Source organism: Rhizobium sullae, assembly GCF_900169785.1.
Lineage (GTDB): Bacteria > Pseudomonadota > Alphaproteobacteria > Rhizobiales > Rhizobiaceae > Rhizobium > Rhizobium sullae.
The window spans coordinates 1-54,258 of record NZ_FWER01000063.1; the positions used below are offsets into that span (position 1 = coordinate 1).

Below are 54,258 nucleotides of genomic sequence, written 5' to 3' on the forward strand. Positions count from 1 at the left end.
TCCCAGGTCATCAAAACCGGGGAGAGTGTGACATTCCAACTTTGCAGAAACAGGACACTTTAACTTTGCGGCTACACACACACATCGCATAAGATAGATTATGGAACATAGAGCATTCACGCAACCAGGCTGGAGTTTCCGCTTTTCTGCTGAGCGGCCAGCTTGAACTCCGAGATCAGAACGTGAAGCTGAAGCGCTTTTTCCCGTAGCTGACAAGCCATGGCGATGTTTCCTCCGCCATGGCAGCGTTCTGCTGGGTTACCTGATCGAGGTCGTTAACCGCCCTGTTCACTTCCTGCAGACTGGAAGACTGTTCGGAGCTTGCTCCGGCAGTCCTCTCGATAAGATCGTTGGCTTCAAATACGGCGGTGGAAATTCTGCGGCGGTGTTGATCCGCGACAGGACGTCACGCAACGTCTCCACGGTGATATTGAAATCCCGCCGGGCGCCTTCCATTTTCGCCGGAACAGCCTGACTGATGCCATTGGAAAAATCGCGTTCGGCCAGGAGCCTCAGCGCAGCGCTGAGGATGTTCATCGAAGCGCTATCACTCTCCACTTCCTCTGCCTGCTTTCGATCGAACTCCGCTCGCTCGGCCTCCGCCACCGAGCTGATCTGGTCGAAGAAGTGAGAAATGGCGACAGAAACATCGACGAATATGGCACGCCTCAACCCGTGGACGAACTCGGATTGCTTTGTGCGGGACTTCCACCTTGTTTCTTCGACAAGCGCCAGAACGAGTTCAGCCGCGTATGTCGAATAGCCTATTGCACGACAAAGAAAATATAGGCCTCGGACCACTTGGTGTGGTGCCATGGAGAATTTTCCTGCAAACTCAGGATGGGTATTGCTTAACGGGTGTTCCGCGACATAGCGGCAACGTTATGGCTCCTGCCCGATCTGCCGCCGGCGCCAAGCGGCCGGCGCTTCGCCTGCGCGTTTACGGAAAAACCGCGAAAAATAAGCCGGGTCCTCAAACCCCACTTCCCGTGCGATATCTTCGACAGATCGGATCGTGAACTTGAGCAGGCGCTTTGCCTCCAGCAGACGACGGTCGAGCAGGAGATCCTTGACCGATTGTCCGAACACCTCGCGCGCGGCCTTGTCGAGCAAATGGGGCGTGGTCGCCAGAAAATCGACATAGCGGCTGACAGGCCAGTCCTCCTTGTAGTGATTGTCGACGGCCCGCCGAAGCGCGATGCCGAGGGCGCCCGCTGGCGATGTCAGCTGGACATTTCTCGCCCCGGCAAGGCGGGCCAACATTGACAAGGCGACCGAGACGAGACCGACTACGACCTTGTCGTCCTTACCGCCACCGCCCCGATATTCGTCGGCAATCATTTCAAGCGTCGTCCCGAGCCGCGACCAGCCCGGATCGAGCGCCTCCCCACTGAGCAGCATTGGCGTGTTAAGATCGAGTGCGACCTGCGGATCTATCGCGCCCAGCAAATCGTCGGATACGGACACGACGATCGCATCGGATTGCTCGCCGACATCGAAACCATGAACCACGTTGCTCGGCACGAAGCTGATCGTGGGAGCCGAAAAATTCCAAGTCTGGTCGTCGATGCGGTAGGCACCGCCACCTCGAAACCAATAGGTGATCTGCCCCATGGATGAATGTTTATGCGGCGCAACATGGCCGAAATGCACGCTTCTGCGCTCCATTACCGTTTCGACATGGAGAAAACCCACATCGAGTGAACGGCTTGGCTCACCATAGACAAAGAAGGAGGGAATATCGTTTCTTGCCATCGTACCGGAAAAAGTACCAGCGAATTGCCTGCTTTGTCCATGGCCGAAAATCACGCTCGATCATACTGTCTCGTCATCTATCAAGGGAGGAAGATGAGATGCGAGCTGAAGATCACCGTGCAGACAAGACCCGTCCGTTCACCGGCGCCGAATATCTGGCAAGCCTGCGCGACGGTCGGGAGGTCTATATCAACGGCGAGCGCATCGCCGACGTCACCACTCATCCGTCGATGCGCAATTCGGCCCGGTCCATTGCCCGCATGTATGACGCTCTTCATGACGAGAAGACCAAAGCACGCTTGACCTCGCCGACCGATACCGGCTCCGGCGGATACACACACAAGTTCTTCCGCGTCGCCAAATCATCGGAAGACCTTGTCGCCCAGCAGGGCGCGATCGCCGACTGGGCCCGCATGTCCTATGGCTGGATGGGGCGCACCGCCGACTACAAGGCGGCCCTGATGAACACGCTCGGCGCCAATGCCGATTGGTATGGCCAGTTCAAGGACAATGCCCTCGCATGGCACAAACGCGCCCAGGAAGCGGCGTTGTTCATGAACCACGCGATCGTCAATCCGCCGATCGACCGGCACAAGCCGGCCGACGCCGTGAAGGACGTGTTTGTCCATATCACCAAGGAAACCGACGCCGGTATCTATGTTTCGGGCGCCAAGGTCGTCGCAACCTCATCGGCTCTGACCCACTACAATTTCCTTGCCCAGAGCTCGGCAACCGTAACCGAGGATCCGTCGCTGTCGGTCATGTTCATCGTTCCGATGAATGCGCCGGGCATCAAGATGTTCTGCCGCGTCTCCTACGAACAGACAGCCAATGCGGAAGGCCAGCCCTTTGACTATCCGCTCTCCTCGCGCTTCGATGAGAACGATGCCATCCTCGTGCTCGACAACGTGTTCGTGCCGTGGGAGGACGTTCTGGTCATCCGGGATGCGGCGAAGATCCTCTCCTTCCATCCGGCCTCCGGCTTCATGCATGGCTACTGCTTCCAGGGGTGCACGCGTCTTGCCGTGAAACTGGACTTCCTCGCAGGCCTTCTCGCCAAGGCGCTCCGTGCAACAGGCGGCGATGCCTTCCGCGGCAATCAGGCGATGCTTGGCGAAGTGATCGCCATCCGCCACCAGTTCTGGGCGTTCTCCAATGCCATGGCACACAACCCGATCCCCTGGGCGAACGGTGCTGTGCTGCCGAATCTCGAAGCGGCGCTCTGCTACCGCACCTTCATGTCGGAGGCCTATCCTAAGGTCATCGACATTGTCCGGCGCACGGTCGCCTCCGGGCTGATTTACCTGCCCTCTTCGGCCAAGGATTTCCAGAATCCGGAGATCAACCGTTATCTCGCACAGTATGTGCGTGGCTCAAACGACATGAGCCATATCGAACGCATCAAGATCATGAAGCTGCTCTGGGACGCGACCGGGACGGAATTCGGTGGTCGCCATGCGCTCTACGAACTGAACTATGCTGGGGCGCCGGAAGAGGTTCGGTTGCAGGTTCTCAAAGGCGCCGAACGCGGCGGCCGGTTGAAAGAAATGGAAGCACTCGTCGATCAGTGCATGTCGGATTATGACGAGAACGGCTGGACCGGCAACACCTGGTTGCCGCCGCTCGATGACATCCGCCCGCTGCGCAACGCCGCTGAGTGAGGGCAATGTGATGGACACTTCAGTCTCGAAGACCGAATTTCGCAATGCCATGGCAAGGGTGTGCGCTCCCGTCAATGTCATCACCACCAACGGACCCCACGGACGCGGTGGGTTCACGGCGACAGCCATGTGCTCGGTTACAGACGAGCCGCCGACTTTGCTTGTCTGCATGAACAGCCGATCGGCCCAGACCGGCATCTTCGTCGAAAACCGCCGGTTCTGCGTCAACGTATTGACGCCGGAACACAAGGATCTGGCCAGCTGTTTCGCTGGCCAGCAAAGCGACATGGATGCTCGCTATGCCACCGCCGACTGGGTGAACCTTTCATCCGGCAATCAGGCCCTGGCGGATTCCATGGTGTCCTTCGACTGCAACCTGATCGAGGCAAGGCTGGTCGGTACGCACAACATCCTGATCGGGGAAGTGGTCGAAATCCGTTCCCGCAGGGATGGACATGCCCTTCTCTATTTCGATCGTAACTATGTCCATGTACCGACACAGAGCGGCAGCTTCGGCGGTTGATCTGTTTTCCACCGCTCGTTTTCGGAAAGCCAAGGGAGGTCAAAATCTCCCTTGACATCCGATTATTTATTTAACATGTTAAGTAAATCGATGAAGCGTCTGGGAGGACACATGCCGCATCTGACTGTCGAGTATTCGGCCAATCTGGAAGGCCGCGCCGATTTGGACACCCTTTGCGGCACCTTGCTGGAAACGGTTCTGGAAACCGGCCTGTTTGAAGTCGGAGCTGTCCGCGTGAGGGCACTGAAGGCCGATCACTACGCCATCGCCGACCGCCTTCCCGAAAACGGCTTCATCGACCTCAATTTCCGCATCGGCAAGGGGCGCAGCGCGCAAGAGAAGAAACGCACGGGCGAGGCTCTGTTCGCTGCTGCGAGCGCCGCCCTGGCTCCGCTTTTTGAGACCCCGCATTTCGCGCTGTCGCTGGAAATCCGAGAGATCGACGCGGAATTGAGCTGGAAGAAAAACGCAATTCATCCGCGCCTGCGCGGCAAGTAACCCCAGACTGCCGCGGCATCGCAAGCGGTTGAGCCAAGGATCATTATATGTCCAGACTTCAGGAAAACATCGCCAAGGCCGAAGCCTATCTTGCTCAGTTTAGGGACAAGGGCGTCTTGAACCGTATTGGTGGCGAAGACGTTGCCGCCGCCGACGGTGCCACGTTCGAAACCATTTCGCCGGTCGATCTGAAGCCGCTTGCCAACATTGCTCGCGGCAAGGCTGAAGACATCGATCGCGCCGCAAAGGCCGCAAAGGCTGCATTTGCCGAATGGGCGGCGATGGATGGCACGGCGCGCAGGAAGCTGCTGCACAAGATTGCCGACGCCATCGTCGCGCGGGCCGAGGAAATCGCCTTTGTCGAGTGCATGGACACCGGACAATCGTTGAAATTCATGGCCAAGGCGGCCCTGCGCGGAGCTGAGAACTTCCGCTACTTCGCCGACCGCGCGCCGGAAGCCCGTGACGGCAAGTCGCTGCGCGCCGATGGCCAGGTGAACATCACCACGCGCAATCCGATCGGCCCTGTGGGGGTTATCACGCCGTGGAACACGCCCTTCATGCTGTCCACGTGGAAAATCGCGCCGGCGCTTGCGAGCGGTTGCACCATCGTGCACAAGCCAGCCGAATTTTCGCCGCTCACTGCGCGGCTGCTGGTCGAGATCGCCGAGGATGCCGGTCTACCCAAGGGTGTGTGGAATCTTGTCAACGGCTTCGGCGAGGATGCGGGCAAGGCATTGACCGAACATCCGCTGATCAAGGCCATCGGCTTTGTCGGCGAAAGCCGCACTGGCTCCATGATCATGAAACAGGGCGCCGACACCTTGAAACGCGTCCATTTCGAACTTGGCGGAAAGAACCCGGTCATCGTCTTTGCCGACGCCGATCTGGAGCGCGCTGCCGATGCGGCCGTGTTCATGATCTACTCTCTGAACGGCGAGCGCTGCACCTCATCCTCGCGTCTCCTGGTCGAGGAAAGCGTCTATGACACTTTCACCGCAATGGTCGCCGAGAAAGCCAAACGCATCAAGGTCGGCCATCCGCTCGATCCGGAAACGGTCATCGGCCCGCTGATCCACCCGGTTCATGAGGCGAAGGTTCTCGAATATATCGGCATCGGCAAGGCCGAAGGAGCAACCGTTGCCGCCGGCGGTGCAAAATTCGATGGGCCGGGTGGTGGTTGCTACGTCTCGCCGACGCTGTTTACCGGCGCCAACAATCAAATGCGCATCGCTCAGGAAGAGATTTTTGGACCGGTGCTCACCGCGATACCGTTCAAGGATGAAACCGAGGCTCTCGCCCTTGCCAACGACGTCCAGTACGGCCTGACCGGCTACTTGTGGACATCGGACATCACCCGCGCCTTCCGCTTCACCGACCATCTCGAGGCTGGCATGATCTGGGTGAATTCGGAAAACGTCCGACATCTGCCGACGCCCTTTGGTGGCGTCAAGAATTCCGGCATCGGCCGCGACGGCGGCGACTGGTCCTTCGATTTCTACATGGAAACGAAGAATGTCGCCTTCGCCACCAAGCCCCACGCCATCCAGAAGCTGGGCGGCTGATTTTCAAACAACGACGAACATGAATGCCTGTCTCATGGAGCGAGACAGGCCGGAGGAGGATCAAATGGCACTACCTGAACCCAATCTCTACCCGCCCTTCAACATCGTGCGGCTCAGCCATGTCGAATTCGGCGTCAAGGATCTCGCCAAGTCTCGCGCTTTCTATGTCGATACGCTCGGCTTGCAGGTGACAGACGAGACAGCCGACACGATCTATCTGCGGGCAATGGAAGAGCGCGGTCATCATTGCATCGTGCTGAAGAAATCGGACAAGTCGGAAGCCCGCGATCTCGGCTTCAAAGTGTTCGACGACGCTGAACTCGACAAAGCGGCTGACTTTTTCAAGCGCAAGGACCTGCCGGTCGAGTGGGTGGAACGCCCCTACCAGGCCCGTACCTTCCGCACGCGCGATCCGCACGGTATTCCGCTGGAGTTCTACTCCAGGATGGACCGCCTGCCGCCGATCCATCAAAAATACGCGCTCTACAAGGGCGTGAAACCGCTCAGGATCGACCACTTCAACTGCTTCTCGTCAAATGTGGACGAGTCGGTCGCCTTCTACAACGAGATCGGCTTCCGGGTAACGGAATACACTGCGGACGAGGAAACCGGCCGCCTCTGGGCCGCCTGGACCCATCGCAAGGGTGGTGTGCATGACATCGCCTTTACCAACGGCACCGGCCCGCGCCTGCACCACACAGCCTTCTGGGTGCCGACACCCCTCAACATCATCGACCTGCTCGACCTGATGGCGACCACCGGCTGGGTGGCCAATATCGAGCGTGGTCCAGGGCGTCACGGCATTTCGAATGCCTTCTTCCTCTACATCCTCGATCCCGATGGCCACCGCATCGAGATCTATTGCTCGGACTACCAGACGGTTGACCCGGACCTCGAACCGATCAAGTGGGGTCTCAAGGACCCGCAGCGCCAGACGCTCTGGGGCGCGCCCGCGCCGAAGTCCTGGTTCGAGCACGGCAGTGTGTTTGCCGATACGCCAGTGTGCGCTTCAGACCTCAAGGCTCAACCGATCATTGCGCCGTAATACCTCCGCGACTGGGCGGACCTCAGTGTCCGCCGCTTTTTTTAAGACAGCGAGTGAGAAGCAAATATGCAGATCAACGATCCGGCGCTCTTTCGCCAGGCCGCTCTGGTTGGAACCAATTGGATCGAGGCCGATCCGAGCAACGCCATAGAGGTCACCAACCCGGCAACCGGCGAAGTTATCGGCCGCGTGCCGAAGCTCGGTGCTGCTGAGACGCGTGAGGCTATTGTCGCGGCCGAACGCGCGCAAAAGGAATGGTCGGCTCGCACCGCAAAGGAGCGGTCAACCATCCTGCGCAAATGGTTCGAACTGATGATGGCGAACCAGGATGACCTCGGCCGCATCCTGACGATGGAACAGGGAAAGCCGCTCGCTGAGGCCAAAGGTGAAATTGCCTATGGCGCAAGCTTCATCGAATGGTTCGCGGAGGAAGCGCGTCGCGTCTATGGCGACATCATCCCCGGCCACCAGACGGACAAGCGCATCCTGGTGTTGAAGCAGCCCATTGGCGTGGTGGCGGCCATTACGCCATGGAACTTCCCCAATGCGATGATTACCCGCAAGGCCGGCCCGGCTTTGGCTGCAGGCTGCGCCATGGTTCTGAAGCCCGCGTCACAGACGCCTTTTTCAGCCATCGCGCTCGCAGTCCTTGCCGAGCGCGCCGGTCTTCCGCTCGGCCTTTTCAGCGTGCTTACCGGCTCGGCCCGCGAGATCGGCGGCGAGTTGACCGCGAGCCCGATCGTCCGCAAGCTGACTTTTACCGGCTCGACCGAAATCGGCATCGAACTCTATCGTCAAAGCGCGCCGACGATCAAGAAGCTCGGCCTGGAACTCGGCGGCAACGCGCCCTTCATCGTCTTTGACGATGCGGACCTCGATGCCGCCGTCGAAGGAGCCTTGATCGCCAAGTTCCGCAACAATGGCCAGACCTGCGTCTGTGCCAACCGGATTTATGTTCAAGAGGGCGTCTATGACGCCTTTGCCACAAAGCTTGCCGCCGCTGTAGGCAAGCTCAAAACCGGTAACGGCCTAGACGAAGGCGTCACGCTCGGGCCATTGATCGATGACGCAGCCCTGTCCAAGGTCGAGGAGCATGTTTCCGACGCCCTTGCCAAAGGCGCGCGCCTGATCCAGGGCGGTCAGCGCCATAAGCTGGGCGGCACCTTCTTCGAAGCGACAGTGCTTGCCGATGTCAGTTCAGAGATGGCAGTGGCCCGTGAGGAGACCTTTGGCCCCTTGGCGCCGCTGTTCCGCTTCAAGGATGAGAACGATGTCATTGCACAGGCCAATGATACCGAATTCGGCCTGGCATCGTATTTCTATGCCAAGGACCTCGCCCGCGTTTTCCGTGTCGCAGAAGCGCTGGAATACGGCATGGTCGGGGTCAACACCGGGCTGATATCGACCGCAGAGGCACCTTTCGGCGGCGTCAAGCTGTCCGGCCTGGGCCGCGAGGGGTCGAAATACGGCATCGAGGACTTCATTGAAATCAAATATGTCTGCCTCGGCGGCATTGCCTGAGCAGGCTAGGAGAAATCATGTCTCATCCCAAACTCGTCAGCTTTTCCCACAACGGCGGTACCCGCTACGGCCTCCTCACGGACACAGGGGTCATCGACCTTTCCGCACGCCATGGATCGAAATGGCCGACCTTGCGGGAAGTCGTCGAAGCAGGGGCGCTTCACGCGCTGGCAGATGAAGCAGCCGCCCTGCCCGCCGACTATGCACTTGACGAGATCACATATGAAATCCCGATCCAGGCACCGGAAAAGATCATCTGCGTCGGCGTGAACTTTCCGGACCGCAACGAGGAATACAAGGACGGGCAGTCGGCACCCCCCAATCCGTCCCTGTTCATCCGTTTTCCGCGTTCCTTTACCGGCCACGACCGGCCGCTGATCCGCCCGCCGGAAAGCCCGCAGCTCGACTATGAAGGCGAGATTGTCATCGTCATAGGCAAGGGCGGCCGCCGCATTCCCGAAGCGCAGGCGCTCGATCACATCGCAGCTCTGTCGCTCTGCAATGAAGGCACGATCCGCGACTGGGTGCGGCATGCGAAGTTCAACGTCACCCAGGGCAAGAATTTCGACAGCACCGGCTCGATCGGCCCCTGGCTCGTTCCTTATACCGACGAAAGCCAGCTTGCCGATATCAAGCTGGAGACGCGCGTCAATGGCGAAGTCCGCCAGAGCGACCGCACCAGCCGCATGATCTTCTCCTTCCGCAAGATCATCAACTACATCTCCACCTTCACCACGCTCGTACCGGGTGACATTATCGTCACCGGCACGCCGACCGGCGCCGGCGCGCGCTTCGACCCGCCGATCTGGTTGAAACCGGGCGACGTTGTCGAGGTCGAGGCAGACGGCATCGGCACGCTGCGCAACACGATCGCCGACGAGGTTTGACCATGATGACGCCCGACGAGATCCGCGCCGCTGCAGAAAGCCTCGACGAAGCGGAACGCACGCGTGCCCAGACAGGCCTCCTCTCGCTGAAATACCCGGCAATCGACATGGACGACGCCTATGCGATCCAGGGCACCTGGGTGAAGAAGAAGATCGCCGGGGGGCGCAGGGTGATCGGCTGGAAGATCGGCCTGACCTCCAAGGCCATGCAATATGCGCTGAACATCGACATTCCGGATTCCGGCGTGCTCTTCGACGACATGGTCTTCGGGGACGGCGCGACCGTGCCGGCCGACCGCTTCATCCAGCCGCGCGTCGAGGCGGAAATCGCCTTCGTGATGAAGGCGCCGCTGAAGGGTCCCGGCGTGACCGTCTTCGACGTGCTGAACGCGACGGACTACGTGACACCGGCGCTCGAAATCCTCGACACGCGCATCCTGCGCGTCGATCCAGAGACGAAGAAGGCGCGCACCATCTTCGACACGATCTCGGACAATGCCGCCAATGCGGGCATCGTCACCGGTGGTCGCGCAGTTCGGCCGGGTGAAATCGACATGCGCTGGATGGGCGCGATCGTCAGCCGCAATGCGGAGGTGGAGGAAACCGGCCTCGGCGCCGGCGTGCTCAACCAACCCGCCCGCGGAGTAGCCTGGCTTGCCAACCGGCTGGCGCAATATGGCGAGGGCATCGAGGCGGGGCAGATCGTGCTCGCCGGCTCGTTCATCCGGCCGATCGAGGCCCGCCACGGCGATACGATCTTCGCCGATTTTGGCCCCTATGGCAGCGTCAGCCTGTTCTTCGCCTAGAGATTTAACGCAATTCCAGCAAAACCGCTTCGCATTTTTGTCGGACTTGCTCAAAGGAGTTTTCGATGCCCGCCCCGGAAAACCGTTTCAAGCAGGCGCTCAGGGAAGGTCGCGCGCAGATCGGCCTCTGGCAAGCACTCGCCAATCCCTACACGGTCGAGATCTGCGCCGAGGCGGGCTACGACTGGCTGCTGCTCGATGCCGAACACGCGCCAAACGACGTGCCGCTGCTGGTTTCTCAGCTCCAGGCAATGAAAGGTACGACAAGCCAGGCCGTCATCCGCCCGCCCATCGGCGAGACCTGGATCATCAAGCAACTCCTCGACATCGGCGCCCAGACGCTACTCATCCCCATGGTCGACAGCAAGGCGATGGCGGAGGCAATGGTAAAGGCCGTGCGGTACCCGCCCCATGGCGTGCGCGGCGTCGGCGCGGCACTCGCCCGCGCCTCCGCCTTCAACCGCACAACAGACTATCTGCAGACGGCGAACGACGAGATCTGCCTGCTGCTGCAGGTCGAAAGCCGTGCCGGGCTGGAAGCGCTCGACGATATCGCAGGGACTGAGGGTGTCGATGGCGTGTTCATCGGCCCGGCGGACCTTGCCGCCGACATGGGCTTCCTCGGCAAGCCCGGTGCCCCGGAAGTGCAGGCTGAGGTGGAGAAGGCGCTCCGAAGAATCCAGTCGCACCGCAAGGCCGCGGGCATCCTGATCGGCGATCTTGGTCTTGCCAAGCGCTACCTCGAACTCGGCGCCTCCTTCGTCGCGATCGGCAACGACGTGACGTTGCTCGCTAATGCCACGACGAAGCTGCTCTCCGACTTCAAGGCCGCCGCGCCGGCCAAGGCGCCGGCGACCGCCAAAGTCTATTGAGCCACTAGGCGTCCTCGCCGCCCGGCTTGCCATTGAGCTTGATGGCGGCAAGGTCATCGAGCATATCAAGCAGATCTTCGACACGGCCCGCACCGAAACGAGCATCGATTTCCGCATAGACCCGGCGGCTGTCCGGCATTACCTCGTCGATCAAGGACCGGCCGGGTGGCGCGAGGCTCAGAAGCACCCGCCGCCCATCCGCCTCGTCCTTATGCTTCGCGATGAAACCGCGCTCCTCGAGCGAGCGGATCATACGGGTGAGGCTCGGCGCCAGAATAAAAGCCTTTTCCGCGACTTCCGTGGCATCCAGCATCCCGGCTTCGGCGAGCACGCGGATCACCCGCCACTGCTGTTCCGTCACATCACGGGCCGCAAGGATGGGCCGGAAGTGGCTCATGACTGCTTCACGAGCCCGCAAGAGCCCGATAGCCAGTGACCGCCGCTCACGGCGTACGGGGCTGGCAGAACTCATGCCACTTTTTCTATCGTCGATCGGTTCATTCTTCATGCTGGTTCTTTCTATCCGGCATTTTCGGTCTTTGCGCAATCGCGGGCGGTCGCAGATCCCGGGTGATCCACCGGCAATAAAGTTGGCAAATTGCCCGAAGAGAACTTCTTTAACATGGAAACTATCTCGGTGGGGACCGGGATTGCTCAACCGGTCCTTGGGCGGAGACTGCCTTGCAGCAGCCGGTGGAATTCGGGGAGAAGCTCCCTGAGCAATGCCCGTTCACGCCAGCGACGACTGTACCGATCCATCTGCGACAATCTCGATCATCATCCAGCGGGATTTCGCACAGACGGTGCGTGAGTGCGGCAAGGGGCTAAACAAAACGTTGACATTTCCTGATAAAGTTAACATGTTAAGAAAATGGTTCGCCATTCGAACCGTCGCTCGCCGGGAGGAGGCCCGTGCGAGCAGCCTAGGGAGGAAAACATGAAAACATTCAAAGTATCGCTGCTGGGTGGCCTGTTCGCGCTTGCGACGACGTTGCCGGTGCTGGCCGAGGAGCTCATTGTCTCCAGCTGGCTGCCGCCACGTCATCCGATCGTGGAGAATGCCATCAAACCCTGGGCCGAGGAAATCAGCAAGGCGACCGAGGGCCGGGTGACGATCCGTGTTCTGGCCAAGCCTCTTGGCAGTCCGCCTTCCCATTTCGATATGGCACGCGATGGCGTCGCCGACATTACATACGGGCTGCACTCCTTTACGGAAGACAACCGGTTCAAGAACGCCCGGATCGGCCAGTTCAGCTTCCTCGGCGATGATCCGGTCAGCAATTCCGAAGCGTTCTGGAGTATCTACACACAGCAACTCGGCGCCGAGAAGGAGCATCAGGGCACGCACGTTCTGGGCCTGTTCATGCATGGTCCTGGCATGCTGCACAATAACAAGAAGCCGGTCGGTGCGGTCGAGGACCTCAATGGGCTGAAGATTCGTGTACCTGGCGGCTACGTGGCCGATCTCCTTAAGGGGTTTGGTGTAGAGCCGCTCTTCATGTCGTCGGGCGAGGTCTATGAGAAGCTGTCGCGCGGCGTAGTCGACGGCGTGGCCTTCCCCTATGACGCCATCGCCTCGTTCAAGCTGGCGGATTCCCTGAAATACACCACCAAGCTGCCGGGCGGCGTTTATAACACAACGTGGTTCCTCGTGATGAACCAGGCTAAGTGGGATGCGATCTCACCCGAGGACCAGGCGAAACTGACCGAACGTTCGGGCCCGGCTTTCGCAAAGCGGGTGGGCGAGGCCTGGCGCGGGGCTGACGAGGCGGGTGCCGCGGCCGCCGAAGCGGGCAAGCTGGAAGTAAGCGACGCCAGCCCGGCCTTGGTTGATGCGATCCGCGCCAGGGCAACCGAACTGGAGGCCGCCTGGGCAGACAGCCTGGATGCGGGATATGACGGGCGGGCCGCACTGGCAGCCTTCCGCCAGAGCACGGGCCTGGCGCAATGATTGCGCGGGCGCGTTTTGCGCTCAACGCCGCGGCGGCGGTGCTGATGGCGGGCCTCGTGCTCGTCACCTGCATCGACGTGGTCGGACGCTATCTGTTCGACAGTCCGCTCGGCGGGGCCTTCGAGTTGACACAGGTTCTGCTGGGCGCGCTCGTCTTCGTTGCATTGCCGCTGACCACAGCGGCCGGTGCCCATGTCGAGGTGGACCTGCTCGTGCCGCTTCTGCCTCAGGCGATGGTGCGGGTACTCGGCTGGCTCGGCGGCATCGTGACGGCAGCGGTGCTGCTTTACTTCGCCTTCCGCCTGATCATCCTCACCCAGGGCCACCTTGCCGTGGGAACGCGGACCGCCGCGCTTGGTCTGCCGATGTGGGTGCTGGGCGTAATAGGCGTTGCCAGTTGTTGCATATCCGCAGTAATCGCCATGGCCCGGAGGCCGACATGACGACTTCTCTCGTTGCCTTCGCCGTCCTTCTGGCGCTGGTTTTCCTGCGCGTGCCTATCGCCTTTGCCATGGCGCTCGTGGGTGGCGCGGGCTTCGCGGCACTGCGCGGCACAGATGCGGCGGGCGCCATGATCGGCAATGCCGTTTTTGAAACCGGTATGAACTATTCGCTCTCGGTGGTGCCGCTGTTCATCTTCATGGGCAACGTGCTCGCAGCGTCGGGTATCGCGCAGGGCCTGTTCACGGGTGCCGATCGCATCTTCGGGCGGATGCGCGGTGGTCTTGCCATGGCGACGATCCTCAGCTGCGGCGGCTTCTCGGCAGTCTGCGGCTCGTCCCTGGCGACGGCGGCCACGATATCCAAGGTGGCCATGCCATCGATGCGTCGCTTCGGCTATCACGACAGCCTCGCAACCGGCGCAATCGCCGCAGGCGGCACGCTGGGCATCCTAATCCCGCCCTCGGTCGTGATGATCATCTTTGGCCTGCTGACCGAAAGCGACATCGGCAAGTTGTTCATCGCTGGCATCCTGCCCGGGCTCCTGGGGATCGGGCTTTATCTGCTGGCGGTGATTGTGGCGGTGCGGATCAACCCGGCGCTTGCCCCCGAGGTCAGCGCGCCCCTGCCGATCTCGCAGCAGGACATGATCGGCGTGCTGGCAACGGTGGCGCTATTCGCGTTCATCATGACCGGCATCTATGGTGGCCTGTTTACGCCCATAGAGGCGGCCGGCATGGGTGCGGCGATGGCCGTAGTGATTGCCGCGGTCACCGGCGGGCTGCGCCGCGCGGCACTGTGGCAGGCGCTGATCGATGCCTCCATCGCTTCCGCGATGATCTTCGCCATCATCATCGGCGCCGAAATCTTCAGCAATTTCATCACCTTTGCGGGCCTTCCAGAGCAACTGGGCGATCTTGTCCATCAGTTCGGGCTGGGGCCATGGACGGTGATTGCGCTCATCGTGGTCATTTACCTGCTGCTGGGAACGGTGCTGGAAAGCCTGTCGATGATCTTGCTTACGGTGCCTGTGTTCTACCCGCTTGTCTATCAGCTCGACTTCGGCGCGGGGCCGCTGGCCAACCCCGATGACGTGTTGATATGGTTCGCTGTGATTGTTGTCGTTGCGACCGAGATCAGTCTCATCACCCCGCCGGTGGGAATGAACGTCTTCGTGCTGCGTTCGGTTTTGCCGGACGTGCCGCTAATGACCATGTTCCGCGGCATTCTGTGGTTCTGGGTGGCCGACATCGTCCGGATCGGCCTTATCGTGTGTTTTCCCATAATCTCACTCTGGGTCCTAAGCTAGAGCGATGACCGGGTTGGCGTCGATCGGTCCATCCCTTCATGCTTGGCTCTTTCCATCCGGCATTTTCGGCTATCGCGCAAATCCGGGTGGTCGCAGATCCCGGGTGATCCTCCCGCAATCGAGTTGACAAACGCCCTGAAGAGGATTTCCTTAACATGGCAATTATCTCGGTGGGGGTCGGGATTGTTCAATCGGTCTTTGGGAGGAGACTGTCATGCAGCAACTGGTGGAATTAGGGGCGATGATCCCCCAGCGATGGCCCGTACATGCCATCGACGATTGGACCGAGCAACTCAAATCCATCTGCGGTAGCTTTAGCCCGTGTCGCGCCGAATGCGACGTCGTCACCGGCAGTGCCTCGATCATGGACGCAGGGGGCGTGGAGGTGGCACAGGTTGCCAACGATCTCGACGTCATCCGCCGCGATTTCGTCGACATCAAGCGTGACTACGGTGAGAACCTGTTCCTGTTGTTGCAACTGGAGGGAACCTGCGGCATCGAGCAGCGGGGCCGCCAATCGATTATCGCTCCGGGCGATTGCATTCTGGTGGACAGCTCCGCACCCTCGATCTTTCATTTCGGAGGGAATTTCTCCAATCATCTTTCCGTTCACCTGCCGCGCCAGCTGATTGTCGCCGGCAAGGCGGCTCACGTAGAGATTTCGCGGCGGCTTGAAGCCGAGGACCCGATGTCGGCCATGTTGCGGGCACTGGTCGCCAAGCTGATCCGGACTGATGCACAAGACAAGCGGGCACAGAGTTTGAGAGAGTTGCTGTTCAGCGCCACCCGTCAAGCCTTTGCGATGGATGAAGATCCGGATCATTCCTTTCCGGCAGATAGTGCCGGCGGGCGGCTGGAGATCGTCCAGATCCTGATTGACCGGCACCTCACCGACGAACACCTGACACCTCAGTGGCTGGCCGACAAGGTTGGCATCTCGTTGCGAACGCTGCAGGATGACTTCTTGGCGCTCGGCACAACGGCCACATCTCTCATCCGTCTGCGGCGCTTGCATCTCGTTCACGAACAACTGCTTCAGATGAAGAACGGACCGTCCGCGCCAACCATCGCCGAAGTGGCCTATTCGGCGGGCTTCAACGACATCTCCTATTTCAACCGGTGCTTCCGCAAGGCCTTCGACTGTTCGCCGAAGGATATCCTGCAGCACTAAAGTCGCGTTTTTGTCCTATTCGGGCCGCGCCGGAGCCCAAGACAGCGCGGCGCACATGGAATTGAATGCCTCTCGAAACATTGCTTTGGGAGGAGCTCGACATGAAGCGCTATACGCTGCTCATCGGCGGTACCGCGGTGGAAACCGCACATCACGTGGACATTCGCAACCCGTCCACCGGCGACATCGTCGGTGCCATGCCGATGGCCAACCACGCCGACCTTGATGCCGCAGTGGAAGCAGCCAGCTTGGCATTCGCGACGTGGAAGCTGAAATCCGGCACAGAGCTTGCCGACGCGTGCCGGGCCGTTGCTGCCAAGATCGAAGCCCATGCCGAGGAACTCGCGCATTTGCTGACCCTCGAGCAGGGCAAGCCGCTCAACGGTCTCGGTTCGCGTTTTGAAATCGGCGGCGCACTCGCCTGGACCCGCCACACCGCGGAAATCGAACTTCCCATCGAGGTGCTTCAGGATGCGCCTGAGGGCCGCGTCGAATTGCATCGCAAGCCGATCGGCGTCGTCGCCTCGATCACGCCCTGGAACTGGCCGGTGATGATCGCCTGCTGGCACATCATACCGGCGATCCGCACCGGCAACACCGTCATCATCAAACCATCACCGCTGACGCCGCTATCGACGATCCGACTCGTGGAGTTGATGAATGAGGTTCTGCCGCCCGGTGTTGTCAACGTCGTTACGGGCGAAAACGAGATCGCCGCTGCACTGACCGCCCATCCCGGCATCGCCAAAGTTACGTTCACCGGCTCCACTGCTACCGGCAAGAAGGTCATGGCCAGCGCGGTCGATACGCTGAAGCGTTTGACCCTGGAACTCGGTGGAAATGACGCCGGGATCGTCCTGCCCGATGCCGACCCGAAAGCAATCGCCGAGGGGCTGTTCTGGGGTGCTTTCATCAACAACGGCCAGACCTGTGCCTGCCTGAAGCGCCTCTACGTTCATGACAGCATCTACGACGCCGTCTGCGAGCATCTCGCTGCCTACGCGGCCAACATCCCGGTCGGCGACGGCATGGAGGAAAGTTCGGTGCTGGGTCCGGTGCAGAACAGCATGCAGTACGAGATCGTCGCCTCCCTTGTCGAGGAGGCGAGAGCCAGAGGTGGGCGCATCCTGACCGGTGGCAATCCCAACGGCGGCCCCGGCTATTTCTATCCGGTGACGCTGGTCGCCGACATCGATCATGGTGCCAAGCTCGTCGATCTTGAGCAGTTCGGCCCGGCCCTTCCGATCATCCGCTACAGCGATGTCGAAGAGGCGATCAGAAAGGCCAACGACAATCCGGCCGGTCTCGGCGGCTCGGTATGGGGGACGGATCTCGCCAGGGCGAAAGAGGTCGCAAGCCGTCTCGAATGCGGTTCGGTCTGGATCAACAAGCATGGTGCAATCCAGCCGAATGCTCCGTTCGGCGGGGTAAAGCAATCCGGTATCGGCGTCGAGTTCGGCGCCGACGGATTGAAGGAATTCACCACTATCCAGACCGTCTTCTGCTGACGTGAAACACCCGGCACGCGCTGTTTTTCCTGCGCTGCCGCGATGGAGCCTATCATGAACGAATTTGACTACATTATCGTGGGCGGCGGCTCGTCTGGTTGCGTCGTTGCCGCGCGACTCTCCGAGAACCCCGGCAACAAAGTGCTGCTCATCGAGAGCGGCACGCGGGATGCCGACAAGTTCATCCATATCCCGGCGACCTTTTTCAAAGTCATCGAAAAGGGCAAGGACGTGCAATTCTATGTCTCGGAGCCGGACAAGGGCCTGAACGGCAAGCCGAACGTCGTGCCGCAAGGCCATGTCATCGGCGGCGGCAGTTCGATCAATGCGATGATCTACATTCGTGGTCAGCGGGAAGATTATGACACCTGGGCCCAGATGGGCTGCCGCAACTGGTCCTACGACAAGGTGCTGCCGGCATTCCGGGCTGTCGAGGGCAATCAGCGTCTGTCCGGCGAATTCCATGGCGCAGAGGGCGAACTTAAGGTTTCCGATCGCCGCTTCGGCCACCCCCTGTCCTGGGCTTTCATTCGCGCTGCGCAGGAAGCAGGCATCCCCTATAACGAGGATTTCAACGGCAAGGTCCAGGAGGGCGTCGGCTTCTATCAGACGACGACCCATAACGGTCGGCGCTGGAGTTCCGCACAATCCTTCCTGCGCGACGCCGAAAAGCGCAAGAACCTCACGATCCTGACCAGCACGCGCGTTCACAAGGTGCTCTTCGAGGGCAAGAACGCCGTTGGCGTCCTGACGGAGACAGGTGCGACCTACAAGGCCCGCAGGGAAATCGTTCTGACGCCCGGAGCGCTTGCCACGCCGAAGATCCTGCAACTTTCCGGGATCGGCGATGCCTGCCATCTGCAGAGCCACGGCATCCAAGTTGTTTCCGATCTGCCCGGCGTCGGCGAGAACTACCAGGACCATCTCGAGGCCACCGTACAGGTCGAGGTCAAGGATCCGATCTCCATGTTCGGGCAGGACAAGGGGCTCAGGGCCGTTGGCCACATGCTGCAATACATGCTGACGAAAACGGGTTTGCTGACCTCGAGCGTGGTTGAATCCGGCGGTTTCGTCGATACCGCCGGCACCGGACAGCCCGATGTACAGTTCCATGTGCTGCCAAGCTTTGTCGGGTTTGCCGAACGCGCCGCCGTGCCCGGCCACGGCATTTCTATCGGCCCCTGCTTCCTGCGGCCCCAATCCCGTGGCACGGTCAAGTTGCGCTCGGCCGATCCGAAGGACAGCGCCCTGTTTCACGCAAATTCCTTATCCAATCCGGCTGATCTGGAAACGCTTGTGCGCGGTGTCGAATGGGCGATCCGGATCACCGAGGCTCCATCCCTGGCGCGGATCGTCAAGCGGCGGGTGCTGCCGGAACCTGGCATCGAGAAAGATCCGACCGCCCTGCGCGACTACATCCGGAGCATGTCCAAAACCGTCTTCCATCCGGCGGGAACCGCCAAGATGGGCCCCGCCGAAGATCGTATGGCGGTCGTTGGCGAGGATCTGAAAGTGCGCGGTGTCGAGGGACTTCGGGTCGCCGATGCGTCCATCATGCCGACGCTCGTGTCCGGCAACACCAATGCGCCCTGCATCATGATCGGCGAGCGCGCATCCCGCTTCATTCTCGGCAAGGAGGCCGCTGCATAAGCGAAAGCGGCGCCCTTTTTGACTTTCATGCAACGTTTCTTTGGGAGGAGAACACATGACCAGGAGAACTCTGTTTCTTGCTGCATCGACCGCCGCGATCATCTTCAGCGGCGGCTCGGCCTTCGCGGCCCCCGCCTGCGGGCTCAACAACGGCCAGAAAGCGGCCGGTGAACCGATCAAGGTGGGCGCCGTCGTCGGTCAGACAGGCCCCGATGACTTCTCGTCGTCCGCCGACGCGGCTCGCGCCTATTTCAATTGCGTCAACGAAAATGGCGGCATCAATGGCCGGCCGATCGAGTATCTGGTCGAGGACGACCAGTGGAATCCGGAGGTCGCCAGCCAGGTGGCGACCAAGCTGGTCAAGGACGAGCAGGTCGTAGCCCTTGTCGGCAACGGTTCCTTCGTCGAAATGGGCGTCAACGCCAAACTCTATGCGAACGAAGGTGTCATGGCCATGGCCTCGGCCTGTGCCGTGGCGGAGTGCTTCGAATCCTCGAACATCGTTTCTACCAATGAAGGGCCTTTGCCCTCCAGCGTCGGTGCGGCGCAATGGGCCGTCGGCAATCTCGGCGCGACGAATGTTGTGTGCATCGGCCTTACAATTCCGTCTGTCGGCCCCTATTCCTGCGGCTGGACGGAAAAATTCATGCAAGCCAAGGGCCTGGCAGGAACGAGCATCCTGCTCGATCCCGCCGCAGCCGACATGAATGCATCCGTTCTGGAAACAGTCGCCAGCGGTGCCGACACCGTCCTCGTCAACCTGCCCGCCGGCATGGCAGCCGCCTACCTCAAGGCAGTCGAAGAACAAAACCTTCGCGACAATTTCAAGTGGATCTCCTCGACCCCGCTCTATGATGCCGACGTACCCGGCATGCTAGGCACCTATTGGGACGGAGTGATGAACGTCAATATCGAATTGACCCCGATTGACGGCACAGGACCTGACGCCACCAACTGGAGGGCCATCATGGACCAACATGCCCGGCCAGAAGATCCGCGCGACACCTTCAGCCAGTCCGGCTATCTGTCGGCACGCTTTTTCGTCGATGCCCTTTTGAAGCTCGACCCGGCCAAGATTGATCGTGCCTCGGTGACCGAAGCCATTCAACAGATCAAGAACGAGAGCTCCGACCTGTTGTGTGGACCATACTATGTCGGCAAGGCGGACCGGCATATGCCGAACCATGCCAACATGATGGTGCAGATCTCAGGCAACGGCTTCAAGGTCATCAGCAAATGCGCTGATGTCGACAGCGCCTATCTCGATCCGATCCGCGCCGCTGAAAAAGAACTCGGCATCACCAACTGATTGGATGCACGATGAACGCTCTCGGCCTGTTCCTGGTTTCCGGCCTTGCCGTTGGGGCGCTTTATGCCCTCGGCGGCGTCGGGCTGGTGCTTCTCAACCGCGCCACGGGCGTGCTGAATTTTGCCTACGGCGCCATGGGCGCCGCAGGTGCCATGACGGCCTGGCAACTGTTGCAGTGGAACTGGCCGGAACCCATTGCCTGGCTCGCCTGTATCGGCGTTGCGCTGGTCCTGTCTCTGGCGTTCGGCCGGCTGATCGCCCCGGGACTTGCCCATCGTGAACCGGTGGTCAAGGCGGTGGCGACCCTCGGGTTCGCGCTTGCACTGCTCGGCGTTATGAACCTGATCTGGACCGTCACGCCGCGCAAGCTTTCGTTGACTCCCGACAGCCTCTCGCTGTCGATCGTTGGTTTGCGCGTGACCGCGACGCGGTTGATCGCACTGGCTGCCGGCATCGGCGTGACACTCGGCATGGGATTGTTCCTCGCCCGCACGCGCATGGGCCTGATGATGCGTTCGCTTGCCGACAATCGCGAAATAGCGGCCATCCTCGGAACGCCGGTCAAGCGCGTCGAAACTTTCGCTTGGGGCATATCCGGCGTTCTTGCCGGCTTCACCGGGCTGTTGTTTGCCACCCTGGTCCGGCTCGATCCGGCGGTGCTGACCTTTCTCGTCATCCCGATCATTGCCACCACCATCATCGGCCGGCTCACATCGATCCCTGCGACCTTCGCCGCCGGGCTCGCCATCGGCATGCTGGAAAGCCTGCTGACCCTCTACAAGCCTCTTGCGCCCTTTCGCGTTGCCACCCCCTTCATTGTCGCGATTATTGCGATGATGTGGATGCAGCGCGGCCGCAAGCTGACATTCGCCGGACAGGATTGACGCCATGCAAACCGTCATCGAACCGCTCGCCGGTAAAATCTCCACGCCCCCTACGGCCTTGAGACCACTATTGCAGAGATACGCGCCACAGATGTTTTTCGCTGCGATGGCCGTCATCGTGCCCCTCGCCGCCAATGCGCTCTGGGTGAAGGTGTTGACCGGCACTGCAATTTATGCGCTGACCGCCGCCAGCATCGCATTGTTGTATCGCCGGCTGGGGCTGGTATCCCTTGCGCAGGTGGCGCTGATGGGCTGCGGCGGCTGGATCGCGCTACGCCTTGCCCATGGCCTCGGCCTGCCGTTCGAACTGAACCTCCTGTCCGGCGGCTTGTTTGCCGGAGTGATCGGCATGGTCCTCGCCTATCCGGCGCTGCGCATGCGCGGTCTCTATCTGGCGCTGATCACCCTAATGGCCGCTGGCGGTTTCGGCATCCTCATCAACGTCTTGCAGTTTCCCAACGGCGGCGGCGGCCTGACCGGTTTTGCCGTCCAGGCCGTCACCTACATGCCGCGTCCATACCTGGCGGCGTCGGACAGCGCCTATTTCCGCTATTGCATGGTGGTCGTGGCGTTTGGGTTCCTGCTGATCGACTGGCACGAGCGCAGCCGCGCCGGCCGGGGCTGGGCGCTGATCCGCAAGAGCGAGGCCTCCGCCATGGCAGCCGGCGTTGACGTGACGCTCTACAAGGTCTGGGGTTTTGCCCTGTCCGGCTTTCTGGCCGGAGTCGCCGGCGCTCTTCTGGCGGGCAACCTCCAACTTCTCGACGCCCGTTCCTTTCCGCCAGCAGAATCGGTGATGATCTTCGCGCTGACGATCGTTGGCGGTGCATGGCACTGGTATGGCGCGGTGATTGCCGCCCTGCTCTACCGGCTGGTACCGGCCTACCTCAACGACCTCGGTATCAATGGCGATACCGCCTATGTGATCTTCGGCCTTGCCCTGATCCACGCCCTGATCACCGCGCCGAAAGGCCTCGCCGGTCAGTTGACCGATGCGGTCAGGGTTTTGCGCTCACGGGGGGAGAAACGATGATCTCGATCGACGACGTCACCGTCACCTTCGGCGGTGTCACCGCGCTCAACTGCCTGACCGTAACCCTCGACAAGCCGGTCTTCGGTATCATCGGCCCGAACGGCGCTGGCAAGACCACCTTCCTCAATGTCCTGTCGGGTTTCGTCATGCCCCGATCCGGCCGGATCACCATGGACGGCTCGGAGATTCTTCGCCTCGTGCCGCATCAGCGGGCACGCTGGGGGCTGCGCCGTTCCTTCCAGAAGGAGCAGGTGGTCGATGAACTGTCGGTCGAGGACAATGTTCGCGCCGTACTCGACCCGCTTGCAATGTCGGGAAACGACCGCGAACGTGCGCTGATGGCCGCTCTGGAGTTCGTGGGCCTTTCCGCCGTTCGTGGTCTGAACGCCGCTGGCCTCAATGCCTTCGAACGCCGGATGGTAGAGATTGCCCGCTGTGTCGTCGGCAAGCCGAGGCTGATCCTCCTCGATGAACCCGGCGCCGGATTTTCACAGGGCGAAGTTGACAGGCTTCGCCAGATCATCGACGGCATCAGGGCCTTCAATGGCGCAACGACTATGCTGATCGACCACGACGTCGATCTCATCCAGGCCGTCTGCCAAGACACAATGGTTCTTGATTTCGGATCGTTGATTGCCGTCGGCACGACCGCGGCTGTGCTGACGGATCCGAAGGTCCGCGCAGTCTATCTCGGCATGGAGGATGTCGCCGCATGAGCAGGTTTACGGTCAGCAATCTATCGGTCGAGCGCGGCGGCAAGCGGGTCATCAATGATCTGAGCTTCACATTGCAGAGCGGTCGCATCACCGCCCTGCTCGGCCCCAATGGCGCCGGCAAGAGTTCGCTGGTACTGGCGATTGCCGGTGCGCTGCCGGTCGCCTCCGGTAGGGTCGAGATCGATGGGAAGGTGGTTTCCGGGCAATCACCGGAAGTGGTCCGGGCCGCCGGCATTGCGGCGGTCCCGGAAGGCCATCGTGTGCTTTCAGGCCTGAGCGTCGAGGACAACCTGCAGGCGGCAGGCCTCCAGCAGTCAGCGGCAGACGCCGCAAAGGCAGTGGACGAGGTCTACGCCATCTTCCCGGAACTGGCAGAGCGCAAGAAGCAGCGCGCCGGCTCCATGTCCGGCGGCCAGCAGCAGATGCTGGCGCTTGGCCAGGGCCTTGTTGCCCGGCCGAAATTCATTCTTGCCGACGAGATGTCGCTTGGGCTCGCGCCACTGATCGTCAAACGGCTGATGGCCGTTCTGTCCCGCCTCGCTGCCCAAGGAACCGGTATCTTGCTGATCGAGCAGTTTACCGCGCTGGCTCTCAAAGAGGCGCACGATGCCCATGTCCTCTCGCGCGGCCGGTTTTCTTTCAGCGGGTCGCCGGAGATCCTGCGGCAAAATCCCGACATCCTGCACAAGGCCTATCTTGCCTGATATCTCCTATTGCTCACCAGTTTGACAGACGCTCTCTCTCTCTCTCTCTCTCTCTCTCTNAGGCCTATCTTGCCTGATATCTCCTATTGCTCACCAGTTTGACAGACGCTCTCTCTCTCTCTCTCTCTCTCTCTCTCTCTCTAGCCGACGGCTATCTTCGTCTCGCCTATGAATACGAGCAACGGCCNCTCTCTCTCTCTCTCTCTCTCTCTCTCTAGCCGACGGCTATCTTCGTCTCGCCTATGAATACGAGCAACGGCCGCAATATCTCGCATGGCGGGCCTTTTTAAGGAACATGGCCAATTTCCAGCATCGCTCTTGCGGCTTCCTTGGCGATGCGGTGGAGATTGAAACGCTCGCACGGGAGGCGCAAAACAGTGACTGCCGGGCCTTCATCGAGTTCTTTTGCTGCATGTCCGCTGCGGCGCTGGGCGACTATCAACTCGCGATCGATCATGCCGAACAGGCATTGCTGTTGCGGCCGTCGTTTCGAGCACCGCTTCGCTGTCGCTCTTTACCGGCACGCCGGGCGCACCGTGGATCTCAGTCGCGCGGTCGCCGGGATGCGAAGCGTCGAGCCAGACTTCCATATCGGCCCCTGAACATTAAAAGGGCACAGATATACGGTGGGAAGATCAAAGGGCGAACGAGATGGGGCGAAAGCCGTGCTCGTCAACAGCGGGTTTGTCCTCCCAAAGGTAATCGCCGGTCAGGTTCACATGCTCCCATGAGAGCGGGGACAGGCTGGAAAGCAGGTGCTCGGGAACGACCTGTCCGGCGTTGCGCAGAGCATTGACGACGCGGCCGGTGTAGATCGTGTTCCAGTGTATGATGGCGGTGACGACCAGGTTGAGCGCTGATGCCCTGATCGACAGGTTTTCCTGACTGCGATCGCGGAAACGGCCGAGACGGTGAAGATTGACGGCCCGCACGAGGCTGTTGCGGCTTTCTCCCTTGTTCAATTCCGCAGTCGTGGTTTTTCGGAGCTGCTCGTCGTTGATCCAGTCGAGGGTAAAGAGGGTTCGCTCGATCCGGCCCATCTGCCGCAGCGCTGGGCGAGACCGTTCTGCCTTGTAGTCGCCGATAGTCGCTTCAGCATAAGAGAGGCGCTGACGGTGCGGGTACGGAGCGAGGTCATCAGGCGCAGGATGTCGTCCCAGTGCGCACGAATCAGATCGGCGTCGATGCGGTCGCCCATGACGTTCTGAAGAATTCCATACTGCTTTGCGGGACCGAAGCCATAGAGGCATCGCCCATCGAGATCGGGGATACGCGGGACGAAGGCAAAGCCGAGCGCGTGGCAGAAAGCGAAGACGAGGTCGCTGACACCGCCACCATCGACATGGTGTCGGACGATGTCGAGACCGGCGTCGGTTTCCAGCAGAGCATATCGTGTGCAGCCATCCATGCGCGCCGCTTCTTCGAGCTCCTTCGGTATGCCCTCGAAGAACGCAGACATGAGGAGCAGTGCCAGTGGTACCGCGGTACGGAAACCGCTTTCACGCGCTCCAGGATCTGAGTTTCGATATCCGTGATGGCGAGTTCATGGTTTTCGTCGGTCCGTCCGGATGCGGGAAATCGACAGCACTTCGGATGATTGCCGGCCTGGAGAGCATTTCCAGTGGCGAACTCAGGATCGGTGACAGGTTAGTCAACGATGTCGATCCTAAGGATCGCGACATTGCCATGGTCTTCCAGTCCTACGCGCTCTACCCGCACAAGACAGTGCGGGAGAACATCGCCTTTCCCTTGCTGATGGCAGGCCTGTCGAAGACCGAGATTGCCAGCCGCATAGACGAAGCCGCACGCATCCTCGAACTGACGACTTTGCTCGACCGCAGGCCGGCACTCCTTTCAGGAGGCCAGCGTCAGCGTGTCGCCATGGGACGGGCGATCGTCCGCAAACCAGCGGCCTTCCTGATGGATGAACCGTTGTCGAACCTCGATGCCAAGCTGCGCGTGCAGATGCGCGCCGAGATCGCCAGTCTCCAGAGAAAACTGAATGTCACGACAATTTACGTGACCCACGACCAGGTCGAGGCGATGACGATGGGTGACCGCGTCGCTGTCATGAAAGGCGGCGTGTTGCAGCAAGTCGACACACCGCAAAACCTGTACAATCGACCTGACAATGTCTTTGTCGCCGCCTTTATCGGATCGCCCTCGATGAATTTGTACGAGGCCGTTCTGAATGGAAGGACGCTGACACTGGGCAGCAACAGCTTGGAAATCCCCGACCGGGTTTTCGAAGACCGCCCCTCGCTCAACGGTGCGTCTCACCGTCAGGTGATTGTGGGCATCCGGCCCGAGCACATGAACGACGCCGCAATCCGGCCTTCTTCGGCCGAGATCTCGGCCCCGGTCACTCTTGTTGAGGCGCTAGGTTCTGAATCCATGGTGCATCTGAATATCGACGCACCCTGGGTGGATGCTGGCGACCCCGATGCCGTCGCCGACATCGGCGACGAAAAAGCTGCTGTAGCCCGGTTTTCTCCGAAGAGCACAGCACGCGCAGGTGACATCGCGCGCATCGCGGTGGATGCCGAAGAACTTCACTTCTTTGAACCGGACATCCGCACCAGCATCTGGTGATGGTGCGCAGGATCTTGCTCCAAACTCAAACAAGAGAGCCGTTGAACGCATTTCCCCCAGGCGGCTTGCGCACGACAACCAATCAAGAACATCGGTCTACTCTCGCTGTGGAGTAGGAAATGGCCGAGGAGACATTAGCAATGGTAAGTGAGAACTTTTACGACGTAACACGATATCCCGTAGGCAACCCCTATGAGGATATTGGGTCGGTCATCAATAGCATCATTGCGGATATTAAAAGCAGGCAAGCGGTTCCCGACCTAAATGACGGCGGAAAGCCTGGAGCAGTGATCTATATACCGCCAGGCGATTATCGCCTTGTCACTCAAGTCGTTATAGACGTGAGCTATCTGAAGATTGTGGGCTCGGGACATGGTTTTACGTCTTCGAGCATCCGTTTCAATACACCCGCAAACGAACTGGCACAGTGGCGCGAAGTGTGGCCGGGCGGAAGTCGCGTACGTGTGGACATTTCTCCAGAGGCCGCCGACGGTGAGGCTGCTGGAGCCGCGTTCTATATCAAGCGCACCGGAAGTCCTCGTATAAGCTCTGTGGAGTTTGCTGACTTTTGCATCGATGGCCTGCACTTCATTGACGATGGTTCGGGGCAGAATGATGCAGAAAATACCTACAGGAATGGCAAAACGGGAATCTATGTGGGCAGCGCCAATGATTCATTCCGAATAACGGGTATGGGTCTTATCTATCTGGAGCATGGAGTTACCGTTCATGACGCGGATGCGCTGGCGATAGACAACAATTTCATTGCAGAGTGCGGCAACTGTATCGAACTGAAAGGTATGGGGCAGGCCTCGAGGATAGCGAATAATTTTGTCGGGGCCGGATATAGGGGACATTCCGTCTACGCTGAAAATTATGGCGGCATTCTAGTATCCTCAAACAACGTGTTCCCTCGAGGCGCCAGCAGCGTCTATTTTTCCGGCGTGGTGCGTTCGTCGATCACAGGAAACAGATTCCATTCCTTCTATCCCGGAATGCTGGTTTTTGCTGAGAACTGTTGCGAAAACCTGGTTTCCTCAAATCACTTCCTGCGAGATCGAGAGCCGTGGGCGCCCATGCAGAAGTACGATAACGGCCTGGATGACCTGTTCGGACTTTTGCGCATTGATGGCAGCAACAATTCTGTAATCGCCAACCACATTTCAGAAACGATCGATACTCAATATATCAAGCCTCTCGCCGTAAAGCCTGTGATCATCAATGTGGTTGCCGGTAGCGGCAACTACATAGCCAATAATCACATCGTGGCTACGACCGAAATGTCGCAAATCAACGATGCACCAAACAGTGCGTGTTTCTCAACGCAAGTGGGCGCATTGCTTTCAACAAGCAATTTGAAGGCGCTCGAAGTAACGGCAGTACTGGTTCAAAGGGGGTCGGTGCGGAATACAGTCCTGGATTCAGGCAGTGACGAACAGGTCGGGATGGACAGAACAGTGAATGCATTCAGGGGCACTCCAGTTCCTGGGCGATAGTCGGCAAAGTTTCAATATAGACCGAGCGTAGCTAGAGCGTCTGTCGAAAATTCAGTGACTATTCGGAGTTGTGTTCATGACGAACCAAATGGAACGGGAAGATGGCCCGTTGATGACGCAAAACCTATTCCTACCCTTGGGGTACTGCTTGGAGTTTTGGGCCGCGGGCGACGGCTTTTTTCGTTTCAACATTGATGGGAAAACGGTTTGGCAGGCTCGGTCATTTGCCATCCATCCGGAGTTTTTCTCGTATCACCACAGGGAAGCTTGCGAGGTCACTGTTGTCACCAATGCGCCGAACGCTGTTCTGTGGGCCTATGGATATCAGCCTCAAACCGTGAACGAGACCGGTATAACAGTGTTTGAATTTTCGGATAAAGGGATCCTTCAACGCACCGGTGCGGAAATTGAAGATTGGCTTCGGTCCGATCCGGATCGTCCTACGCTTCATTTCTCGCCAATCCGGCATTGGATGAACGACCCCGTAGGTCTCTGCAAGATCGACGAGATATGGCACCTTTTTTATCAATTCCATCCCAGTGGCAGTGATTGGGGACCGATGCACTGGGGACATGCGACCAGCCGCGATCTGGTCAATTGGCTTCACATGCCGGTATTTCTGCATCCAGAACAGAACCTGTGGCGTCTCGGCGCCACGGGAGGCGCATTCTCCGGCAACGCCTTTCGGGATCGAGATGGAAGTTTGATGTTCTTTTACACCGAGCGCCTGCCCGCCTATGACCTTTTCAAGGGTTATCGGGAAATCCAGAAAATAGCGCGCCCAGATCGGCGGATGATCAAGGCGGAAGGCATTGTGACGGTGTTGGAGCAGCGTCCCGACGGGGTGGAGCACGACTTCCGCGATCCAAAGGTTTGGTGGGACGATGCAGCCAACGCCTATCGCATGATACTCGGCGCGTCGATCGAGGGCGATCCCGCTGTGTTGTTGTTCGGCTCCGGCGATGGTCTCGATTGGCAATATCTCAGGCCGCTCTACCGTGCGCCGGTTAACTTCCGCCAAGAAGGCGCGCGTGCGGTCGAATGCCCGGATTTCTTCCCGCTGGAGGATAAGTGGGTTCTGGTGATGGGCTTTGTTGGCCACGTCGAGCCACGAACACGGCGCCACAATCTCCTTTATGCCCTGATCGGCGAGTTTATCGACGACTGCTTTGTGCCCGATACGTCGGAACTGCAATTGCTGGATTTCGGGACTGACTATTACGCGATGCAGAGTTTCGAAGCAGGAGGGCGCCAGATCGCATTTGCCTGGCTTTTCAACTGGGAATACCGCAAGCCCGAGGGTTCATCCTATTCCGGGGAACTGTCCCTGCCCCGTGCTCTAAGCCTGAGCGAAGACAAGAAGAAGCTGCTCATGCTGCCAGTGATCGAAGTCGCCGAGCGCTATGCCGCCGATCCTGTCGTCGAGGACAAAAGCGGCAAATTCTCGCTGCCGAAGGCTCCCATCGAAATCCGCCTTTCCGGAACCCTGGAGGGCAGCAAGCTCGTCGCGACGCAGGGCGGCGAACTTGCCTTCGAGGTGAACGTCGCCGGGGGTGTCCTCTCGATCCGGCTCGCCCAGGACGACGGCTCGATCCAATACGTGGCGGAGCTTGGCGGTGGGAAGGACCTTCGTCTGTTTCATGATCATGGAATCGTCGAGATCTTCGCCGACGGTGGAACGGTCTGTGGAACCCGCCGCGGCTATGCGAATATCGAGCCCGATCACCTGGAAATCTCATCGTCCGCTTCAGCACAGGTTATCGAAAGGAATTTGAGATGATCCTCTGCTGCGGCGAAGCGCCTTCCATGGTGTCGGTGCCGCGCGAGATGTCGTCGATCTCCGCATCGATCAGCCGGGCAAAGAACTCGCCAATGCCAAGGATCGTCTTCAACAGCTTCACATTGGCCTTGGTGATCGCCCGGATCGTCGCTTCCGACTGCTTGATCCGCACATTGATGTCGTCGATGAACTCGAGGCCACGGTCGATCTGGATGCGGTCGATCTCTGAGGCGTTGACCTTCGCGAGCTGGACGCGGCCTGCCTTGCCGAACAGGTCGCCGAGCTTCTTATCGCTTCAGCAATCACGGCACTTTCGACGCAGCCGCCCGAGACCGAGCCGTGAAAATTACCCTCGCTATCGGTAACGAGATGGCTCCCGGCCCAGCCCGACCCGGCCCAGCCCAGAGTCCAGGTTTCGATCACCGTCGCGACCGCAACATTGCGGCCATTCACGTCAAAGTGGCAACCTCACTCACCTGCAATGCGGTGAAATGGTTTTTCTCGACCGTCAGTGATAAAAAACGCTAAAGGCCTTGTCCGACCGATCGGGTCCGATGCACGCCTTGTGGAATGAAGGCAAACTCGCCCGCTATGCCAAGAAGGTCGGCAGCCAGATGCAGCGTTGAAAGCCACATCTCTGTGCCTTGCAAACCCGCCACTTGGCCGTCCGCAAAAGCGAAACCCTGTCCGGAAACCCATCGGTCTTGCGCTTGGAGGATGATTGTCTCAGCGACATTTTCCGCCTGCGCACGCATGAAATCCGTTTGCTTGAGGCAAAGCCAAAGTGGATGGATCGTATCGAGCAGATTGCAGGCGGAGTAGGTCGCTCCTGAAAATCCGCCGTTGCTGCGGTATTGAGAAAGCACGGAGTTGATCGCCGCTTCCGGCAAAGGCACCGGAATGCCGAATTGAGCATAGGCTCCGCGCGTCAGCCGGTAGAAACCGTTGACGGGCTGCAACAGGCCTTGCTCAGCCGTCGGTTTTCCCCAAAGCCCCGTTGCACGATCCACATGAGTCGCCAGCCAGCCGAAGAGAATTTCTTTTCCGCGGCCACTTTTGAAATATCGCGCGTTGAAATAAAGCGCAGTGGCGATCGCATCCACCCGATCGCCACACAGCCAAGCGCGCGTGCTCCAGGGCAAGGATTCCAGCCAATCGAAGAGCGCTGAAGCGTCCAGTTCAACTCCGGAAATGGGATGAGATGGATGGGTGCCGAGAATTTCCAGCGCATACCCGATCGAGAGTACGTTATAGAGCGCCAGCGTATCCTCCCGGATATTCGCCGCCGGATTCGGTAGCCGATAGGGATCGGGGAAAAAGCCATTCGATGGATCTTGCAGCGCCTGCAGGCGATCGATGATCGATTTTGCCTCGTCGCCCGTCGGCGGTTGACCAAAACCGGCTGCGATCTCGATAGCATCGCATTGATGTCGGATTGCCTTGCGGACCATCCCGTCCGCCTCTGCCGAAATGTATCCCTCCGGCGTCGAATGACGCACCAGCGCATCACGCCATTCAGTTTCGGCGGTTTTGCTGATACGCGTCAGCGCATTTTCGACTTCACCCCGCCGGGACCGTGCAATCACCGTCTCTCCCCGGCGACGAACGACTTTAGCGGGCACGCCGGCGACGATCGCCAGCTTCGGCACGTCCTTCGTCACCACCGCTCCTGCTGCGATGACGGCGCCATCGCCGATAGTCACGCCATCGAGGATGACCGCGTTAGCGCCGATCCAGACGTCATCGCCGATCAGGATTCCAAGCGCTACGTGCGGTTGATCATTGATCGGCATATCCGGATCGTCGAAACCGTGGTTGAACCCGACGATCGAGACCAGCGATGCGATGCGCACGCCGTTTCCGCAGCGCACTTTTCCGGAAATGCAGGCATAGGGATTGACCGAGCAGTTGGAGCCGAATTCGACATCGCCTCGCACAAGGGCATGCCCAGCAATCCACGAGCGCTCGCCAATGACGAGCGACGCGGTGAAGACGCGTGCGTCGCGGGAAATATAGGCGCTGTCTGCAATTCGTGCACCGGCGGATCGAGCAAGCTCCTCCTTGAGCTTTTTCTGCTGATCACTCCCGATGTCCTGCGAACTGCGCTCCCAGGTCAGGAATTGCAACCTTGCATCTCTTTCCGTGTCGACCGCGGAACGGTTTTTGGAAATTTCTTTATCCATCCGCATGGCCTCGCTCACCTTGCACTTGCCGCCGCGATCATCGACGGCATCCGCAGTAGGTTTCATAAGATACGGCCTCTCTCAAGCTCGGGCGCGCGCGCACTATGTCATCATACCAATTTTCGGCACCGCGCGCCTCGAACCGAATACAGCAGGCATTTTCCAGCGTCCAGCTTTACTTTCCCCAGAGGATCGGCGCGCGAAGACCTTGCAAAATACGATACAAAAGCATTGTCGTATTGCAACAGCGCAAGATTTGTCATACATGTGTGATGAATACGGCGATCGCCTTGAAGATCGCCCGCATTCCATCAAGGGGATCGAGCGTGACCATCCAGACCAAGGATCGCAGCAAGGGGCCGGGGTCACTGGTTTCGAAGGTCGGACAAAGCCTTCGTCACTTGATTGCGAGCGGCCAATATGTCCCCGGCGACAAGCTCCCGAGCGAGGTTGAGCTGACCGAAACCCACCGGGTGAGCCGGACGGTGGTGCGCGAAGCCGTGGCCGCGATGAAGTCGGATGGTCTTGTCGAGGTGCGGCAGGGTGCGGGCATCTTCGTTCTTGACCCCGACATCCAACCGCACGTCAATCGAAGGATCGACAAGGCGCGTGTCTCGTCGGACCTCGAGGTGCTGGAAGTCAGAGCGCCGTTGGAAATCGAGGCCGCCGGCCTTGCGGCCTTGCGGCGCTCCCCGGCCCAGGAAGAAGCAATCTTCGAATGTCACCGGCAGATCCTTCGCTGCATCGAAAACGACGAGTCGATCCGCGAAGCCGATCTTGCGCTTCACTTCGCCATCGCCGATGCGACCAACAACCCGTTGTTCCGGCAGCATCTGGAGTTTCACGGGGCGGCGGCTATTCCGCAGTCGAAAGTGATGCCCGACCCGCGCCCTGCCGATCAGACTGCCTACCGGCGGATGATCCACAAGGAGCATGAAGTGATTGTCATGGCGATCTCCGACCGGGACGAGGAAGCAGCCCGCAACGCCATGCGCGACCACCTGCGAGGCAGCCAGATTCGCTACCGCGATCTGCTCCGGGACTTCCGGGCATTTTCATCCTGACACTGCAATTCCCGACGCTTCCACGTTTACGATCAGTCCACTTCGCGGCCCCAGACTTCGATCTGGGTCAGTGCCGGAAAGGGAGAAGGGTCGTCGGCCTTGATGAGGCTGTGCAACCGCACCCATTCCACGGTCTTTTCCGCGAACGGAAAAGATTGCGCGGCACCGGATTTGACCAGTGAGAAGCTTTCCGTCTCTCCATCGGAAAAGGTGATGCTCGCGTTTTCCCACGAGGCATCGTGCGGAAAATCGGCTCGCAGATAGAAGACGATTTCGTCGATCCTGACGGGGCGCCCGAAATCCAGCGTCAGTGCGGCTTCGGGATCACGGTTGATGCCCCAACTCGTATAGGGCCAAAAACCGTGATCGTCGTTCGCCTTTTCGCCATCGATCGCATTGCGGGCGGCAAAGACTGCCTCCCCACGTGTTTCGACATTCGCCTTGGCATGCGGGAAGATGGAGGAATTGGCGTGGTCGTCCCAGGGATTGAACGCCAGATTTCGGCGCGATCCGATCTCCTCCCGCCGCGCCTTGCGGACAAACAGTCGATGGAGCACGCCTTCGAAAGCATGTGGTGAATAGGGAACGCGCTTCGCCTCGAACGGGACGCCGAGCGCATAGGCCTGTCCCTTCATGTAGACTACTGTAGGCTGCATCGCGTCATCAAGCGCCAAGACCAGATGTCCGGGCTCGGACGCTTCGACGACGACGTGATCCCCCTCCTTGTAGGCATCACGATAGACCAGATAGATCTCGTCCATTCCACTTGCCTTGGCACGAACCTCGCCGGCAATGTCAACGACCTTCAGTGTCAGTTCCATCCTCGCCCTCCTCAGACGATCCGCAGGTTCAGGCGCGTCCCGGCAAAGGGGATACGCAGCCGGTAGATTTTTGACGGCCAGGAAAGGCGCAGGCGGGCGTCGTCGATATCGATCGTGTCGACCTCAATCTCGCCGCCGCCATCGAGTTCGATCCGTCCCAGGCCTTCGAAATGAAGATTTTGGCCATCCACGGCCGGCTTTGCGCAGGTCATCAGCGACAGCACGGCCGGCAGGTCGCCGTCATGGCTATCGGAAACCTCCACGTGCTGCCCGCGCAGCAGCGTGACGGTTCGGCGATAAGTTTGCACATTGGCAACTGCCGAATAGGCGGAGGCAAGGTCGAGAGATATCCGCGCAGAACCTTCATTGAACTCCACATCCACGTCGCGCGCAGCAAAATCGGCGCTATCCGACTGCATCACGCCGCCGAACGTCGGCAGGTTGTGGAAGGCGGACTGCATGGTCCAGATTTCATAGCGCCGTGGCGAGAAGGTTTTGGACGTATAGGTTTCGACGCCGATATCAATCAGGAAGGGCTTGCCGTCCTTGTAGAGCGTCAGACTGCCGACATCGTTGTGATTGTGGCTTTCGCCATTGTTGCCGCCTTTAACTGCCAGCGCATAATGATCGTCGCGGGCAACGAACAGACCGATGCCGGGGTAAAAGATATCGGTTTTTGATGCGTCAACCGGCGCGGCTACCAGGTCGGAGCCGACGAGCAGCTCCTGGACGCGGTACCAGAGGTTCCACTCGTCCGGCAGGTGCGGTTTTTTCGATGAAAGCCTGTCATTTGCGGCAAATCGCACCAGCGCGTCGGATCCGACCGCCTTGCCGAAGAGATATTCGCGCACGGTGCAGGGCTCGATGACAGCGGCGGAATCGGAAAAATTGAAGTATTGCCGGCCGGCCACATGCATGTGGGAAATATATTCCGCCATGCTGCGGATCTTAGGAGCCCGCCAGAGCCTCGCCATGCAGCCCGGTGCCGCCTGATCCAGAATGGCCATCGCGCCGGCCATGCAAAGCGCCGCGTGCCGGTAATAAACGACCCCTTCTTCACAGCCGCCATCCGGAGCATAGTCCTTTACGAATGCATCCAGACTGGAGAGCGCCTTTTCGGTGATCTTTCGACGCAGGCCCTGATCCGTCTTGAGACCGAAGGTCGACAACAGGACATTCTGCGTGATCCACGCCGTCCAGTTGTTCATCCGCTCGGCACCGTTGCCCATCCACCAGAAATGCCGGGTGAGATATGGCGTCAAGAGTCGGGTCCGCACCTCCTGCTCGATACGGGCGCCGACCAGCGGGCTGACCTCGTTCAGCCGATCTCCAAGTAGCGCCACGATCGTAGCCAGCAAGGCGCCCGTTTCAGCCGCGAAAAGATCGATAACCGGCTGTTCGGCATCGGGTAAAGCAAACCTTTGTCCGCCCCGCTCATAGGCATTGTGGGCTGGAAGCTGCCATCCGCTTTCCTCGCAAACAAGAAAGACGCCGTCGACGATTGCATCGATGAAACGCCCCCTGCCCTCCAGCATTTCGGCGAGCACAAGATCGTTCAATCGCCGCCGCCGCGAGAAATAGAGCGCCTCGAAACGCGATCGATTGCCGTTCAGCGCATATTCCCGGTAATCGGACGCCTTGATGACCGACCAGGCCTGGCCAAGAGCGGCCTCCGCATCACCGATGACCGCCGTACGCATGTCCGCCGATACGGCTTCCCAAGTGAGGCGATCCGAAAAGGGCGCGCCGGGAACGAAGTCTGCCAATACTGGCGGCAAATCTTCCGCGATCTCGCTAAACATTCGCCCCCTTTTCCACGCCTTCGGCAACAAACTTCGATGCCACCTATCATACGTATTATAAGATGACCATAGAATTCATATGATTTATCCAGAACTTGTTTGACCAATGTTGGATCTGTGCTATGTCCGGTCACGGCACGGGCTGCGAGAGCGGGTAATTTCGCGCATCACCCGAGTGCCTGGGAAGCGCCGCTTCGAGGAGGAATGAGGTGTCCATTTCGAATTCGACCATCGCGGCAAGCGGTGCGCCGGCAACGGCTCGACGCTCCGCCAAGGCCATGTCACGTCGTCGGCGCAAATTGCAGAACGCGCTGATCGCCTATTCCTTCATTGCGCCGAATTTCCTGGGCTTTGCGGTCTTCACGCTCGGCCCGATTGTCTTTGCCTTTGCACTGGCCTTCATGCACTGGGACGGGTCCAACGCGATCACGTTCGCGGGCCTCGCCAATTTCTGGCGGCTGTTCGAGGACAAGGCCTTCATCGCTGCCTTTTGGAATACGATCATCTATACGGCCGTATCGGTGCCGGCGACGCTCGCCTGCGCGCTGGGCCTTGCAGTTCTCCTGAACCAGAAGATCTTCGGGCGCGATTTCTTCCGCACAGCGATGTTCTTCCCCTATGTCGCCTCGCTGGTCGCCGTTGCGGTGGTCTGGAACATGATCTTCAACCCGGAAATGGGTCCGGTGAACATGATCCTCTACACGCTCGGCCTCGACCCCAAGGACATGCCCGGCTGGGCCGCGGACCGGCATTGGGCCATGGTTACGGTCATCCTCTTCGGTGTCTGGAAGAGCATGGGCTATTACATGGTCATCTACCTGGCCGGCCTGCAGGGCATCAATTCCGAGCTCTATGAGGCCGCCGATCTCGATGGCGCCAATTCCTGGCAGAAGTTCCTTTATGTCACCGTGCCCCAGCTGGCGCCGACGACTTTCTTCGTCACCGTCATGCTGACCATCCAGTCGTTCAAGGTCTTCGACCAGATCTACATGATCACCCAGGGAGGCCCCGGCACATCAACCCTCGTCCTCGTCTATCACATCTACAACGAGGCCTTCATTTCCTGGGATCTTGGCTATTCCAGCATGATTGCATTGGTCCTCTTCTTCCTCGTGCTGGCGGTCACCGTCGTGCAGTTCCGCCGCCAGAAAGAGGACTGACGCCATGCAGATCGCCAAGCGCTCCGCCAGGAGCAGACAGATCAAGGTCAAGACGATTGCGATTTACCTGACCGTCATCGTCATCACCGCGGTGATGCTCATGCCCTTTGCCTGGATGCTGTCCGCCTCGCTGAAACTCAGCCGCGACGTCTTCGTCTTCCCGATCGAATGGATCCCATCTGAACCGCGCTGGCAAAACTATATCGACATCTGGTCCAAGATCCCGCTGGCGCTGTTCATCTACAACACATCTAAGCTGACGATCATGGTCACGTCCTTGCAGCTCCTGACGTCGAGCTTTGCGGCCTATGCATTCGCCAAGCTGGACTTTCCTTACAAGAACACGCTTTTCCTCGGTTATATCGCCACTATCGCCATGCCCTGGCAGGTCTACATGGTGCCGCAATTCCTGCTAATGCGGGAATTCGGGCTGAACAACACGCATCTGGCGCTCATCTGCTTGCAGGCCTTTACCGCCTTCGGTGTGTTCCTGATGCGGCAGTTCTACATGTCGATCCCGACCGAACTCTGCGAGGCGGCGCGTATCGACGGCATGAACGAGTACCAGATCTGGGCGAAGATCATGCTGCCGCTGTCCAAGCCGGCGCTCTCGACGCTAACCATCTTCACCTTCGTGACCACCTGGAACGACTTCCTCGGACCGATGATCTACCTGACCAAGACGGAGCTGAAAACGATCCAGATCGGGCTCCGCATGTTCATCTCCCAATATTCCGCCGAATACGGGCTAATCATGGCCGCATCGGTCGTCGCCCTCATTCCGGTCCTGATCGTCTTCCTGTCGCTGCAACGCTTCTTCGTCGAAGGCGTCGCCTCCTCGGGCCTGAAAGGTTAAGTTCATGACTGCCGTTATGCCGACCGCGCCGCTGCCGATCACCGATGCCGAGGTCAAGGCCGCGCTCGATCTCGCCGTGGCACAGGTCCGCCGCAACCTGCCGACATTCACCTATGCGTCGCAGAACCATTCGAGTGTCGGCAATGTCTATCCGGCAGTCGCCAACGACCAGTGGACCGCTGGCTTCTGGCCGGGGGAAATCTGGCTCGCCTTCGAGCATGCCGGCGACAAGGTCTTCCAATATGCGGCGCAGATCCAGGTACAGAGTTTCCTGCATCGGATTGAAAACCGCATCGAGACCGACCACCACGACATGGGCTTCCTCTATTCGCCCTCCTGCGTCGCGGCCTGGAAGCTGGTGGGCGACGAAGACGGCCGCAAAGCCGCAATCCTTGCCGCCGATCAGCTCATCGAACGCTTCCAGCCGATCGGTCAGTTCATCCAGGCCTGGGGCCGCAAGGGCGTTGCGGAGGAATATCGCTATATCATCGACTGCCTCCTGAACCTGCCCCTGCTTTACTGGGCGACGCGGGAAACCAACGATCCGAAATACCGCGACATCGCCCTCATCCATGCCCGTACGACGCTTGCGAACTCGGTACGGCCGGACGACTCCACCTATCACACCTTCTACATGGACCCGGTGACCGGGGCGCCGGTGCGCGGTGCCACGAAGCAGGGATACAGGGACGACAGTTTCTGGGCGCGCGGGCAGGCTTGGGGCATTGCCGGAATGGCGCTGTCCTACCGCTATGAGCGGATCGACGAATACCGCAACACCTTCGACCGGCTGCTGAACTTCTACCTGCACAGGCTGCCGGCTGACCTCATCCCCTATTGGGACCTCGTGTTCTCCGACGCGGACGGCGAGCCGCGCGATACGTCGGCCGCGTCGATCGTCGCTTGCGGCCTACTCGAAATGGCCGCGATGGTCGAAGACGACGTCGCCGCCCGTTACCATGACCTCGCGCGCCGCATGATGAAAAGCCTCGCAGAGCGTTATGCGGTCAAGGATCCGGCCGTCTCCAACGGCCTGGTCCTGCATGGCACCTATTCGAAGAAATCGCCCTACAATACCTGCCGAGGCGAAGGCGTCGACGAGTGCGTCTCGTGGGGCGACTACTATTACATGGAAGCCCTGACGCGCCTTTCGCGCGCTTGGTCTTCCTATTGGTGAGAGATCAGATGGCCAGCATTTCACTCAAGAAACTGAACAAGACCTACGGCGCGCTAACCGTCGTGCACGACATCGATCTGGAGATCGCCGACAAGGAATTCATCATCCTCGTCGGCCCTTCCGGCTGCGGCAAATCGACGACGCTCAGGATGATCGCCGGCCTGGAAGAGATTTCGGGTGGAAATCTGGTCATCGGCGGCGATCTGGTCAATGACGTTCCGTCAAAGGACCGTGACATCGCCATGGTCTTTCAGAACTACGCTCTCTACCCGCACATGACGGTCTACAAAAACATGGCGTTCGGACTGCAGTTGCGAAGAGCGTCACGCGAGGTCATCGACCAGAAGGTTCAGGAAGCCGCAAAGATTCTGGACATCACGCATCTCTTGAACCGCAAACCGAAAGCGCTCTCCGGCGGCCAGCGCCAGCGTGTCGCGCTCGGCCGCGCCATGGTCCGCAATCCTGCCGTCTTCCTGCTGGATGAGCCGCTGTCCAACCTCGACGCCAAGCTGCGCGGCACGATGCGCGCCGAAATCACCAAGCTGCACAAACGTCTCGACGCCACGTTCATCTATGTCACTCACGACCAGATCGAGGCGATGACGATGGCCGACCGGATCGTAGTGATGAAGGACGGCCATATCCAGCAGGTCGATACGCCGCAGAACCTCTATGACCGACCGATCAACATGTTTGTCGCAAGCTTCATCGGAGCGCCGCAGATGAACATGCTGCCCTCGGCGATCGAGCGTCGGGGCGATGGGTATGCCGCCCTGTTCGACGGGTGGGAACTACCGCTGCCGGCTCATTTCGAAAAGAGCCGCATCGAACCCTATGTCGGCCGCGGACTGGTCGTCGGCATTCGTCCGGAAAACTTTCACGAACTGCCGCCGGCCGATATTGCGCCGGAGAATCTGGCGCCCTTTGGCGCCGTCGTGGAACTCGCAGAACCGATGGGGTCGGAAGTCCATCTGAACATCGTCGCCGGCGGCCGCGACCTAATCGCGCGTGTGTCGCCACGCTTCAAGACGAAGATCGGCGACGAGGTAAAACTGACCGTCGATACGACCAATGTGCAGCTCTTTGACAAAGAAACGGAGCGCTCGATCCTCTACTGAGGCGGCACTGATATAACGGGTGGGAGAAATGGCCATGCAATCGCTGCGGGACATGTGGACGAAGGAGGGGCCGGGCATTGCGAAGAATGCGCCGAAGAAGAACGGCCTTGCCCTCTTCGTCGAGACATTCGCCCGTGAATGGTGGGAAATGGTCAAGCTGAACATTCTCTTCATCCTGGCCAGCCTGCTCGTCGTCACCATTCCCGCCGCGATCGCCGCGATGGCCCGGATCTCGGTCACTTTCGTCGAGGACCGGAACACCTACCTTGTCAGGGATTTCGCCGAAGGCTTCGTCGAGTATTTCTTGCGCGCGACCATCTGGGGACTGGCCTTTGCACTGGCGATCGGCCTCGGCATCTATGCGATCGCTACATATGCTGCCGCAGCCCAGGACAATCTCGTGCTCGCCCTGCCGCTGACGATCGCGCTGTTTGCGACGGTATTCATCCTTGTCATCGCCTGCCATCTCGTAGTGCTGATGGTGATGCGCGATATGCCCGCGCATCAACTTCTGCGGCTTGCCGCGGTCGCCTCGTTCATCCGACCGCTACCGGCACTTGCGGCACTTCTGTTCGTGGCCGCGCTTTGGCTTGCGCATGTCGCCTTTTATCCGGTGTCCGTCTTCATGCCGGCCACCCTCAACTTTTCACTCGGAATGTTCGCCGTCGCATTCGGCGTCCATCGGGCAGCGGTAATGGTTCTGGGCCTCTCGCCCGCCGCCCCGGTACCTCGCGAACCGCATGCTTATGACGCTACGCATATCTAATCCAGAGACACTTCAGGGAAGGAGAACAGAAATGTATTTGGAGAAATTCGGGAGATCAGTGAAATTCGCTTTGGCCGGTATGGCACTCGCCGCATCGACCGCAGGCGCGGCATGGGCCCAGTCGCCGGTGACGCTCAAATGGGCGCTGTGGGACCTCGACAAGACGACTTATTACAAGCCGCTCATGGATGCCTATCAGGCCAAACATCCGAACGTGACGTTCGAGGCCGTCGATCTCGGCTCGCAGGACTACCAGCAGATGATCGCCACGCAACTGGCCGGCGGCGCCAAGGACCTCGACATCGTGACGGTCAAGGACGTCCCAAACTACGCGAACCTTGTTCGCGCGGGCTCGATCTCGGACCTTTCCGGCTTCATGACGGAACAGAAGATCGACCCCGCCTCGTTCGGCGGGCTCGTCGATGAATTGAAGATTGACGGCAAGGTTTATGCTCTGCCGTTCCGCTCGGACTTCTGGATCGTCTACTACAACAAGGACATTTTCGATAAGGCCGGCGTTGCCTATCCGACTAATGACATGACCTGGGCGCAGTTCGACCAGATCGCCACCAAGCTTACCGGCGGGATGGGTGCCAACAAGACCTATGGTGCGCTTTTTCATACCTGGCGTTCAACGGTCGAGCTTCCGGGCATTCTCGACGGCAAGAGCACGCTAATAGGTCCGGACTATGCCTTCCTGAAGCCGTGGTACGAACGGGCTATTGCGCTTCAGAAGGCCGCTGTCGTCCCCTCCTATGCGTCTTTGAAGACGTCCAATACCCACTATTCGGGACCGTTCTTCAACGGCACGATCGGTATGCTACCAATGGGCACATGGTTTATCGGCACGCAGATCGCTAAGGTCGCGTCGGGTGAATCCAAGAGCAAGAACTGGGGTATCGTCAAATATCCACATCCGGAAGGCGTCGCTGCCGGTACGACAGCGGCGCAGGTCGCTTCGCTCGCCGTCAACGCCAATTCCAGCCACAAGGCGGAAGTGCTCGACTTCATCAAGTTCGTCACCGGTCCGGAAGGTGCCGCGATCATCGCCGCAACCGGCACCATCCCGACCGTCCGCACGCCAGAAGTCACCGCCAAGATTGCGTCGCTACCGGGATTTCCGCAGGACCAGAACAGCAAAGATGCACTGCAGTCCGGCAAGTCCTTCCTGGAAATGGCCGTCTCACCGAACGCCGCCAAAATCGAGGTCGTCCTCAACCGAGCGCACGACTCGATCATGACCGACAATATCTCGATCGAAGACGGTCTTAAGGAAATGACCGACGGCGTTAAGGCCATCAAATAGTCCTTCCAACTGACCCGACCCGCGGGAGCCGGAGCTTCCGCGGGTTTCTTCTCTATGATGATGGATTGCCAGTGATCTACGACCCTGCCCGCGCCAATCCCCTTTACGGGAACGCCCTCCTCTCTCGAGACGATGTCGCAAGAGCAGCCCTGGATCTCTTCAAGCCGCTCCTCCCCTATTTTTCCGAGGGTGGAGCCCGCGTGCGACTCAGCGCCATCGGCGCTCACTTCGATCGCGCGGCCGCTGATCTCGAAGGCTTTGCGCGACCACTTTGGGGCATCGTACCGCTTGCGGCCGGCGGTTATGATTTCCCTTATTGGGATCTCTACCGGCGCGGCCTCGCAAGTGGTACCAATCCCTCGCATTCTGAGTATTGGGGTGACATTTCCGACCGCGACCAGCGTCAGGTGGAATTGGCCGCCGTAGGTTTCGCGCTTGCCATGGTGCCTGAGCATATCTGGGAGCCTTTGAGCGACGCGCAAAAGGAAACTGTCGCCTCCTATCTTCTGTCGGCGCGCGACAAGGAGTTCGTCGATAATAACTGGAAATTCTTCCGCGTCCTGATCGACCTTGGATTGACGCGCGTCGGGGTCGCGTTTGACCGCTCGAAGACCGATCGCTATCTTGATGAAGTGGAGGCCTTCCGTCTCGGAGACGGATGGTATCGCGACGGGGCTGTCAAGCGGGTCGATCACTACATCCCCTTCGCCATGCATTTCTATGCGCTGATCTACTCTGTTCTCGCCAAGCATGACGTGAAGCGAGGGGAGGCCTATCGGAAGCGCGCGGAGGTCTTCGCCGTCGATATCCGCCACTGGTTCGGCCCCGATGGCGCCGCACTGGCCTTCGGGCGTAGCCAGACCTATCGGTTCGCAGCAGGCGGCTTCTGGGGCGCACTGGCCTTTGCCGAGGTCGAAGCTCTGCCTTGGGCCGAAATCAAGGGCTACTATATGCGCCACATCCGCTGGTGGTCGCAATTACCAATCGCCGACCGAGACGGCGTGCTGTCGATCGGCTACGGCTATCCCAACCTGCTGATGAGCGAGAGCTACAATTCGGCTGGGTCGCCTTACTGGGCGCTGAAGTTCTTCTTGGCCCTAGCCCTGCCGGCCGATCACCCGTTCTGGCAGGCGGATGAAGCACCTGCGTCTTCCTTCGCCGATCCCGTTCCACTCAAGGAACCCGGCATGGTCGCCATGCACACTCCCGGCAATGTCGTCGTTCTCGCCAGCGGCCAACAGCACGACAAGATGCGCGGTGCCAACGAGAAATATTCGAAGTTCGTCTATTCCACGCGCTACGGCTTCAACATCGAAGCGGATGACCGGCATTTCGCGGCGGCAAGCTTCGACGGGATGCTGGGGCTTTCCGATGACGGCGTGCATTTCCGAATTCGCGAAACACTGGAAGAAGCGTTGATCGCTGGCGACAAGCTCTATTCCCGCTGGAGACCATGGAGCGACGTAACGGTCGAGACATGGCTGATACCGTCTAATCCCTGGCATATCCGCATCCATCGCATCGTCACACCCCGTCCCCTGCAGACGACCGAAGGCGGCTTTGCAATCGAGCGATCTGATTTCAACTCCGACATCGCTGAACAAGACGAGGCACGTGCCGTATGGCGAGGCCGGAATGATATCAGCGCCATTGTCGACCTGTCGCCAGCCTCACGGAGAATGGGGCATGCGATAAGCCCGATCGCCAACACCAATCTAATTCACGCCAAGACTCTTCTTCCCCAGCTTCGTGGCGAGATCGATAACGGCTGCACGCTACTCGCCGCCGCCGTCATCGTGATGCCCGTCTCGGATCCGCGGAAAGTTTCGCTCGGCCCTGTGCCGACGATCCCCGATCTGGCTGAACTGCAGAAATCTTTCAGCTCATCCGGCACGAGGCTTACGCACTTCGATGCTGGATAGTCTGACGAAAGATGCATTCTATTCCGACTTCTGAAGGTGTTCCTGGCGCTCGACCGTCACGGCATAGTCTTCCCGCCATGCGCTGTGCCGACCCCATGTCTTGAACGGACTCGAACGCCCGATCCCTAATCATAGAACCCTAAGATCTGAAGCATCGGAATTTTAGGCTAAAAGGGTGCCGCGGTAGCGATTGTGATGATTGCGGTCGGGATGCAAATCATCCTGCGCGTAAACTTCTGTGCCATGTTCCACTCTGTGATTATTGTCGTCGCCGGCTTGATGCCGGGCACGCAATGCCGCTTTTGCGGTTCTTCTTGGGTGCTGGCCACCGTTTCGCTTCGGAAAGCGGCCATTCGTCGACTTACTAAGCCACCAATTGCACACGGGATAGCTCCGACGCTCAAAACACCATTTTCAGCAGAAATGCAGCATGCGGCCCGGCCTGCGCCGCGTCACGGCGACTATGCTCTCAGGAGAGTTTCCGAAGCTTCGAAATCGGCCGCAGTCCAGACATAGAGAAGCCGCCGGATTTTGAGGCAGCTTTAGGCAGAGGCGGCGGAAATTCGATCGGCTTGCGCTCCGCCCGGCAATCGCGGTAAGGCTACGCGATGGACGATAATGTCATCAAGTTTCGAAAGCCCAAGCCCCGCCTCGCCTGCCAGATCCCCGTCTTCGCAAGATCCTCATTGTGCTAGGCGTGCTTGTTTTGTTTGCAGCAGCTTGGTTCTATTTCGCGTTCGTCGGCGCCCCGCTGGTCCCTTAAGTCTCCACACTTCTGGCTGCGTGCGGCTTCGAACGCGGGTACTTGCCGCGGCGATCTTCAGGGAGCAGGTTTGTCAGCGTATGACGTCGACACGAGCCTCATGATCAAGGGCGACAGTGCACGCGTCCTCAGAGGACACTGACTTCTTCGCCATCTGGCATAGGTTTCGAACCCACTCAAGGCCGAGATCCGCGATGTTTCCGATCCCACTGTCCATCAACCAGTTGACCGCCCGGCCCTGACAGAGCCCTGTCGCTGAAGCTCTGCCGTGACTTCTTCGACGGCCATCTACTCCAAATCGCAAGGAACGCATTACAACCGTGCAGCATCTAGGGAACGGCTGAACATGTCATGACGTTTCCAGATTGATCAGTTTGATCATGGCCAAAGCATCTAGTCGTCCGTGCATGTGTAGTCATCTCGGAGGTAACCACATGACGCGTCCTGTTTAGGCCGCGACAGGGAGAGGAGAGCTTTTCATGACATCGCTGGATGTTAGAAGACGGGCGCTTGAAGACAAATACATTCTCGACCTTGAGCGGTCACTGAAGGTTCAGGCCCGCCGAAACCGCTTGTTGGCAGAATGGGTTGCCGCTGCAATCGGCCAAAATGACCTCGAGGCTTATGTGGATGAGGTCGTGGCAACCACACCGACAACAACGTAGTAGCTCCCAGCGAGCGCAGGATTGTAGAGGATTGCTAACTTGGGGAGAAATGCAGAATTGGTCACGATGCCCTCAATGCGGAACGCATCCCAAACACGTTGAGTATTTGTTCCGAGCAATTGGTTAGGAACGATCGGAAAAATATCTCTTCTGTATGATCCCGGAGGAAAGTCTCGTTGTATGTCGTGTCGAGTTTACTCCCGTAGGCTCGGATCTGCTGAATGGCCGCAAGATGCGTCAGCGCCACGGCCACGGTGATGATTGCAATGATTCCAGCCTGTAGACGTCGAACCATCGAAACTGCCCGTCACGAAACGCGGCCCTCCTCGCTCACATCTTCGAACAACCCGAGCAGACCGCTCAGGATATCCATCGGCGATGGAGGACATCCTGGAATATGCAGATCGACGGGCACGACCTTGGAAACCCCGCCGATGACCGCATAACTGCCAGCGAAGCAGCCTCCATCGCGCGCGCAGCCGCCGAGGGCAACCACCCATTTGGGATCGGGGGTGGCATTGTATGTCCGTTCGAGGGCCTGCACCATGTTCCGGGTTACTGGGCCGGTCACCAGCAGCACATCGGCATGCCGCGGCGAGGCGACGAAACGGAGACCGAAGCGCTCGATATCGTAAAAAGCATTGCTAAGGGCATGCATTTCCAGCTCGCAGCCGTTGCACGACCCGGCGTCGATGGCGCGGATCGACAGGCTGCGTCCAAGCTGGCGGCGCGCGTTCCTTTCGATCGCAGCGGCGAGCTCTGTCATCGCAGCCTCGGAAACCGGCGGTGCCGGTTCCGTCAGCGGCCGCCGGATGAGACTTTCGAAGAGGAGCTTGCGCATGATTGGCTGCCTTCAGAGATCATGACCGGAATATGAACAGTTGAAAGACTTGTTGCAGAGCGGGAAGTCCGCAACGATATTGCTTTCGATCGCCGCCTCCAGCAGCGGCCATTGAAACCAGGATGGATCGCGCAAATGGCAGCGGTCGATCCTGCCGCTTTCGGCAAGACGAAGCCAGACCAGCACGTCGCCGCGAAAGCCTTCAACAAGCGCCATGCCCTCCCGGTTCTCATTGATGACGGGAATAGCGCTCAGGGTCGGACCGTCCGGCAACCGGTCGAGGATCTGGCCCAGCAGTGATAGGCTCTGCACGACTTCGCGAATGCGGATCCAGACGCGGGCGTTGACATCGCCCTCGTTCAACACCGGAACCTCGAAGGCGAGCTGATCATAGGGCGGATAACGCAGGGTATACCGGGCGTCGAAGCCGCGCCCCGAGGCGCGCCCGACATAGCCGCCGGCGCCATAACAGCGGGCGAGTTCCGGTTTCAGCGTGCCGGCGCCGACGGTACGGTCCTGAAGCGACGCTGTGTTGTCGTAGAGCTCGACTAATGCCGGGAACTTCTGGCCGATCTCCGTGGCGACGGCTCGCAGAGCCGTGATGCCCTCATCGTCCAGATCGGCAGTGACACCGCCGGGCGTGATGCGGTCGCGCATCAGGCGATGTCCGAAGGCGGCGTCGGCGGCACGCAGCACACGCTCGCGCAGCACGCCGCAGTGGGCGTGCATGAGGGAGAACGCGGCGTCGTTGCAGATGGCGCCGACATCTCCGAGGTGGTTAGCGAGCCGTTCGAGTTCGGCCATGAGCGCGCGCAGCCAGACAGCGCGCGGCGGGACTTCGAGCTGGGCGGCGGCCTCGACCGCCCGCGAAAAAGCATAGGCATAGGCGACCGTACTATCGCCGGAGGTTCGGCCGGCGAGTTGTGCAGCCCGCTCGAGGCTTGCCCCCGTCATGAGCGACTCGATTCCCTTGTGGACATATCCGAGGCGCTCTTCGAGGCGGACGATCGTCTCGCCGTTGGCCGTAAACCGGAAATGCCCCGGCTCGATGATGCCGGCGTGCACCGGGCCGACCGGGATCTGGTGCAGGCTTTCGCCTTCTGCGCGCAAGAACGCGTAAGGAGCGGCTCCAGGCGAAGCTTCCGGGCTCCTGCCCAAGGGAAATCGCAGGCCCCAGCGGCCGTGATCGAGCCACGGGCGCGGATCCGGCAGATCCTGTGGTGCGAGCCCGGTGAGATCATGGATCGCGCGTTCCAGCCGGAGAGCCGGAGAATGGTATTGTCCGACCGAAGGATAGCTGCCGTCCAGTCCGTCCAGTCCGATCACACCGATTGTACCTGCAGATTCGTCGAGTAGAGCCATGTGAACGGCGTTCGCCTCTCCCCAGAGGCCGAGCAGGGTCCAGTATCCTTTCGGGAGCGCCGCAGATGCTGATGTCCAGACGGCTGTGCCGACGATCGCACGGCGCCACGGGTGGTGGTGTTGAACCGCACGGCCCTCGTGGATGAGATCGGTCAGCGCTTGCATTGAATGGCTCCCATCATCGAAGAAGGTTGGCTATGTGCTGGAACCAGGCGACCAGCGGTGGTGGAAGGTAGATGCCCGCGCCCAGCACCAGTGCGAGGTGGGAATACATCGGTATGTAGGAAGCCTCGGCCGGCGCGATGCTCCCGCGTGGCTGGCCGAAAGCGACGCCAGTGAGCCGCAGCATCAATGCGCCAAAGGCGACCAGGAGTCCGAAAACGAGCGGGATGGCGAGCAATGGCTCCTTTGCAAAGGTGGAACTTACGACCAGGAATTCGCTCATGAAAATTCCGAGCGGCGGCAGGCCGGCAATGGCGACCACGCCGATCACCAGTCCCCAGCCAAGGCCCGGATGGGTTTCGGTGAGGCCGCGGATGCTGGAAAGCCTCTGTGTACCTTTGATCTGGGCGATGTGGCCGACGGCAAAGAAGATCGCCGATTTTGTCAGGGAGTGCATGACCATATGCAACAGCCCGCCGAAATTGGCGAGCGGCCCGCCCAGACCGAAGGCGAAGACAATGATGCCCATATGCTCGATCGAAGAGTAGGCGAACATGCGTTTGATATCTCGACGGCGATAGAGCATGAACGCTGCGAAGATGAGCGACGTGAGCCCCATCGTCATCATCAGCGGTCCGGGAGCGATCGCCTCGGGGTTGGCTGCGAGCAGTATCTTGAAGCGCAGCACCGCGTAGAGCGCGACATTCAGGAGAAGGCCGGAGAGCACAGCCGAGATCGGCGTCGGCCCCTCGGCATGCGCGTCCGGCAGCCAGGCATGCAAAGGTGCGAGACCGACCTTGGTGCCGTAGCCGAGCAGCAGAAATATGAAGGCGACGTTGAGAAGTGCTGGGTCGAACGTGGCGGCGTGCGTGATCAGGATGGTCCAGACCATCGCATCGTAACCTTCACCGACGACCGGCTGGGCCACGAGATAGACAAGGATGGTTCCGAAGAGCGCAAACGCAATGCCGACGCTTCCCAGAATGAAATATTTCCAAGCGGCCTCGAGCGCTTCATGCGTGCGGTAGATACCGACCATCAGCACGGTGGTGAGCGTCGCAAGCTCGACGGCGACCCACATCAGGCCGATATTGTTCGAGACGAATGCGAGATTCATGCCGAACATCATGATCTGATACATGGCGTGGTAGAAACGGAGGTTCACCGGTGTCAACCGGCCGGTCTCCAATTCGTGCGCGATGTAGCTGGCGCTGAACACACTGGTGGTAAAACCCACGAAGGTATTGAGCACGATGAAGACGATGTTGAGATCATCGACGAGGAGATATTGTCCCGGCGCAGGCCGTTCGGCCACAAGCATGGAAAGAGCGGCAAGTAAGGTGAGCAGGCTCGCGAACACGTTCAGCCGCGCCGACGTTCTATAACCGGGCAGAAGCGCCAGAAGAACTGCCGACGCGATCGGTATCAGGAGGACGGCCGTCACCGCGTCGAAAACCGGGACGGAGAAAAAAACGCTCATTTCCGCCGTCTCCCCTTGAAATCATCGAGCGCGCGGACATCCACCGTGTCGAACCGTTCGCGGATGCGGAACAGGAAAACGCCGATCACGATGAAGGCGATCAGGATCGAGAAGGCGACACTGATCTCGACGACCAGCGGCATACCCTTGGCGCCGGTTGCTGCAAGAACCAGTCCGTTTTCGAGCGACATGAACCCGACGACCTGGCTGACGGCATTGCGGCGCGTCACCATGATGAGCAGCCCGAGCAGCAGGACCGACAATGCGAAGGCCAGATCTTCGCGTGCCAGCGGATCGGCTTCCGGCGTCACGCGTAGCATGACCGCCATCGCCAGCGCGATCAGTCCTATGCCGGCGAGCATTGTAGGGCCGATGCCAACCACCGTCTCGATCTCGCGATGGATGCCGAGTTGACGGATCATGCGGTGGAGCGCCACGGGGATGATGATGGCCTTGAAGACGAGGGCTATCGCCGCCGTCATATAGAGATGCGGCGCATCCTGAACGAGGGCCTGCCAGGCGACCGACAGGGTCAGCACCAGCGAGTGCAGCGCAAAGACGTTGAGCAGCGCGTAGAGACGGTCCTGATAGAGCATCATCATGCTGACCAGGACCAGACCGCCGGCGAGCATGTGGGCGATGTCGAAGGTAAGACCGTTCATCACAGACTCCTCGAGACGAATAGCAGGAGGGTCGCGAGCAGGCCAAGCATGAGTGCTGCCCCCAGGAATTCGGGTACGCGGAAAAGCCTCATCTTGGCGGTCGCGGTTTCGAACAGGGCAAGGAGCGCGCCGCCGACCGCGAGCTTTGCCAGATAGGCGAACATCCCGACCGCATAGGTGGCGGGACCGGCTGCCAGGGCCGCCAGCTTCCACGGCACGAAGATGCAGGCAATCAGCGAGATGTAAAGCAGCAGTTTTAGCGATGCCGCCAGTTCGATCATCGCGAGATGGCGCCCCGAATATTCCAGCACCATCGCTTCGTGCACCATGGTGAGTTCGAGATGGGTCGCCGGGTTGTCGACCGGGATGCGGGCATTCTCGGCGATCGCCACCATGATGAGCGCGATGAGTGCGATCCCCAGCGAAACGCGCAATCCGACCTCGGGAGACGTCATAAAGGCGGCAATGGTCGAAAGCTGGGTCGAGCCGGCGACGAGGGCGAGCGTGAAGATGACGAGCAGCATCGAGGGCTCGGCCAGCGTTGCGATCATTACCTCCCGGCTTGATCCGAGGCCGCCGAAGCTGGTGCCGGTATCCATGCCGGCGAGCGCCAGAAAGAAGCGCGCGCTCCCAAGCAATGCAATGATCGCAATCAGGTCTGCTGTCCAGCTGAAGATGAGGCCTGCGGCGAAAGTGGGGATGATCGCGGCCGCGACCCAGGTCACGGCAAAGATCAGATAGGGCGCCACTCTAAACAGCCAGGAGGCGTTCTCGGCCAGCACCACGTCTTTGCGCAGGAGCCGCAGGAGATCGCGGTAGGGCTGGATCAGGGAGGCGCCTTGCCTGCGCAGTAATCGGGCCTTGAGCTTGCGGATGAAACCGCTGAGCAGCGGTGCCAACAGCACCACGAGCGCCATTTGGAAAGCCTGGGCGAGGAGAGCGGAGATCACGACCATAGCGCCAACACCAGGAGCAGAAAGACGAGCGCGAGGAAGACCAGGCTCAGGTAGCGGCGAATGGTGAGGAACTGCAGGTGGTTGAGCTTTTCAGCAGCGAAGCCGACGGCGCCAACGATCGGCAGGTAAAGCCCTTCCCAGATCAGGTCGCGCGTCTCGACAGTAAGACGCGCCGGCCGGAGATCGCCGGGCACCGGCATGTCGACTCGCTCGCGGACGCGGAGAATCAATGTCCCGAAGACACGGCGAACGGGCTGGGCAAAACTACCGGCGCCATATTGGCTCACCGGGTTGATCTCTGGAAAGCCGCAATCCCAGGCGGGCGCCCGGCGGAGCCGCCGCGACGCAAAACGGTGGATCAGATAGGCCGTCAGCGAGGCCGAGAACAGAGTGAACAGGAAGACCAGAAGGCCGTTGTAGGAGCTGCGGCTCTCAGCAATAGGCACGATCGACAGCCATGGAATATCCGCCTGCACAGGCATCCGATCGCCGATCAGCGACAGCGTCACGGGTGCGAGGCCGTCGATGACGATCCCCGGAAGGATACCGGCAAGAAGGCACAAGGCCGCCAACACCGACATCGCCGTAAGCGAAAAGCGGTCGACCTCCAGCGCCTGTTCGGCGACGGTGCTGCGAGGACGACCGAGAAACGTAACGCCGAACACCTTGACAAAACAGGCCGCGGCGAGCGCTGCCGATAGCGCAAGCAAGCCTCCAACCGCCGGCACCAAAATCTTCAAACCCCATTGCGGGAGAGCTGGGCTTTCGAGGATCGCCTGGAACGTCAACCACTCTGAAGCGAAACCGTTGAACGGCGGCAGCGCCGAGATCGCGACGCAGCCGACGAGAAATGCGATGCTGGTGACAGGCATGCGATGGATTAGGCCACCGAGCTTGTCCATGTTGCGCTCGCCCGTTGCCGTTAGCACCGCGCCGGCGCCGAAGAAAAGAAGGCTCTTGAAGAAGGAATGGTTGAGAACATGGAACAGAGCGGCGGTCAGCGCCAACGCGGCGGCCAGTTCCATGCCATTCGCCTTGAAGGCAAGCGCCAGGCCGAGGCTGGCGAAGATCACGCCGATATTCTCGATCGTGCTGTAGGCGAGCAACCGCTTGAGGTCCGTCTCCAGCATCGCCTGGAGGATACCGAGCACCGCTGTGCCAGCGCCGAGCATCAGGACGATGATGCCCGACCACCATGCCGGCGCGGCGATTAGATCGAAGACCACCCGGACAAAGCCATAAACGGCAACCTTTGTCATGACGCCGCTCATCAGCGCGGAGACGTGGCTCGGTGCTGCAGGATGTGCCAGTGGCAGCCAGACATGCAGGGGCACGAGACCAGCCTTCGAACCGGCGCCGAACAACAGCAGGATGAGCACGAGGCCGGCTGTCGAGGGGGTATAGGCAGCCCCGCGCATCGCGGTAAAGCCATAATTGCCGTTCGCCCCTGCAAGGAGACCGAAAGCAAGCAACAGCGCGAACGTGCCGAAGCTTGCCATGACGATGTAGAGGTAGCCGGCCCTTCGATTGTCGGCGTCACGGTGGTGCGCCATCACCAGCGCCCAGGATGCGAGCGACATGAACTCCCAGGAAATGAGGAAGGTGAAGGCATCGTCCGCCAGAATCACCAGGTTCATGCCGGCGAGGAAGGCCGGGAAGAACGGCAGCACCCGATGCGCAGCATGCTCGTGACGGCCATAGCCGAGTGCGTAGAGACTGGCGAGCAGCCCGGCGAGATCGACGACCACGAGGAAAAAGGCCGCAAGCGCGTCGAGCCGGAAATGCGCACCGAGCCATGGCAAGCCGAGGGGAAGGATGATCGTTGATGCTAGGGGCGCTACGCCAGCAGAGGAAAGCTGAACGAGCGCAATCGCAAAGGCGACACCCGAAGCCACAAGGCTGGCACTGTAAATTACCCGTGTCGCCCAGTTCGATCTGGCGATAGCGACGGCCAGGATCGCCGTTCCCAAGAAGGCCGCCGTACACATAAGCAAGGCGACGGCAGGCGTCATGGCCGCGTCCTCGTTCCACGTGCGGGCGCGAGTTTGGGTTTCCGCCGGAGCGGCTCGACGCTGGCGGCTACCTTCAGCCGCACTCCGCGCCCGCCATCTTTGCTGACCGCTCCTTCATTAATGACCTCGATGCCGGCGGTGTCCAGCGCCGCGAGTAGCCGCATCAGCGAATCCACGTTGCCGCGCACAACCTGGCTGCTTGCTTCCATGCGTTGAACGGTTGGAACCGAAATTCCAGCGAGTTCGGCCAACTGACGCTGGTCGATACCGAGCAGGGCTCTGGCGGCCCGCAGTTGAGCGGCAGTAATCACGATTGAACCATCGTTAATCTCACCAAGGCTCTAAGATTCAAAGTTTATGACCTCTCTATTGATGTTTCAAATCAAAATTGCGAGGCTATGTAGATCACGTCGGAGCGACGTCGGGTTGGAATAACGAGGGACATGCCTAGATCATCCAAGACGAATCCATTGTCTTAGGAACGTTCCGTTTCTTGCTTTCCGACATCCCCGCGGGGACCCCCGTGCTAGTCACCGCCAAGAAGAGCCTACCGCTACGGCCGCATGAACGTCTGCATCTCTTCGGTGTTGTTTTGCTCGTGGACCGTCTCGAACCTCTGACCGTCGCCCGGAGGACGGTCGTTATTGCGCGCCAGAGCGTTATCGTGGGGCTTGGGCTTTCAATCGCTGGGATGATTGCTGCCGCCTGGGGATTTCTTCTGCCTCATGCAGGATGCGTTGCTGCAGGAAGCAATCGATGTCGCTGTGATCGTCAACGCCTTGTGAGCGCTACGGCCTTCAGGATCGAAAGCTGGATACGGTCATGAACCTGCCCGCCTGAAAAAGAGGCCAGCAATGATCATCACTGAGATGTATGCGCGAAGGACGACTGGGCATATGTCGTCCCGATATATCATGCCTTCGCCAAAAAACTGGTTTTGCGGATTCTCACTCTCCGCCAGAAGGTTGAGTGGATGTGCGTGATCGTGCAGGAACTTACGGCAAGATAAGCCATTAGTGACGAATGGAAGCCGGACGAGGTGGCATGACCGCCGGTGTGTCGTTGCCCCCGCATCACTCATGTCTGGTTGATCCGGATCAATGTCGGGCGAGTAGAATTCTGCAGAGTAGACGAGTGACTTCATAAAGGATTAGACCATGCTCAGAGCCAGACGCGACGGCCTGGGAGGCGAGCCAGGCAAGGCAATTCCTTCTCTCGGCGAAATCGAAGGGCGGATGATGATTCTCGAACTCGTCGCCGTAACGGCGCTCACGCGTCTTCTTCGCCTTCATGATGCCCAAGAACGATTGGCCCTGATGGAAGCGATACGGCATGTCGTCGACCGCAAATGCCGTGATGCCAAACTGTGCAGCCCCGATATCTCATCGGCCGAGAAATATGCGGAGGAATTACTGAAAAGCGCGCAGGAGCAGGCCGACGATCTCGATGCCATTCGCGATTCTTCAAGATGAAATAAGGAGAAACCTGCACTACAGGCTCAGG

48 protein-coding genes and 5 pseudogenes are annotated in these 54,258 nt (G+C 59.7%); 35 read left to right on the top strand and 18 right to left on the bottom strand.

Annotation, left to right across the window (positions count from 1 at the left end; all coding sequences use genetic code 11):
* Nucleotides 1–288 precede the first annotated feature (288 nt).
* Together BN1800_RS33785 and BN1800_RS33790 are read right to left on the bottom strand one after the other, a co-directional pair.
* Complete coding sequence (locus tag BN1800_RS33785) at nucleotides 289–816, bottom strand: hypothetical protein (protein ID WP_087004337.1); 528 nt, start codon at nucleotides 814–816, stop codon at nucleotides 289–291.
* 66 nt (nucleotides 817–882) lie between these two features.
* Complete coding sequence (locus tag BN1800_RS33790) at nucleotides 883–1,755, bottom strand: helix-turn-helix domain-containing protein (protein WP_087004339.1); 873 nt, start codon at nucleotides 1,753–1,755, stop codon at nucleotides 883–885.
* Between the two features lie 98 nt (nucleotides 1,756–1,853).
* Between BN1800_RS33790 and BN1800_RS33795 the strand changes: the two genes are divergently transcribed.
* The 9 genes from BN1800_RS33795 to hpaI all read left to right on the top strand — a co-directional run bounded on the left by BN1800_RS33795 (nucleotide 1,854) and on the right by hpaI (nucleotide 11,133).
* Nucleotides 1,854–3,416 carry a 4-hydroxyphenylacetate 3-hydroxylase N-terminal domain-containing protein gene (locus tag BN1800_RS33795; RefSeq protein WP_087004342.1) on the top strand — a complete coding sequence of 521 codons (1,563 nt, stop codon included), beginning with the start codon at nucleotides 1,854–1,856 and terminating at the stop codon, nucleotides 3,414–3,416.
* A 10-nt stretch (nucleotides 3,417–3,426) separates the two neighbouring features.
* Nucleotides 3,427–3,939, top strand: a complete 513-nt coding sequence (locus BN1800_RS33800) for a flavin reductase (RefSeq protein ID WP_087004344.1) — start codon at nucleotides 3,427–3,429, stop codon at nucleotides 3,937–3,939.
* A gap of 111 nt (nucleotides 3,940–4,050) precedes the next feature.
* A complete protein-coding gene (locus BN1800_RS33805; protein WP_087004348.1) occupies nucleotides 4,051–4,437 on the top strand; it encodes a 5-carboxymethyl-2-hydroxymuconate Delta-isomerase in 387 nt (128 codons plus the stop codon).
* A 47-nt stretch (nucleotides 4,438–4,484) separates the two neighbouring features.
* On the top strand, nucleotides 4,485–6,002 hold the full coding sequence (gene hpaE, locus BN1800_RS33810; protein ID WP_087004350.1) for a 5-carboxymethyl-2-hydroxymuconate semialdehyde dehydrogenase: 1,518 nt from the start codon (nucleotides 4,485–4,487) through the stop codon (nucleotides 6,000–6,002).
* A 64-nt stretch (nucleotides 6,003–6,066) separates the two neighbouring features.
* Nucleotides 6,067–7,047: a 3,4-dihydroxyphenylacetate 2,3-dioxygenase gene (gene hpaD, locus BN1800_RS33815; protein WP_087004353.1), complete on the top strand. Its 981-nt coding sequence runs from the start codon at nucleotides 6,067–6,069 to the stop codon at nucleotides 7,045–7,047.
* Between the two features lie 66 nt (nucleotides 7,048–7,113).
* Nucleotides 7,114–8,568: an NADP-dependent succinate-semialdehyde dehydrogenase gene (gabD, locus tag BN1800_RS33820; RefSeq protein WP_087004356.1), complete on the top strand. Its 1,455-nt coding sequence runs from the start codon at nucleotides 7,114–7,116 to the stop codon at nucleotides 8,566–8,568.
* A gap of 17 nt (nucleotides 8,569–8,585) precedes the next feature.
* On the top strand, nucleotides 8,586–9,455 hold the full coding sequence (locus BN1800_RS33825) for a fumarylacetoacetate hydrolase family protein (protein ID WP_087004359.1): 870 nt from the start codon (nucleotides 8,586–8,588) through the stop codon (nucleotides 9,453–9,455).
* Between the two features lie 2 nt (nucleotides 9,456–9,457).
* On the top strand, nucleotides 9,458–10,261 hold the full coding sequence (gene hpaH, locus BN1800_RS33830) for a 2-oxo-hept-4-ene-1,7-dioate hydratase (protein ID WP_087004361.1): 804 nt from the start codon (nucleotides 9,458–9,460) through the stop codon (nucleotides 10,259–10,261).
* Between the two features lie 65 nt (nucleotides 10,262–10,326).
* Entirely contained in the window at nucleotides 10,327–11,133 is an 807-nt protein-coding gene (gene hpaI / locus BN1800_RS33835) for a 4-hydroxy-2-oxoheptanedioate aldolase (RefSeq protein ID WP_087004364.1), read from the top strand.
* A gap of 4 nt (nucleotides 11,134–11,137) precedes the next feature.
* On the opposite strand, the gene hpaR is transcribed toward hpaI, so the two are convergent.
* The gene (hpaR, locus tag BN1800_RS33840; RefSeq protein ID WP_087004366.1) at nucleotides 11,138–11,641 is read right to left on the bottom strand and encodes a homoprotocatechuate degradation operon regulator HpaR; all 504 of its coding nucleotides are present in this window, start codon (nucleotides 11,639–11,641) and stop codon (nucleotides 11,138–11,140) included.
* 429 nt (nucleotides 11,642–12,070) lie between these two features.
* Here hpaR and BN1800_RS33850 point away from each other — a divergent pair, with 429 nt between their 5' ends.
* From BN1800_RS33850 to BN1800_RS33900, 11 genes are all read left to right on the top strand, one after another.
* Nucleotides 12,071–13,084: a TRAP transporter substrate-binding protein gene (locus tag BN1800_RS33850; protein WP_087004371.1), complete on the top strand. Its 1,014-nt coding sequence runs from the start codon at nucleotides 12,071–12,073 to the stop codon at nucleotides 13,082–13,084.
* Between the two features lie 44 nt (nucleotides 13,085–13,128).
* Nucleotides 13,129–13,527, top strand: coding sequence for a TRAP transporter small permease (locus BN1800_RS33855; RefSeq protein ID WP_210191307.1), 399 nt, complete (start codon nucleotides 13,129–13,131; stop codon nucleotides 13,525–13,527).
* On the top strand, nucleotides 13,524–14,834 hold the full coding sequence (locus tag BN1800_RS33860; RefSeq protein WP_087004377.1) for a TRAP transporter large permease: 1,311 nt from the start codon (nucleotides 13,524–13,526) through the stop codon (nucleotides 14,832–14,834). The genes BN1800_RS33855 and BN1800_RS33860 overlap by 4 nt, the downstream gene beginning before the upstream one ends.
* A 214-nt stretch (nucleotides 14,835–15,048) precedes the next feature.
* The gene (locus BN1800_RS33865) at nucleotides 15,049–16,005 is read left to right on the top strand and encodes a helix-turn-helix domain-containing protein (protein WP_244564755.1); all 957 of its coding nucleotides are present in this window, start codon (nucleotides 15,049–15,051) and stop codon (nucleotides 16,003–16,005) included.
* Between the two features lie 101 nt (nucleotides 16,006–16,106).
* Complete coding sequence (locus BN1800_RS33870; protein WP_087004380.1) at nucleotides 16,107–17,513, top strand: aldehyde dehydrogenase family protein; 1,407 nt, start codon at nucleotides 16,107–16,109, stop codon at nucleotides 17,511–17,513.
* 54 nt (nucleotides 17,514–17,567) lie between these two features.
* On the top strand, nucleotides 17,568–19,163 hold the full coding sequence (locus tag BN1800_RS33875) for a GMC family oxidoreductase (protein WP_087004464.1): 1,596 nt from the start codon (nucleotides 17,568–17,570) through the stop codon (nucleotides 19,161–19,163).
* A gap of 55 nt (nucleotides 19,164–19,218) precedes the next feature.
* The gene (locus tag BN1800_RS33880; RefSeq protein ID WP_087004383.1) at nucleotides 19,219–20,472 is read left to right on the top strand and encodes an ABC transporter substrate-binding protein; all 1,254 of its coding nucleotides are present in this window, start codon (nucleotides 19,219–19,221) and stop codon (nucleotides 20,470–20,472) included.
* A gap of 11 nt (nucleotides 20,473–20,483) precedes the next feature.
* On the top strand, nucleotides 20,484–21,356 hold the full coding sequence (locus BN1800_RS33885; RefSeq protein ID WP_087004386.1) for a branched-chain amino acid ABC transporter permease: 873 nt from the start codon (nucleotides 20,484–20,486) through the stop codon (nucleotides 21,354–21,356).
* A 106-nt stretch (nucleotides 21,357–21,462) separates the two neighbouring features.
* Complete coding sequence (locus BN1800_RS33890) at nucleotides 21,463–22,389, top strand: branched-chain amino acid ABC transporter permease (RefSeq protein ID WP_207917118.1); 927 nt, start codon at nucleotides 21,463–21,465, stop codon at nucleotides 22,387–22,389.
* Entirely contained in the window at nucleotides 22,386–23,105 is a 720-nt protein-coding gene (locus BN1800_RS33895; protein ID WP_087004392.1) for an ABC transporter ATP-binding protein, read from the top strand. Before BN1800_RS33890 ends, BN1800_RS33895 begins: the two co-directional genes overlap by 4 nt.
* Complete coding sequence (locus BN1800_RS33900; RefSeq protein WP_087004395.1) at nucleotides 23,102–23,809, top strand: ABC transporter ATP-binding protein; 708 nt, start codon at nucleotides 23,102–23,104, stop codon at nucleotides 23,807–23,809. The genes BN1800_RS33895 and BN1800_RS33900 overlap by 4 nt, the downstream gene beginning before the upstream one ends.
* A 286-nt stretch (nucleotides 23,810–24,095) precedes the next feature.
* On the opposite strand, the gene BN1800_RS41730 is transcribed toward BN1800_RS33900, so the two are convergent.
* The 3 genes and pseudogenes from BN1800_RS41730 to BN1800_RS43685 all read right to left on the bottom strand — a co-directional run.
* Entirely contained in the window at nucleotides 24,096–24,266 is a 171-nt protein-coding gene (locus BN1800_RS41730) for a hypothetical protein (RefSeq protein ID WP_179213967.1), read from the bottom strand.
* A 178-nt stretch (nucleotides 24,267–24,444) separates the two neighbouring features.
* Nucleotides 24,445–25,196: pseudogene (locus tag BN1800_RS33910) on the bottom strand (Tn3 family transposase); the annotation flags it as partial.
* Nucleotides 25,197–25,295, bottom strand: a pseudogene (locus BN1800_RS43685) (carbohydrate ABC transporter permease); the annotation flags it as partial.
* Here BN1800_RS43685 and BN1800_RS33915 point away from each other — a divergent pair.
* The 3 genes from BN1800_RS33915 (at nucleotide 25,283) to BN1800_RS33925 (ending at nucleotide 29,677) form a co-directional block, all read left to right on the top strand.
* Entirely contained in the window at nucleotides 25,283–26,401 is a 1,119-nt protein-coding gene (locus BN1800_RS33915; protein WP_244564756.1) for an ABC transporter ATP-binding protein, read from the top strand. The pseudogene BN1800_RS43685 and the gene BN1800_RS33915 sit on opposite strands and share 13 nt — an antisense overlap.
* Nucleotides 26,402–26,541: 140 nt before the next feature.
* Nucleotides 26,542–27,897, top strand: a complete 1,356-nt coding sequence (locus BN1800_RS33920; protein ID WP_087004467.1) for a NosD domain-containing protein — start codon at nucleotides 26,542–26,544, stop codon at nucleotides 27,895–27,897.
* Nucleotides 27,898–28,009: 112 nt separating this feature from the next.
* The gene (locus BN1800_RS33925) at nucleotides 28,010–29,677 is read left to right on the top strand and encodes a GH32 C-terminal domain-containing protein (RefSeq protein ID WP_087004470.1); all 1,668 of its coding nucleotides are present in this window, start codon (nucleotides 28,010–28,012) and stop codon (nucleotides 29,675–29,677) included.
* Between the two features lie 40 nt (nucleotides 29,678–29,717).
* On the opposite strand, the pseudogene BN1800_RS43035 reads toward BN1800_RS33925, so the two are convergent.
* From BN1800_RS43035 to BN1800_RS33935, 3 genes and pseudogenes are all read right to left on the bottom strand, one after another.
* Nucleotides 29,718–29,966, bottom strand: a pseudogene (locus BN1800_RS43035) (IS110 family RNA-guided transposase); the annotation flags it as partial.
* Nucleotides 29,966–30,130, bottom strand: a pseudogene (locus BN1800_RS43040) (XdhC family protein); the annotation flags it as partial. The pseudogenes BN1800_RS43035 and BN1800_RS43040, both read right to left, overlap by 1 nt.
* 71 nt (nucleotides 30,131–30,201) lie before the next feature.
* Entirely contained in the window at nucleotides 30,202–31,860 is a 1,659-nt protein-coding gene (locus BN1800_RS33935) for an acyltransferase (protein ID WP_087004473.1), read from the bottom strand.
* Between the two features lie 272 nt (nucleotides 31,861–32,132).
* Here BN1800_RS33935 and BN1800_RS33940 point away from each other — a divergent pair, with 272 nt between their 5' ends.
* A complete protein-coding gene (locus tag BN1800_RS33940; RefSeq protein WP_179213968.1) occupies nucleotides 32,133–32,924 on the top strand; it encodes a FadR/GntR family transcriptional regulator in 792 nt (263 codons plus the stop codon).
* A 32-nt stretch (nucleotides 32,925–32,956) separates the two neighbouring features.
* Here the strand turns inward: BN1800_RS33940 and BN1800_RS33945 are convergent, their stop codons facing one another.
* Both BN1800_RS33945 and BN1800_RS33950 read right to left on the bottom strand, forming a co-directional pair.
* Entirely contained in the window at nucleotides 32,957–33,745 is a 789-nt protein-coding gene (locus tag BN1800_RS33945) for a discoidin/SUN/FTP domain-containing protein (protein WP_087004403.1), read from the bottom strand.
* Nucleotides 33,746–33,756: 11 nt separating this feature from the next.
* A complete protein-coding gene (locus BN1800_RS33950; RefSeq protein WP_087004405.1) occupies nucleotides 33,757–35,547 on the bottom strand; it encodes a heparinase II/III domain-containing protein in 1,791 nt (596 codons plus the stop codon).
* A gap of 209 nt (nucleotides 35,548–35,756) precedes the next feature.
* Between BN1800_RS33950 and BN1800_RS33955 the strand changes: the two genes are divergently transcribed.
* From BN1800_RS33955 to BN1800_RS34000, 9 genes are all read left to right on the top strand, one after another.
* Nucleotides 35,757–36,707: a carbohydrate ABC transporter permease gene (locus BN1800_RS33955; protein WP_087004408.1), complete on the top strand. Its 951-nt coding sequence runs from the start codon at nucleotides 35,757–35,759 to the stop codon at nucleotides 36,705–36,707.
* Nucleotides 36,708–36,711: 4 nt separating this feature from the next.
* A complete protein-coding gene (locus tag BN1800_RS33960) occupies nucleotides 36,712–37,563 on the top strand; it encodes a carbohydrate ABC transporter permease (protein ID WP_087004411.1) in 852 nt (283 codons plus the stop codon).
* A 4-nt stretch (nucleotides 37,564–37,567) separates the two neighbouring features.
* Nucleotides 37,568–38,740 carry a glycoside hydrolase family 88 protein gene (locus BN1800_RS33965; RefSeq protein ID WP_087004414.1) on the top strand — a complete coding sequence of 391 codons (1,173 nt, stop codon included), beginning with the start codon at nucleotides 37,568–37,570 and terminating at the stop codon, nucleotides 38,738–38,740.
* 8 nt (nucleotides 38,741–38,748) lie between these two features.
* Nucleotides 38,749–39,858 carry an ABC transporter ATP-binding protein gene (locus BN1800_RS33970; protein ID WP_027512157.1) on the top strand — a complete coding sequence of 370 codons (1,110 nt, stop codon included), beginning with the start codon at nucleotides 38,749–38,751 and terminating at the stop codon, nucleotides 39,856–39,858.
* Between the two features lie 34 nt (nucleotides 39,859–39,892).
* Complete coding sequence (locus BN1800_RS33975) at nucleotides 39,893–40,624, top strand: DUF624 domain-containing protein (RefSeq protein ID WP_087004417.1); 732 nt, start codon at nucleotides 39,893–39,895, stop codon at nucleotides 40,622–40,624.
* Nucleotides 40,625–40,655: 31 nt separating this feature from the next.
* Nucleotides 40,656–41,930, top strand: a complete 1,275-nt coding sequence (locus BN1800_RS33980) for an ABC transporter substrate-binding protein (protein ID WP_087004420.1) — start codon at nucleotides 40,656–40,658, stop codon at nucleotides 41,928–41,930.
* A gap of 71 nt (nucleotides 41,931–42,001) precedes the next feature.
* Entirely contained in the window at nucleotides 42,002–43,852 is a 1,851-nt protein-coding gene (locus BN1800_RS33985; RefSeq protein ID WP_087004424.1) for a DUF2264 domain-containing protein, read from the top strand.
* A gap of 192 nt (nucleotides 43,853–44,044) precedes the next feature.
* Nucleotides 44,045–44,368, top strand: coding sequence for a hypothetical protein (locus BN1800_RS40825; protein WP_143534210.1), 324 nt, complete (start codon nucleotides 44,045–44,047; stop codon nucleotides 44,366–44,368).
* Nucleotides 44,369–45,094: 726 nt separating this feature from the next.
* Nucleotides 45,095–45,280: an ATPase inhibitor subunit zeta gene (locus BN1800_RS34000; protein ID WP_087004429.1), complete on the top strand. Its 186-nt coding sequence runs from the start codon at nucleotides 45,095–45,097 to the stop codon at nucleotides 45,278–45,280.
* Nucleotides 45,281–45,587: 307 nt separating this feature from the next.
* On the opposite strand, the gene BN1800_RS34010 is transcribed toward BN1800_RS34000, so the two are convergent.
* The 7 genes from BN1800_RS34010 to BN1800_RS34040 are packed head-to-tail and all read right to left on the bottom strand — an operon-like array spanning nucleotide 45,588 to nucleotide 53,066.
* Nucleotides 45,588–46,121, bottom strand: coding sequence for an NADH-quinone oxidoreductase subunit B family protein (locus BN1800_RS34010; protein WP_087004434.1), 534 nt, complete (start codon nucleotides 46,119–46,121; stop codon nucleotides 45,588–45,590).
* 12 nt (nucleotides 46,122–46,133) lie between these two features.
* Nucleotides 46,134–47,648 carry a hydrogenase large subunit gene (locus BN1800_RS34015; RefSeq protein ID WP_087004437.1) on the bottom strand — a complete coding sequence of 505 codons (1,515 nt, stop codon included), beginning with the start codon at nucleotides 47,646–47,648 and terminating at the stop codon, nucleotides 46,134–46,136.
* Nucleotides 47,649–47,661: 13 nt separating this feature from the next.
* Nucleotides 47,662–49,125, bottom strand: coding sequence for a hydrogenase 4 subunit F (locus tag BN1800_RS34020; protein WP_087004440.1), 1,464 nt, complete (start codon nucleotides 49,123–49,125; stop codon nucleotides 47,662–47,664).
* Nucleotides 49,122–49,787 carry a hydrogenase-4 component E gene (locus BN1800_RS34025; RefSeq protein WP_087004443.1) on the bottom strand — a complete coding sequence of 222 codons (666 nt, stop codon included), beginning with the start codon at nucleotides 49,785–49,787 and terminating at the stop codon, nucleotides 49,122–49,124. Before BN1800_RS34025 ends, BN1800_RS34020 begins: the two co-directional genes overlap by 4 nt.
* Nucleotides 49,787–50,743: a respiratory chain complex I subunit 1 family protein gene (locus BN1800_RS34030; RefSeq protein WP_087004446.1), complete on the bottom strand. Its 957-nt coding sequence runs from the start codon at nucleotides 50,741–50,743 to the stop codon at nucleotides 49,787–49,789. Before BN1800_RS34030 ends, BN1800_RS34025 begins: the two co-directional genes overlap by 1 nt.
* Complete coding sequence (gene hyfB / locus BN1800_RS34035; protein ID WP_087004448.1) at nucleotides 50,734–52,755, bottom strand: hydrogenase 4 subunit B; 2,022 nt, start codon at nucleotides 52,753–52,755, stop codon at nucleotides 50,734–50,736. Before hyfB ends, BN1800_RS34030 begins: the two co-directional genes overlap by 10 nt.
* On the bottom strand, nucleotides 52,752–53,066 hold the full coding sequence (locus tag BN1800_RS34040; RefSeq protein ID WP_087004451.1) for a helix-turn-helix domain-containing protein: 315 nt from the start codon (nucleotides 53,064–53,066) through the stop codon (nucleotides 52,752–52,754). Before BN1800_RS34040 ends, hyfB begins: the two co-directional genes overlap by 4 nt.
* A gap of 275 nt (nucleotides 53,067–53,341) precedes the next feature.
* Between BN1800_RS34040 and BN1800_RS43045 the strand changes: the two are divergent.
* Together BN1800_RS43045 and BN1800_RS34055 are read left to right on the top strand one after the other, a co-directional pair.
* Nucleotides 53,342–53,537 (top strand): annotated as a pseudogene (locus tag BN1800_RS43045) (heavy metal translocating P-type ATPase); the annotation flags it as partial.
* Between the two features lie 375 nt (nucleotides 53,538–53,912).
* Entirely contained in the window at nucleotides 53,913–54,227 is a 315-nt protein-coding gene (locus BN1800_RS34055) for a hypothetical protein (protein WP_087004456.1), read from the top strand.
* Nucleotides 54,228–54,258 lie beyond the last annotated feature (31 nt).

Excerpts from the sequence above, each read along its gene's own strand:
- BN1800_RS33785 (WP_087004337.1), bottom strand. The coding sequence starts at position 816 with ATGGCACCACACCAAGTGGTCCGAGGCCTATATTTTCTTTGTCGTGCA.
- BN1800_RS33800 (WP_087004344.1), top strand. The coding sequence starts at position 3,427 with ATGGACACTTCAGTCTCGAAGACCGAATTTCGCAATGCCATGGCAAGG.
- BN1800_RS41730 (WP_179213967.1), bottom strand. The coding sequence starts at position 24,266 with ATGATCGATCGCGAGTTGATAGTCGCCCAGCGCCGCAGCGGACATGCA.
- BN1800_RS33850 (WP_087004371.1), top strand. The coding sequence starts at position 12,071 with ATGAAAACATTCAAAGTATCGCTGCTGGGTGGCCTGTTCGCGCTTGCG.
- hpaD (WP_087004353.1), top strand. The coding sequence starts at position 6,067 with ATGGCACTACCTGAACCCAATCTCTACCCGCCCTTCAACATCGTGCGG.
- BN1800_RS33960 (WP_087004411.1), top strand. The coding sequence starts at position 36,712 with ATGCAGATCGCCAAGCGCTCCGCCAGGAGCAGACAGATCAAGGTCAAG.
- hyfB (WP_087004448.1), bottom strand. The coding sequence starts at position 52,755 with ATGACGCCTGCCGTCGCCTTGCTTATGTGTACGGCGGCCTTCTTGGGA.
- BN1800_RS34010 (WP_087004434.1), bottom strand. The coding sequence starts at position 46,121 with ATGCGCAAGCTCCTCTTCGAAAGTCTCATCCGGCGGCCGCTGACGGAA.
- BN1800_RS34000 (WP_087004429.1), top strand. The coding sequence starts at position 45,095 with ATGACATCGCTGGATGTTAGAAGACGGGCGCTTGAAGACAAATACATT.
- BN1800_RS33885 (WP_087004386.1), top strand. The coding sequence starts at position 20,484 with ATGAACGCTCTCGGCCTGTTCCTGGTTTCCGGCCTTGCCGTTGGGGCG.
- hpaE (WP_087004350.1), top strand. The coding sequence starts at position 4,485 with ATGTCCAGACTTCAGGAAAACATCGCCAAGGCCGAAGCCTATCTTGCT.
- gabD (WP_087004356.1), top strand. The coding sequence starts at position 7,114 with ATGCAGATCAACGATCCGGCGCTCTTTCGCCAGGCCGCTCTGGTTGGA.
- BN1800_RS33875 (WP_087004464.1), top strand. The coding sequence starts at position 17,568 with ATGAACGAATTTGACTACATTATCGTGGGCGGCGGCTCGTCTGGTTGC.
- BN1800_RS33870 (WP_087004380.1), top strand. The coding sequence starts at position 16,107 with ATGAAGCGCTATACGCTGCTCATCGGCGGTACCGCGGTGGAAACCGCA.
- hpaR (WP_087004366.1), bottom strand. The coding sequence starts at position 11,641 with ATGAAGAATGAACCGATCGACGATAGAAAAAGTGGCATGAGTTCTGCC.
- BN1800_RS33855 (WP_210191307.1), top strand. The coding sequence starts at position 13,129 with ATGGCGGGCCTCGTGCTCGTCACCTGCATCGACGTGGTCGGACGCTAT.
- BN1800_RS33805 (WP_087004348.1), top strand. The coding sequence starts at position 4,051 with ATGCCGCATCTGACTGTCGAGTATTCGGCCAATCTGGAAGGCCGCGCC.
- BN1800_RS33865 (WP_244564755.1), top strand. The coding sequence starts at position 15,049 with ATGCAGCAACTGGTGGAATTAGGGGCGATGATCCCCCAGCGATGGCCC.
- BN1800_RS34015 (WP_087004437.1), bottom strand. The coding sequence starts at position 47,648 with ATGCAAGCGCTGACCGATCTCATCCACGAGGGCCGTGCGGTTCAACAC.
- BN1800_RS33895 (WP_087004392.1), top strand. The coding sequence starts at position 22,386 with ATGATCTCGATCGACGACGTCACCGTCACCTTCGGCGGTGTCACCGCG.
- BN1800_RS33880 (WP_087004383.1), top strand. The coding sequence starts at position 19,219 with ATGACCAGGAGAACTCTGTTTCTTGCTGCATCGACCGCCGCGATCATC.
- BN1800_RS33825 (WP_087004359.1), top strand. The coding sequence starts at position 8,586 with ATGTCTCATCCCAAACTCGTCAGCTTTTCCCACAACGGCGGTACCCGC.
- BN1800_RS33795 (WP_087004342.1), top strand. The coding sequence starts at position 1,854 with ATGCGAGCTGAAGATCACCGTGCAGACAAGACCCGTCCGTTCACCGGC.
- hpaH (WP_087004361.1), top strand. The coding sequence starts at position 9,458 with ATGATGACGCCCGACGAGATCCGCGCCGCTGCAGAAAGCCTCGACGAA.
- BN1800_RS33975 (WP_087004417.1), top strand. The coding sequence starts at position 39,893 with ATGCAATCGCTGCGGGACATGTGGACGAAGGAGGGGCCGGGCATTGCG.
- BN1800_RS33950 (WP_087004405.1), bottom strand. The coding sequence starts at position 35,547 with ATGTTTAGCGAGATCGCGGAAGATTTGCCGCCAGTATTGGCAGACTTC.
- BN1800_RS34030 (WP_087004446.1), bottom strand. The coding sequence starts at position 50,743 with ATGGTCGTGATCTCCGCTCTCCTCGCCCAGGCTTTCCAAATGGCGCTC.
- BN1800_RS33940 (WP_179213968.1), top strand. The coding sequence starts at position 32,133 with ATGAATACGGCGATCGCCTTGAAGATCGCCCGCATTCCATCAAGGGGA.
- hpaI (WP_087004364.1), top strand. The coding sequence starts at position 10,327 with ATGCCCGCCCCGGAAAACCGTTTCAAGCAGGCGCTCAGGGAAGGTCGC.
- BN1800_RS33790 (WP_087004339.1), bottom strand. The coding sequence starts at position 1,755 with ATGGCAAGAAACGATATTCCCTCCTTCTTTGTCTATGGTGAGCCAAGC.
- BN1800_RS33900 (WP_087004395.1), top strand. The coding sequence starts at position 23,102 with ATGAGCAGGTTTACGGTCAGCAATCTATCGGTCGAGCGCGGCGGCAAG.
- BN1800_RS33945 (WP_087004403.1), bottom strand. The coding sequence starts at position 33,745 with ATGGAACTGACACTGAAGGTCGTTGACATTGCCGGCGAGGTTCGTGCC.
- BN1800_RS34025 (WP_087004443.1), bottom strand. The coding sequence starts at position 49,787 with ATGAACGGTCTTACCTTCGACATCGCCCACATGCTCGCCGGCGGTCTG.
- BN1800_RS33965 (WP_087004414.1), top strand. The coding sequence starts at position 37,568 with ATGACTGCCGTTATGCCGACCGCGCCGCTGCCGATCACCGATGCCGAG.
- BN1800_RS33980 (WP_087004420.1), top strand. The coding sequence starts at position 40,656 with ATGTATTTGGAGAAATTCGGGAGATCAGTGAAATTCGCTTTGGCCGGT.
- BN1800_RS33860 (WP_087004377.1), top strand. The coding sequence starts at position 13,524 with ATGACGACTTCTCTCGTTGCCTTCGCCGTCCTTCTGGCGCTGGTTTTC.
- BN1800_RS33970 (WP_027512157.1), top strand. The coding sequence starts at position 38,749 with ATGGCCAGCATTTCACTCAAGAAACTGAACAAGACCTACGGCGCGCTA.
- BN1800_RS34055 (WP_087004456.1), top strand. The coding sequence starts at position 53,913 with ATGCTCAGAGCCAGACGCGACGGCCTGGGAGGCGAGCCAGGCAAGGCA.
- BN1800_RS33925 (WP_087004470.1), top strand. The coding sequence starts at position 28,010 with ATGACGCAAAACCTATTCCTACCCTTGGGGTACTGCTTGGAGTTTTGG.
- BN1800_RS33890 (WP_207917118.1), top strand. The coding sequence starts at position 21,463 with ATGGCCGTCATCGTGCCCCTCGCCGCCAATGCGCTCTGGGTGAAGGTG.
- BN1800_RS33920 (WP_087004467.1), top strand. The coding sequence starts at position 26,542 with ATGGTAAGTGAGAACTTTTACGACGTAACACGATATCCCGTAGGCAAC.
- BN1800_RS34020 (WP_087004440.1), bottom strand. The coding sequence starts at position 49,125 with ATGAGCGTTTTTTTCTCCGTCCCGGTTTTCGACGCGGTGACGGCCGTC.
- BN1800_RS33935 (WP_087004473.1), bottom strand. The coding sequence starts at position 31,860 with ATGGATAAAGAAATTTCCAAAAACCGTTCCGCGGTCGACACGGAAAGA.